Consider the following 54603-nt stretch of genomic DNA (forward strand, 5'->3'; position numbering starts at 1 on the left):
TCGCCGCAGCAACCGCGAGGGATCTCCAAAGCGACTGACCGATGGTCACAGGAAGCCCGTCAGGCCGATGTCACTCTCCTTCGAAAGAACATTTTTCCACAACGGCTGACAGCATTCAAGTTTTGACACAGCCTGGGTCGCCAGCGGAATGGCGGCTTGGAGGTGGATCTCTGCCGGTTTATTTGAGGGTAACCGCAAGTTGAAATCGCTGTCCTCGCCACACTGCGGTGCGGCCGAGATCGTGGACAGCACCAGCTTGGCCGCTGTCGGGAACGTGAAAACCTCAGCGTCTGCGTTGACCTACACTTTCACGTCAGATCCAACAAATATGATCTGCCAGCGGTTCGAGCGATCTCGTTCGCAGATCAAAAAGATCTGATAGTTCTGTTGGAATGAAAGCTTCCCGGTAACAATGATGGGTCGTTGCCCTGGAGCTGACTGCCATGCCGCGTGACGCCACCGCCCCTTCCATCGCTCAGTTCACCAGGCGGATCTTGCCGGGGTTTGGCCTTTGCCTCGCGGTCACGGCTGTCGCGATCGGCTTGGAGACCATCGAGGAGCGTGTGTTCGGCCGCGCGTGGCTAGAAGCGCTGGTACTCGCCATCGTGCTCGGCACGGCGCTCCGTACGGCCTGGAACCCTGGTCCGCGGTTCTTCCCCGGTATCGCCTTTGGCGCCAAGACCGTGCTCGAAGTCGCCGTGGTCTTGCTCGGAGCCTCACTCAGCGTCGGGACCCTGCTTGCCGCCGGCCCCGGTCTCCTCATCGGCATCGCCGGCGTCGTGCTGCTGGCCATCGCCGTGAGCTACGGCATCGGTCGCGCCTTGGGCCTGCACCCGCGGTTGGCCATCCTAGTCGCTTGCGGGAACTCGATCTGCGGCAACTCGGCAATCGCCGCGACCGCGCCGGTGATCGGCGCCGACGGTGAGGACGTCGCGTCCTCCATCGCGTTCACCGCCGTGCTCGGCGTCCTCGTGGTTCTCGGCCTGCCGCTCCTCGTGCCGCTGCTCGATCTGTCACCGATGCAGTACGGGGTACTGGCGGGCCTGACCGTCTATGCCGTGCCGCAGGTCCTGGCCGCGACCGCGCCGGTGGCCGCCCTCAGCGTTCAGGTTGGCACGCTGGTCAAACTCGTCCGCGTGTTGATGCTGGGTCCGGTCGTGCTGGCCCTGTCGCTCGGTGCCAGCCACTTGCGCGAGGAGGCGGACGAGGCCGCGCCGCACGTCACAGCCGGCGTGCGTCCGAAGCCCGGCCGCATCGCGGTTCACCGCCTGGTTCCGTGGTTCATCCTGGCATTCCTGGCGATGGCGGGCCTGCGCTCCGGCGGGTTGATCCCGCAGGTTGCTCTGCCATCGACGGCCGCCACCGCCAATCTGCTCACAATCGTCTCCATGGCCGCGCTCGGGCTCGGGGTCGACGTGCGCAGCGTCGTCGGCGCGGGTCCGCGGGTGACGCTAGCCGTGATCGCCTCCTTGGCCGCTCTCACCGCCGTCAGCCTCGGCTTAATCCGGATCCTCGGCATCGCGTAACGCCGGGCCTCAGCCATCGCCGTCAGCCTCGGGCGGCGGCGACGCCACGACCGCGACCTCTGCCGATGTGCCTACGGAGCACCAATCTTGGATGATCGGACCGAACTTCTAGCGTATGCGACCGCCTGGCTTTCGGGTGAAGGGCGATTTGCAAGGGATGCCGGGGCGCTGCTCGAAGGGCTGTCAGCAGCCCTGATCGAACTCGGTCTGCCGCTGGATCGCGCCACCTTCCACGCGCCGACCCTGCATCCCTCCCACCGGTGGGTGATGCGAGTATGGCTGCCCGGCGTCGAGACCCGAACGCTGCTCCGACCGCACGGCATCGAGGGGACACCGACCTTCCACGGCAACACCGTCGAGCACGTCGTCGCCACCGGTCGTCCTTATCGGATGCGCCTCGACGAAGGCGGATCACTGGATTTCCCCGTACTCGACGAGCTCCGGGACACGGGCCTGACCGACTACCTAATCGTGCCGCTGCCGGCGGGGTCGGGTCGGACGGGGGCTGCATCCTGGGCTACCGCGCGACCCACGGGCTTCACGGCGTCGGAGATCGCTGCCCTGACTCCGCTCGCCGGTCCACTCTCCCTGGTGTTCGAGTTGAAGGCGCAGGAGGGCATGCTCGCCGATGTGCTCGCCGCTTATGTCGGCCGTGATCCGGCCCGGCGCATCCTCGCCGGCGGAGTCCGGCGCGGCGACACGCGCCGAATGCGCGCGGCGATGCTGCTCGCCGACATGCGCGGCTTCGGCGCCCTGTCCGACGCGACGACGCCCGAGCGCGTCGTCGCCGTGCTCAACCGCGTGTTCGACGCCGTCGTCCCGGCGATCGAGGACGCGGGCGGCGAGGTACTGAAGTACATCGGCGACGGCGTGCTCGCGGTGTTTGACACCGCCGGTGACGAAGCGCGGGCGCGCCACGCCGCATTGCGGTCGGCGCGGATCGCACTCACTGCGGTGGCCGAGGCGGGCGACCTACCGGCGATCGGCATCGCGCTGCACGTCGGCACGGTCGCGTACGGCAATATCGGTGCGGGCGATCGGCTCGATTTCACCGCGATCGGTCGGGACGTGAACGTGCTCGCCCGGGTCGAGGCCCTGTGCAAGGTCTACGGCCAGCCTCTTCTAGCCACCGGCGCGTTCGCTGATGGCCTGTCACCAGCGCTGACACCGATCGACACGGTCACGCTTCGCGGCTTCAACGAGCGGCAGACGCTTTTCGCACTAGGAGATGATTGATCTAATCAATTGAACGGAACGAGCATATCATTCTATTGGACCGCGCGGTGAAGGAAAGATATCTCTCCCATTGAGAGGTGGGCATGGGACGCCCTACCCATACGCGGAGGAATGCACGTGAACAATTATGCCATCCCTCGCCGTGCCGTGCTCGCCGGTCTCGGCCTCGGCGGTCTCGCGGCCGCGGCACCGGCCTGGGCCGCAGGCTCGGTCAAGCTGCCGCTGCGCGGTGGTCCCGACGCGCGCGACCTCACGACCGCTTTCCCAGGCAAGGGGTCGATGATCCTGCAGCGCACCCGCCCGCCGTTGTTGGAGACGCCGTTCGAGGTGTTCGACCAGGGTTTGTTCACCCCCAACGACCGCTTCTACGTGCGCTGGCATTGGGCCTCGATCCCCACCGAAGTGGACGCGAAAGCCTTCCGGCTGAAGGTGCGCGGGCACGTCGAGCAGGAACTGTCGCTGTCGCTTGACGAAATCGCCCAGTTGCCGCGGTTCGAGATCGCCGCGGTCAACCAGTGCTCGGGCAACTCCCGCGGCCTGTTCGAGCCGCGGGTGCCCGGGGCGCAGTGGGCCAACGGTTCGATGGGCAACGCCCGCTGGACCGGTGTGCGCCTGAAGGACGTGCTCGACCGTGTCGGCGTGAAGGCGGGGGCCGTGCAGGTGCGCTTCAGCGGCCTCGATGAGCCGGTCGTGGACGACGCGCCCGACTTCAAGAAGTCACTCGACCTCGACCATGCCCGGGACGGCGAGGTCATGCTCGCCTACGCGATGAATGGCACGCAGTTGCCACTGCTCAACGGCTTCCCGCTGCGCCTCGTGGTTCCGGGCTGGTACTCGACCTACTGGGTCAAGATGTTGTCCGACATTGAGGTGCTGGACAAGCCCGACGATCAGTACTGGATGAAGACCGCCTACCGCATCCCGGACGTGCCGGGGGCGAACATCAAGCCCGGCCAGACCGGCTTCAAGACGGTGCCGATCAACCGGATGGTCCCGCGCTCGTTCGTGACCAACCTGCAGGACGGCGCCAACGTCGCCGCCGGCGCACCGGTGGCCGTGCGTGGGATCGCTTTCGGGGGCGATTGCGGGGTGAGGACAGTCGAGATCTCCGGAGACGGCGGCACGACATGGAAGCCGGCACAACTCGGGGCTGACGAGGGCCCCTACAGCTTCCGCCGCTTCGAGGGCAGCCTTCCGGCACTCGCAGCCGGCAGCCACGCGATCATGGTCCGCTGCACCAACACGAACGGTCTCGCGCAGCCGATGGACCAGGTCTGGAACGGGGCTGGGTTCATGCAGAACGGCGTCGAGACCGTGTCGCTCCAAGTCGCCTGAGGGAGAGAATCATGTTCAAACCCCGCACCATATTCCTGCTCGCCGGGCTCGTTCTCACCCCCGCCTCGGCGCTTGCCGCTCCGGCGCCCGAGCCGATGCACTTCACCTCACAGCAGGTCGAGTTGCCGAGTTCCGACCGGGTGTTCCCGGACGGACCCGGGGCGGAGGCGGTCAATAACAACTGCCTCGCCTGCCACTCGGCCGGGATGGTGCTGACCCAGCCCAAACTGTCGAAGGCGCAGTGGACTGAGACCGTCAACAAGATGGTCCACATCTACAAGGCGCCGGTCGATCCGGCCGACGTCCAGGCCATCGTCGACTACCTCGCCGCGATGAAGCCGAAGCCCTGAGACCGTCGCGCCTTGCCGATCCCGTTCCCGCTGGCCGCTCGTCGATCCGCCGGGCCAACATATCCAACCCACGCGCCGCGGACCTGCGAGCGCGGCTCCTGACCCGAGAGACCTTACCATGAAATCGATCCGCTCCGGCCTGCGCATACTCATGGCCGGCTCCGCCCTGCTTCTCGCCGCGACCGCCCCAGGGATCGCGGCCGGTTTCGACGGAGCGATCAGGAACAACTCGCTCGCTCTGAGCCCCGACGGGCGCACCGCCGCCGTCTCGAACAGCGAGGAGAGCCGGGTACTTGTCTACGACGTCACCTCCGGCAAGCTCGCGCGCACGCTCGACGGTTTCGTTACCCCGCGCAACATCGTGTTCGCCCCCGACGGCTCCCGCTTCTACGTCTCCGACAGCGGTACCGGTCGGATCACCGCCTACGACACCGCGACAGGCCAGGAGGTCGCGATGATCGCGGCCGGACCCGGGGCGTTCGGGACGGCACTGTCCGGCGACGGGGCCAAGCTCTACGTCAACAACGAGGCAGCGAGCACGGTGAGCGTGTTCGATACCAAGTCCGGGCTCGCGTTGGCGGTGGTGCCGGGCTTCAGCCAGCCGCGTCAGGGGGTGCGGCTCGCGCCCGATGGCAAGACGCTGTTCGTGACCAATTTCCTCGGCGACAAGATTACCCTCGTCGATACGGCGAGCAATAAGATCGCCGGCGAGATTACTGGCTTCGACAAGCTTCGGGCAATCTCGATCACGAAGGACGGCAAAACCCTGTTCGCCGCCAATAGCGGGCGCAACACCGTCGGCGTGGTCGACCTGGCCGAGAAGAAGGTGGTCACCGAGGTGCCGGTGGGCCAAGATCCCTACGGCGCGGCGCTGACGCCGGACGGCAAGTTCGTCTACTCGGGCAACCTTAAGGACAACACGCTGTCGGTGATCGACACCGCCACCCGCAAGGTCGTGGCCACCGTGACCGGTCTGAATGAGCCCCGGCAGGCAATCGTATTCTCGGCCGACAACACCAAGGCCTACGCCCTCAACCGCGACCTCAGCGTCGCGGTGATCGACCGCGCGAGCAACGCCATCACCGCGACCATGAAGCCGTGAGCGAAACGTGCCGGGATCGGATCGACCCCGGCACGTTGTACCCCGGTACACGAACATGGAGATACACATGTCGAGCTTGGCCGAGCGCAAGGCGCGCCTGATCGTTCACGGGGATGCGCCGTACAACGCTGAGCCGCCGCTCGAACGGCTGCGTTCGGCCTACCGCACGGCGGCGGACGACTTCTACGTGCGCTCGCACGGCGATCTGCCCGAGATCGACGCGGACGGCTACCGACTCACGCTCGACGGCGCACTCCCGACCGCGCTGGAGTTGTCGCTACATGGATTGCAGAAGCGCTTTCCACAGGTCACTGTGACCGCAACGATGCAGTGCGCGGGCAACCGCCGGGCCGATATGCGGGCGGTGGCGCCGGTCTCGGGCGACCCCTGGGATGGGGGCGCGATAGGCACAGCCGACTGGACCGGGGTCCGTTTGGGCGACGTGCTGCGGGAGGCCGGAATTACCGAGGGCGCCAATCTCCATGTCGCCTTCGAGAGCCACGATACGGTCGAGGGTCATCCCTACGGCGCCTCGATTCCACTCGCCAAGGCACTCTCCCCTGAGACCCTGCTGGCCTTCGCGATGAACGGCGCGCCGTTGCTGCCCGAGCACGGCTTTCCGCTGCGCGCCGTCGTGCCAGGATTTGCCGGGGTGCGCAGCCCGAAATGGCTCAAGCGCATCACCGTGCAGGATCGCCCGTCGGACAATCCGATCCAGGCCGGCGACTACAAGCTGTACCCGGCCGATGTGACCGCGGAGACGGCGGACCCGGCCACGGGGCACACCATCAACATCATGCCCCTCAACGCGGTGATCTGCGAACCGGCGCGGGGCGCGAGCCTGCAAGCCGGGGCAAGTCGCATCACCGGCTACGCCGTGTCCGGTGATCGCGCGGTGGTCCGGGTCGACGTCTCGGGCGACGGCGGCAGAACGTGGGCGCAAGCCGCGTTGGAGCACGATGCGGGTGCACCGTTCGCCTGGACGTTCTGGATGATTGACCTCGAACTGCCCTCAGGCGAGCACGAGCTGGCGGTGCGCGCCTGGGATGAGGCCGGTCAGACCCAGCCGGCCGCCCCTGACGACACGTGGAACTACAAGGGCTATCTCAGCGCGTCATGGCACCGTGTGCGCGTGACCGTGGATTGAGCGCGTTCAAACGCGCCAGAGGGTGACGGCCGCAAGGCTTGCAACGGCGCAGAGCAGCAGCGCGATGCCCAACGTCAAGGCGCGGGGCATCAGGCCCACCTGTGCCGAGGCTAGGCGTCGCCGGAGGGTATGATCGCGCCACGCTGCCGCGCAGAAGCACCCCAGTGCGCAGACGACCAGGGCCAGGGCCATGACCCGGAGGGGCCAGCCCGGTAGCGCCTCGGCGAGGAAGCGCTGAGCGGCCAAGCCCACGCTCAGGAACGCCAGCCCGGTACGCAACCACGACGCGTAGGTGCGCTCGGCGGCGAGCACGGTCCGGTCCTCGGCGAGCCGTACGCGCGGATCGTCGGGGGCGACGCCGCTCACGATTGACTTTTGTGGATTACGTCGAGCAGGGCATCGGCAGCTCGGCTTCGGTAGCGTTCCTTGTGGCGCAGCATTCGGAAGGTCCGGGTCGGCAGCGGGAACGGCACCGCGACCAGCGCACCATTGGCGAGCTTGCCCGCCACGACGACCTCCGACAGAACGCTCGCCCCAGCTCCGGCCTCGACTGCGGCGAGGACGGCCTCGTTCGAGGGGAGTTCCAGCGCGACCGTAAGGTCCCGAGGCAGAATGCCCTGTGCAGCGAGCGCTGCCTCAAAGACAGAGCGGGTGCCCGATCCCTCCTCGCGAAGCACCCAAGGGAGGGCAGCAAGATCGGCCGCCTTCAGCGCGTCGGTGGCGGCGAACGGGTGGCTCGGCGGCACGACGAGGACAAGACGATCCTCCGCGACCGCCGTGCTCGCCAGAGCCGGATCATCGATCTCACCTTCGACGAAACCAAGCTCGGACGCGCCCTCGTTGACGGCCTGTGCCACGTCGGCGGTATTGCCCACCGCGAGACGAACCGTGATCTCCGGGTAAGTAGCCCGAAATGCGACGAGGTGGCGAGGCAGCCAGTGGCTGGCGATGGTCTGGCTCGCATGGACGCGCAGGACCCCGCGGCGGAGGCCACTGAGATCGGCCAGCACCAATTCGGCTGCCTCCGCTCTGGCGAGGACAGCGCGCGCCTCGCCGAGGAAGATGCGCCCGGAGTCGGTTAGCTCGATTCCGCGGCCTACCCGGTGAAACAGCTTGACGGCGTGCCGCCCCTCTAGTCCCGACACCGCGGCGCTGACCGCCGACTGGACGATGTTGAGCGCCTCGGCCGCGCGGGTGACGTGCTGACGTTCGGCGACCGCCACGAAGATGCGCAACTGATCGAGGGTCATCGACGGGCTCGCTGGCTTGGAGGGAGCCGCGAGCGTACCATGCCTCAGGTACGTTTCGGTCGATGGGTCGCTTCCACGCGGCGCACTCTTGAGCTGCACGATGTTATCACGATCTCCAAGGTATCCTGATTGGTTGCCTTTGCTAATGCGATAGGAGGACGGATCAACGCACTCGGGCGTTGCGTGGGCAAACTGCTATGGCGAGGTTGGGCTGAAGACGGTGCGTCCACATTTCAGCAAACCCTGATCTGAAGTGGACTAGCCGCTTTTGGCTAGTTTCGGCTGGTGCCGCTGGACCTGCAGGCGTCCAAGACGAATGCGTTTCGAACCGCCCGCTTTCGGCAGAATTGCTCGTTAAGCGGCTGCCCTAGCCGGTCCAACTTCAGTCGTAGTGGGCGCCGTCACGACGCCCGTCAACGGATGATCAAGACGTCGATCCAGCGGGTGCCCGGAATGATGTCTGTACGGGTTGTTTGGTCGAACGGCGGGTCGGAGGGATCCTGCGGAGGTGCGGCGATGTCGTTGAGGTCCACCGCCATCGGCCTCCCGACGAGCCCGTCGTTCGTCGCCTGGAGGGCGTAGTAGAGTCCGTTGCTCAGCTTGGCTCCGTATTCGGCCGGCGCTTTGTAGAGGAAGAGAAGTGCGTGCTCCAACCACACATAATCGCCCGGGCGGACCGTTCCCGGGTTCGCGTAGGGATAGGGGACATGGCACTGCACCTCGGGCCCCTCGACGCATTTAAACTCGCGCATCGACAGGAAGAAGTCCTTGAACTTCGCCCGGTCGAGGGTGACGACGAACCGCGTGGCGTCCGCCCCCGGGGTGAACGTCACGGTGCCGATTGGGATGTACATACCGTCGCGGGTGCGGAGCTCAAGCTGCTTCGTGCCGACCATTTCCCAAGCATGCGCCGGACCTGCCATCCCGAGGAGGATGGCAGCGTAGAGCAGGCAGGCCCGGAGAAGGTAGGGTCGCGTGGGGCGGGCTCTGGAGGCAAATACCATCGTGGTCACAGGCGGGTCGTCAGATTGGTGAGCCAAGCAGGCAAGGCATTGACCAGGACGGTCTCCGCGGCCTTGTCGTAGCCCGTGGCGATCATCAGGCCGGTGGCCACGAGGATGGCGCCCAAGGCAACCTTCAGCCCCTTGCCGAGCCCCATCATCCGGTTGCGCCAGCGCACCAACACCTCGCGGGACAGCGTGCCGAGGAGCAGGAGCGGCAGCGTGGCGCCGACGCCGAACAGAAGCATCGTCGCAGCTACCGTGCCCAGGTCTCGCCCCTGCGAGGCGAGGAGGGACGCGGCCCCGAGGGTCGGCCCGACGCAGGGGCTCCAGACCGCCCCGAGCAGCAGCCCGACACCGAACTGGCCCAGAAGCCCAGTGGTCGAGAAGCCACCGAACCGGCTCTCGGTCCAGTTACTCACCGGGCCGGCGGCTACGGCGAGACGGGTCTGGGCGGCAGGAACCATCAGGACGAGCCCCATCAGGACCAGCATGATGGCCGCGACGGTGCGGAAGACATCGACGTCGAGGCCGATGGCGAACCCCACGGTCGCCACGAATAGTCCGATGGCCACGAAGGACAGCGCGAGACCAGCGGCCAGAGCGGCGGGGCCGAGCCTATGCTCCGAGGCCGCCGCGCCCAGAACCAGCGGCAGCAGGGGCAGCACGCAGGGGGACAGCACCGAGAGGATCCCGGCGAGGAACGCGAGGCCGAACGTCGTGGCCATGACAGACCTACAACGCCTTCTCGACGGCGCCCTCGATCCATTCCGGCTGGGTGTCGCCGACCGAGCGGCCCGTCTCCTTCTCGCCCTTGAAGGTGATCAGGGTGCTCTTCCTCGTCACGCCGAACCGCTTCAACACGTCCTTGCGGCTGTCGAAGTCGACGTCGAACACTTGCAGGTCCTTGAACCGGGGCTGGGCCTCCAGCTTGGCCAGGATCGGCTTCTGCGCCGCGCAGACGGTGCACCACGGCGCGGTGACGTGGACGAGGATCGGCTTGCCCGCCTTCTGTGCCGCCTCGAAGGCATTGGGTGTGAACACCGCCTCGGCGGCTTGGGCGCCTGTGCCGAACAGCAGGGGAGCGGCGGCCAGGGCGCCGAGCAGGAAGCGTCGGGTGGTCATGGGGGTGTCTGTCTCCTTGGTGATGGATCGAGGCGAACGGGTGGCTCAGTTGGTTGCCTGGGTGACGGCGCGGTCGATGTTCACGCGCTCGGCCCAATCCTTGGCTTCCTGCTGCCCCTTGAGATCGATTAGCCGGGCACCGCTGACGTCGACGTTCTTGAAGTCTGCGCCCGTGACCGTGGCGCCGGTCAAGTTGGCCCCGGACAGGTCCGAGCCGATCAACACCACGTCGGTGAGGTCGGCATCCTTCAAGTTGGCGTATTCGAGCCGCGACCGGCCTAGGTTGGCACCCTTCAGGTTGGCGCCGGAGAGGTTCACCGACACAAAGACGGCCCGCATCAGGCCCATGGACTGATTCTTGATGTCGGCGCCCCCCTTGAGATCGACCAGCGTGGCACCGCTCATGTTGGCGCCCTTGAAGTCGCCGATGGGCATGGACCGGCTGAGGTCGGCCCCGCTGAAGTTCGCGTCGCGGGCGGTGATGCCGAACATCTTCGCGTCCGCGAGCTTGGCGCCGGACAGGTCGGCCTTCAGGAACCACGCCTGTTCGAGGTTCGCGCCGCTGAGGTCGGCGCCACGGAGGTTGGCCTTGTTCAGGCGGGCGGTCCGCAAGTTGACGCCCCGGAGGTTCAGACCGGAGAGGTCGAGCCCGGATAGGGACTTGTCGTGCAGGTCGACCGGCTTGCCGTCCGCGGCCTTGATCAGTGCTTCGACGTCGGCGCGGCTCATCTCCGCCTTGGTCATCGCGGGCGAGGACATGTCCGCCCCCAGCAGCAGGTCCTGTTCGGCCGAGGCGGGGCCGGCGGCGAGGGCGGCCAGCATGAAGCTGAGGGCGAGGCGGCGCATCGGTACACTCCCGGTGGGCACCGCGCAGGGCGGGCGCCCTTATCGTGTTCGTTGTGTCGCGATGCTATGCGGAGCCTCCGCACCCGGTCGGTGACCCAGGTCACACAAGTCCGGCGCGGCGGGAGAAAAACGCAACGCGAGCCGGACGATCACCCGTCGTCACGGCCGGGGGGGACGACGCCAACCATGACGGACGCCCAGAAAGTCGAACGTTGGATCGACCGTTTCCCGCTGCTCCAAGCTCTCAGCCCGGCGCACCTACAGATCGCCCGGGGAACCGTCCACTTCCCGGTTCTAGATGCGGGCGCCGTCGCCTACGAACTCGATGGCGAATGCGCCAACTACCTGATGTGCCTGGAAGGGCGCACGCGCATCTTCCGAATGTCGGAGGGCGGGCGCGAGGTCCTGATCTACAAGGTCGGCCCCGGAGGTACCTGCGCCCTGACGACCCAGTGCCTCTTGTCCGGCGGCAACTTCCCGGCGCAGAGCATCGCCGAGGAGCGAACCGAACTCGCGGCCCTGCCGGTGAGCACGTTTCAACACTTGATGGGCGAGAGCGCCGCCTTCCGCAGCTTCGTCATGGACGACTACACACGGCTGATGTCCGGCTTGTTCACGCTGATCGACGAGGTCGCTTTCGCGCCCCTCAAGCAGCGCCTCGCCCATCGGCTCCTGGCCGAGGCGGACCCACGGGGCGTGGCCGCGGTGACCCATCAGAAGCTCGCGGACGACATCGGCAGCGTGCGGGAAGTGGTGAGCCGCATACTGGGGCAATGGGCCGAGGCGGGCCTGATCGAGGTCCGGCGTGGCGCGGTCGAGATCGTCGACCGCGCCGGCCTGGAAGCCACCGGTCGTAAGTGACAACGGCGAGTGGCGCCAGCACGGAGGCCGATGCGGATCGCGCTTCTCGACTGTGCGGCCGAGCCGCCCTGGTTTCGCTCTACGGTCCCGCGATGCCGAGAGCCGTCGCATCGCACGCCAGGGTCTCGACGAGGAAGTTACGCGCCCGGCTTGCCCGGCTTTTCACGGTGCCGACCTGGCAGCCCAGGCGGACCGCCGCCTCCTCGTACGTGAAGCCCTCCGCCCCTACGAGGAGGAGGGCCTGGCGCTGGGCCGCCGGCAAGGTCCCGATCACGTTCATCACCGAGCCGAGGGTGACCGCGTGCTCCTGGTCCGGGGCGGCCAGCAGGGTGGCCGCGTACGCCCCGTCGCCGTCCTCGACCTCCCGCTTGGCCTTGCGGATCTCGCTGTAAAACTGGTTGCGCAGGATGGTGAAGGTCCAGGCTGTGAAGTTGCTGCCGGGCGTGAACCGCGTCCGGTTCGCCCAGGCCCGGATCAGCGTCTCCTGGACGAGGTCGTCCGCCCTTGCCTCGTTTCCGCACAGCGACACGGCGAAGGTCCGCAGCATCGGCAGGCCCCCCGGATGAGGTCGGCGCGGAAGCTGTCGGCGAGCCTTTGGCCCGATTCCGCAAGGGCGGCCTCGAACCGCCCGATGAGGACCGACAGCCTCGCCGGGACCGGAACCTGTTCGGCGAGGGCGAAATAGTCCCGCAGCGGCCCCGTGAGGTGGGAAACGATGGCCGCCTTGCGGCAGCCGTCAACCGGCGCGGCCTTCGGCTCGGCGACGGGCGATGTCTCGGTCACGGATCATGGTCTCCAATGGACGGCGCGCCACCCCCGGCGACGGGCGCAGCCTTACGCGTTCAGGCTGGCTCGACGGTCGCCCCGGCCTTCGCCAGGGCCGGGAAGCCACCGGCGACATGAGCGACCGGGCCGAGGCCCATGTCATTCAGGGTCTTGGCGGCCAGGGCCGAGCGGTTGCCGGAGCCGCAGTAGAGCACCAGGCGCTTGCCCCCGCCGAGCTCGGCCCGGTGGGTCGGGCTCGCGGGGTCGGCCTGGAACTCCACGAACCCCCGGGGCACGTGGACGGCCCCGGCGATCCTGCCGGTCTTGGCCAACTCCTCGCCCTCGCGCACATCGACGAGCACCGTGTTCGGCTGGCCCAAGCGCGCCAGCGCCTCTTCGGCCGACAGGGTCTCCACCTCCCGGTTGGCCTGCGCCACCAAGTCCTTGGCGCTGATCGTGGTCATGGTCGTCTCCGTCATTCGCCCCACGCCGCGCCGTCGAAGGCGTCGAGCGGGATCTTCAGGTAGCGGCGGCCGTTCGCCTCGGGCTCGGGCAGGCGCCCGCCGCGGATGTTTACCTGCAGGGAGTGCAGGATGAGCTTCGGCATCGGCAGTTCGCGGTCGCGGGCCTCGCGCATCGCCACGAACGCCTTTTCGGTCGGGGTCACGACGAGGTGCGGGTTCTCCGCCCGCTGCCGGGCGACCGTACTTTCCCAGGCCGCCGCCCGGCCGCCCGGGCGGTAGTCGTGCCCGGTGAACAGCCGCGTGTCGTCCGGCAGGGCCAGGATGCGCTGGATGCTGCGCCACAAGGCGTGCGCGTTGCCGCCCGGGAAGTCCGCCCGCGCCGAGCCGCTGTCGGGCATGAACAGGGTGTCGTGGATGTAGGCGGCGTCGCCGATCCGATAGGCGATGGAGGCCATGGTGTGACCCGGCGTAAACATGACCTCGACGTCGAGGTCGCCGATCCGGAAGCGCTCGCCGTCGGCGAAGAGCCGGGACCACTGCGAACCGTCCGTCCGGAACGCGTCGGGCAGGTTGTACAGACCCTTCCAAAGCCGCTGCACGTCGACGACCTTCTCGCCGATGGCGGTCGGGACGCCGGTCTTGTCGTGCAGGTAGCCGGCCGCCGAGAAGTGGTCGGCGTGCGGGTGGGTGTCGAGGATCCACTCCAGGACGTAGTCCTCCCGCTCGATATGGGCGAGCAGGGCGTCGGCGGAGCGGGTTGCGGTCGCGCCGGACTTCGGATCGAAGTCGAGCACCGGGTCGATGATGGCGCAGCGCTTCGTCTCGGGGTCCGCGACGACATACTGAATGCTGCCGGTCGGCTCGTCGTGGAAGCCGGTCACGATGGGACGCCCGCGCAGGGCTCCGACGGTCTGGTTCGACATGGATCTCCTCCTTTCCGGGATCAGGCGCTCATACCGAGGAGCGGCAGGGCCCCGCGGGCGACGACGTACAAGCCGACCAGGATGACGAGGCCGGCGAAGGTGACGGTGAGGGCGCGCTTGCGCCCGGCGAGGCGCTGGCCGAGCCTCGATCCGACGAGGCCCCCGAGTACACCCCCTAGGATGAACAGGCCGGCGAGCGGCCAGTCGATCAGGACGGAAGCGGCGTAGCTCGCGGCGGTCGCCGCCCCGAAGGCGCTGACCGCGACCAGCGAGGTGCCGATGGCCATGGGCAGCGGCATCGACGTCGCCAGCATCAGGCCCGGCACGATCAGGAATCCCCCGCCGATCCCGAAAAAACCGGAGAACAGGCCGACCGCGAGGCCAATGCCGAGGAGCCAGGGCAGGAGCATCGGGGCGCTGGCCTTGGTCAGGCGCACGTCCGGGTCGCCCTCGCCGCGCCGCTTGCGCAGCATCAGGCCCCCGACCACGAGCATGACGACCCCGAACAGAGCGAGCAGGCTCCGCCCGTCGACCGCCTTGGCGGCCGCCGAGCCGACGAGCGCGCCCACGACCCCGGCGAGCGAGAACGCCGCCGCGCACCGCCACTTCACGTTCCCGGCCCGCCATTGCGGGACAAGGTTGCCCGCCGCGCTGACCGAGACCGCCAGGGCGCTGGTCCCGATGGCGACGTGGGGCGAGGACACGCCTACCACGTAGGTCAGGAGCGGGACCGCGAGGATCGAGCCGCCCCCACCGACGAGGCCGAGGATCACGCCCACGACCCCGCCCGAGCCGGCGGCGAGACCGGATGTGAGGGGACCGGGCATCATGCGTCGGCTCCCAGCACGGCCGTCGGCTTCAGGCGCGCCGCCGGCACCAGGCGGAACAGCAGCATGCCGGCGACCATCGCCGCCACGAAGGTCACGGCCTCGGCCGGGGCCACCGTCAGGATGGTGAGGGCAGGCCCGGGGCAGAGGCCGGCCAGCCCCCAGCCGAGACCGAAGATCGCGGCCCCAGCTATCAGGCGTCCGTCGAGGTCGCGCCGGGCCGGGACGTCGAGCCTGGGCGCGAGCACAGGCCGTCCGCGCCGCCGCGCCAGGCGGTAGCCGGCGGCCGAGACCGCGACGGCGCCCGCCATGACGAGGGCGAGGTTGGGGTCCCAGCGGCCAGTCACGTCCAGGAAGCCGAGGACCTTGGCCGGGTCGGCCATGCCGGAGACGAGAAGGCCGAGGCCGAACAGGAGGCCGACGGCGAAGGCGGAGGCGGTCTTGGCCATGGCTCAGGCTCCGACGAGATGGCGCGCGACGAGGACGGTCAGGACGGCGATGGCAATGAATGTGCCGGTCGCGGCCAGGGAGCGGGGCGAGCCACGGCCGAGGCCGCAGACCCCGTGGCCGCTGGTGCACCCGGCACCGAGGCGCGCGCCGAAGCCGACCAGCAGGCCCGCGAGGATCAGAAGCGGGAACGATGCTCCGACCGTCACCGGTGGCAGGCGGCCACTCAGGCCGGCATAGGCGAACGGCGCCAGGACGAGGCCCGCCACGAAGGCCGCGCGCCATCCAGTCTCGCGCGAGGGTGGGGCGAGCAGTCCGCCGAGGATGCCGCTGATGCCGGCGATGCGTCCGTTGAGGAGCAGGAACAGGGCCGCGGACGCGCCGATCATGGCACCGCCGGCGAGGGCGCTGACAGGCGTGAAGCCGTTCATGGAGATCCCTTCGGAGATGCGGCTGAAGAAAACCCGCAGGCGGCGCTTGATCCCCAAGGCGCCTGCGAGGTTGACCTGACACCGGACGCGTCGCTTCCAAACGCCTTAATTTCGATTATGCTAATTTAGTATTATCTAATGTAATGTCAAGAGGGAGACGTCCGATGGTGCCTAGAACTGCGCAGCGGGTTTCGCTTCAAACGGGTGCGCGGGACAACCGACGCATCGCCGCCGAGCTCGATGCGAGCGTGCGCTGGCACGCCGAGCACCCGCAGGTCATCGGCCGTCGGCTGCGCGAGCTCGACGCGGAATGGGACGTCGAGCGGACGCTGGAAGCCAACGCCGCGACGCTGGCGCTCACGGGGACGGTCCTGGGCATGACCACGGACCGGCGGTGGCTCGCCCTGCGGCGGTGACCGCCTTCCTGCTCCAGCACGCCGTCCAGGGCTGGTGCCCGCCGTTGCCGGTGCTCAGACGGCTCGGCTTTCGCACGGCCCGGGAGATCGAGGTCGAGCGTAACGCCCTGAAGGCGCTCCGTGGCGATTTCGGGCCCATCGGACCCGGACCGGGCGATCATGACAGCCGGCCTGGCCACGCGCTCATGGCGGCCAGGCTCTGACGGACGGCGTTGGGGAGGCAGCCACACTCCCCGAACTAGTGATAAAACCTTCGGCTTGATACCGGTTGTGAGGGTCTGCTTGCAACCCAACTCGGTCATGCGCCTACTCGTTGGCGGCCCTCCCCAAGCAGACCTGCTTCGGGTAAGTGCGAGGGCATAGTATATACCAAGCGCCTAATGAGACGATGACGTTGGTTGGCTCTCCCTACGGCCAAATCCGAGCGCAGCGATTGGGTGAGCGCCCCTTCGCTGGCCATTCGACAGAAAGCCTGCATCGAAAGCTGGCTTGTGGCTCGCTTCTCCAAAAGACTGAGGAGAAGATCCGTAATGAGATTGAGTGGCGGGCTCGCAACGAAATTCGTGGCCGCTCCTAGATAAAGATCGGCTCAAACGAGTTACAAGCCCCAAATGCTGGGCAATAGTTTCTCAACCTGGGGTCATCGTCGCCGAATCTCAATAACAAAAATTCTAATTTTTCGGAAGATAAATATAAGAAAATTATTGGTGTCATCAGCGTGCAATGCTTCAACAAAATCATCTAAACCGCTTTTGTAGCCTATCAAAAGGCTCAAAGGCGGCATTGTTTGTGAAGAGGTTGCTGCAATTATCTGCGCTGATTTTCGTGTCGGCAATCAGTTTTCATACTGCGTCGGCAGCGCAGATACAGATGCCGACACATGGGTGTCAGTCCCAAGCTGATGCAGAGAACCTTGAGAATATTCTTAAGAGCAGCAATTTCGATAAATACCAGCGCGAGTTGGGTCGGAGACGACGCGTCGGTGTCTGTCGTATGTGGGCGATGGGTGAGATCGTATCTGTCAAAGACCGAGACGATACGCTCGTATGTCTTGCTGCCAAATCTGGAGGCATCTGCTATTGGTCATCCCTACGATCCATTGAGTGATGTCCATATCCTCCGGAAATCCGCCGCAGAGCGGACTGTCGCAAATCCACCCTGAGCGGCCCTCTCGCTTCCGAGGCATGCCAGCCGCTCGCAACGCACTCGGCGTTTCTCGAAAGCGGTCGTTCGTCGGCTGTCCCGCAACTTCGGTTAGGGCAGAAATTACCCATGTTCGGCTGGGCTGGTTGCTATGATCCCGAGCAGCAGGGTGCAAGCTGGCCGCTCTCGCGGGCCTCTTGGATTGGCGGACAGGGTACGTCACCGAAGGAACAGAATACGCAGCAGTCGCCTAAATTCGGACGCAGGAGCGTGCCGCAGCCGGTGCACTCATAGAAGAACTGACAGGCGTCAGTCGGCATCGTTTCCGTCGCCTGCTGGCCGCAGTGCGGGCATGTGAGAGTGGACTGAAGCTGCATCCGCCTTACCGCATGGCCCTGAGCACCATGGGCTCAAGGTAGGGTTCCCAGACAATCGCCAGGGCAACCAGCGCCGTCCCGACCGCGAGAAGGGCGGCTGTGCGCCGTGATGGTCCGGGGCTGGCACATGGGCCGGCCGTGTTGCAGACCACTGCCCGCCGACGAAAGAACAGCCACCAGCCCACAAGGAGGGCCAGTGCAGCCCCGCTGAGCAGAAGTGGTCGGATGCTCGCCAGCATCGCCAACCCGCCGAACGCCGCTCCTGTAGCACCGAGACTGGCGAGCGCCACCGGCAGGGCGCAGCAGGACGATGCCGCTAGAGCCCCCAACCCGGCGACCGTACCCAGCCCGGCGAACCAGCCTCCTGAGGGAGCTGGTAGGCTGTCCCGCGGACGCGGAGCGGACCTCACAGGGGTTGCTATGGATGGTGTGTCTGTCATGTCCGTGCCACTCTGCATCCCGTAGCCACTACAGGATCAAGCGAAAAATGGTCATGGGTCCGCGTGGTTTCACCATTGGGCAGCTCGCGGCGGCAACCGAGGTCAATTTAGAGACGGTCCGCTACTACGAGCGCATCGGGCTCATGCCGCCGCCTGCCCGCACCGAAGGCGGACACCGGGCGTACGAGCCGGCTCACGTCCGACGCATAGCGTTTATCCGCCACGCCCGTGCGTTGGGCTTCGGGATCGAGGACATCCGGGCCTTGCTGACGTTGGCCGCGCCCGGTCACCGATCTTGTGCCGAGGTCCGGGACATTGCCAGTGCGCACCTGTCCGAGGTTCGCACCAAACTTGCCCATCTTACGCGGCTTGAGCGCATCCTGAGCGCCACGGTCGACCAGTGCAGCGGCGCGCCAACGCCTGCCTGCCCAGTTCTCGACATGCTCGATGCTCCGATGTGAGGCGGCACCCCCTTTGAAGATTCGAGGACAATCGCGAGCGGACGCGGAGAGTATGTCCCCTTCGATGCTTCTCCGATCAAAAGCGGACCGGCTGAAAATTACCCCTCGCGGACCCTGCGAACTGGTACCAAGCTTCAGATCATGACCACTAGGGATGGATGTAGGCGAAGCCCATGCCCTGCAGGCGCGTCAGTTCGGCGACGCCGCTCGGCACGAGGTCGTCCTCGCCGACGCCGTACAGGGTGGTGCGGTCGATTTTCCGCTCGCGCAGGGTGTTGGCGCAGACCAGGAACCGGACGCCCATTCCCTTGAGGGCGTCGATGCGGCCGGCGAGTTCCTTGTCGTTCGCGGCCGCCTGGAAGAGGCCGACCCCGTCGCCGAGGCTCACCACGCGGATCTCAACACGCGTCCTGCCCACGGCATCGACGTGATTGCGCAGGTTGGCCAGCAGGCGCTTGAAGTAGGCCGCTCCGTCCGGGCCGCCTCCGCCGTTGTGGTAGACCACCTTTTGGTCGGCGTAGTGCCCGGCTGGCGCCTCCGAGCCGGCGTGAACCGTACCGATGCCCATGATCGCGAGGGCGAGCGCGAGCATCAGGTTCCTAAAGACCGTCGTCATCCGCCACTCCGTCGTCCGTCAGGGGTTCGGGCGCCTCCGAGGCGCCGCGGGAAACGTCGTCGAGGCGCACACGGTCGAGGCTGCCGATCGTCTCCGGCGCCGCCGGCCGCGCGGCCTGGGCGGTGCCGTGAGACCCGAGCACGACGACCTTCGTGCCGGTCGGCACGCGTCGATGCAGGTCGATGACGTCCTGATTCAGCATGCGGATGCACCCTGAGGATACCGCCTCGCCAATGCTCCACGGCTCTGTGGTGCCGTGGATGCGGTAGAGCGTGTCCTTGCCGTCCTTGAACAGGTAGAGCGCCCGGGCCCCGAGAGGATTGCGCGCCCCACCGGGCATGCCGCCGGCCCAGCGCCCGTTCCGTTCCGGGTCCCGGCGGAGCATGTCGGGTGTCGGCGTCCAACGCGGCCAGGACGCCTTGCGGGCGACCGTCGCCTCCCCGGTGAACTCGAAGCCGGCCTTGCCCACCCCGACCCCGTAGCGCATCGCCTTGCCGCCCTCCATGACGAGGTAGAGGAAGCGTCCGTAGGGATCGACCACCAGCGTGCCTGGTGGCTGCCTAATCGGATAGTCGACGACCTGGCGGACGTTGCGGGCCTTCAGGTCGCGCGGCTCGACCGCATCGACCGGGAACGGCTCGTCGGTGATGGCCGCGTAGCGACGGACGGCATCGGCCGGAAGGTGCGGCCCCGCCTCCGTGACCGGGCCAGGGGCGCCCATCGATGCCGAACAGGCCCCGAGCGCCGCGGCGAGTGCGAGAAGCGCCGGGAGGCGCACAACCGGCCGCATCACGAGCGACCCTTGGCGCGCGCCTGTGCGACCGCCTGCTTGAAGCCGTCGTAGTCAAGGGCGGCCGCGACCTTCAGCGGGCCGATGAGGAAGACCGGCGTGCCCTGCAGGCCGAGGGCGTCCGCCTGGTCGAGGTTACGCTGGAGTAGGGCCGAGATCTCGCCCTGGTGGGACGTGCGGTCCGCCTCCAGGCGGGCCATGTCGACGCCGGAGGCGGAGACCGCCTCCAGCATCCGCTCCTTCGGGATCTTGCGGCCGGGGATGCCCATCAGCGCGCGATGCACGTCGTCGTAGCGGCCCTGGTACTTCGCCGCGAGGGCGAGCTGGGCGCCGTAGACGGAAGCCTCGCCGAGGATCGGCCAGTCCTTGTGAACAAGGCGGATGCGATTGTCCGACTTCACCAGCCGGAGCAGGTCGGGCTCGGCCTTCTTGCAGAAGGGGCAGTTGTAATCGAGGAAGGCGACGATGGTCAGGTCGCCCTTCGGGTTGCCCGAGATCGGCGCCTCCGGATCATTGAGGATTGCGTTCGGGTCGATGCCCTGGGCGAAGGCCTCCCCGGCGTGGGACACCAGCGACACCAGGGCGGGCGCAAGCGCGACGGCGGGCAGTAGGGCGAGCAGGGTCCTGCGGTCCATGACGGTCTCCGTGGGTATGGGTAGTTCGAGAGGGGGGAGCTCAGGCTCCGACAAGGGCGAGGCGGCGCTTAAGGTCCTCGACCGTGAGCTCGCCCTCGGTGCGGGCCTCCCAGACCTCGCCGCCGTCGGGTCGCATCAGGACGAGGGTCGGCTGGCCGACCACCTCGAAGCGGCGCATCAGGGCGCGGGTGGCGTCGTCGTCGCGGGTGACGTCGGCCCGGATGACCGAGACGGCCTTGAGCCGCTTCCGGATGTCGGCGTTCGCCAGGACCGTCCGCTCGTTCGTCCTGCAGACGGTGCACCAGTCGGCGGCGAACTCGACGAGCACCGGCTTACCCTCGGCTCGGGCTGCAAGGAGGGCGGCCTCGAAATCCGGGACGGAGGAGACCGTACGGGCCCCGGCGATGTGGTCCGGTCGAGACGGGCCGAGGCCGGCAAGGGGCCGTAGCGGGTCGTCCGCGCCCGTGGCAGCCCCGAGGAGGAGGAGCCCCCCATGGGCGAAGGCCAGCAAGCCCGCCGCGCGACCGGCGCGTGACGGGCGGCCGTTCGTGGTCACCGCCGCGAGCGCCAGCCCGGTGCCGATGGCGAGCGCCGCCCAAAGCAGGAGGGACAACCCGTCCGGCAGCAGGCGTGTCACGAGCGAGGCCGCGAGAGCGAGGAACACGAAGCCGAAAGCCTGCTTCGCCCGCTCCAGCCACGGGCCGGACCGCGGCAGGATGCCGGCGCCGAACGCGCCGACGAGCACCAGCGGCGCGCCCATCCCGAGGCCGAGGGCGAAGAGGGCCAGCGCCCCGCGCAGGACGTTCCCCGTCTGGGCGACGTAGAGAAGGGCGGCGGCAAGGGGTGGCGTCACGCAGGGCCCGACGACGAGGGCCGAGCTGAACCCGAGGAACGCGGCTCCCGCGACCGATCCACCGTGGGCCGCCGGGGCGCCGAAGCGGTCCCGCCACCAGCGCGGCGCCTGCAGGTCGAACAGGCCGAACATCGACAGGGCGAGCGCGACGAACGCGGTGGCCATCAGGCCGAGGGCGAGCGGGGTCTGGAGCGCGACCTGCAGGTTGCGGCCGAGCCAAGCCGCCGCGACGCCGAGGCTGGCATAGGCCGCAGCCATGGCGAGGACGTAGCTTCCGGACAGCGCGAGGCCTCGTCCGGGCGTGAGCTCCTGGCCCGAGCGGGCGATCATGCCCGACAGGATCGGCACCATCGGCAGGATGCAGGGGGTGAACGCCAGCAGGAGGCCGAGCCCGAACATGCCCGCCAGGACACCGGCGAGGTCGCCGACAAGAAAGAGAGCCGGTCCGGCGGGGAAGACATCCTGGCGGGTGGGCGCGGCGACCGTCCCGCCCGCGGGCCCAGCGGCGGTGGTGGCCTCGTCGGCTGGGGACGCGCCAGCGCTTGCCAGGGAGGCGAGGTCCAGCCGCTTCGTGACCGGCGGGTAGCAGATGCCCCTCTCGGCGCAGCCCTGATAGGTGACCCGGACCTCCCGCAGGCTGGCCAGCGCCGCGCCGGGAACGATGGCCTCCACGGAGTCGTGATAGACCTCGGTCGGCCCGAAGTTCGGGTCGTCCTTGGTCTGCGCGGGCGGCGTGCTGATGGGAAGCTCCGTGCCGGTGCCGGCCTCGGCGCGGATCCTGTCCCGGTAGAGGTAGGTGCCGGGCGCGATGGTCCAGCGCAGGTGCAAGGCGAGGTTTGCGTCGCGGGTCGCGACGAGGGTGAAGGGCGTCTGCCGCACGGTGGCGTCCTGGGACCATCCCGGCGACCACGGCGCGGCGCCGGCCCAGACCAGGGCGGCCAGGATGAGGTGGGCGAACACGTTCGGCATGGGCGGGGTCCGGATCGGCCCGCCGCAGGTCAGAAACGCAGCTTAAGCCAGGCTTAAGCCAGGCCCGGAGGATGAGGGACGGTCAGGGGAGACACGCATGCGCATCCTCGTCGTCGAGGACGATCCCATCCTCTCGGACGGGCTCAGGGCGGGGCTCGGCCTCGGCGGGGCGACCGTTGACTGCGTCGCGACCTGCGCCGACGCCGAGGCGGCCATCGCCACGAGCGCGTTCTCGGCCATCGTCCTCGACCTGATGCTCCCCGACGGCTCCGGTCTCGACGTGCTGCGTGGTCTGCGCCGCCGGAAGGACCGGACGCCCGTCGTCCTGCTCACGGCGCGCGACGCGGTGGCTGACCGGATCGCCGGGCTCGACGGCGGCGCCGACGACTACCTCGGCAAGCCCTTCGACCTCGACGAGCTCTCGGCCCGCATCCGCGCAGTGGTCCGGCGGGCCTCGGGGCGGGCCGCCGCGCTCCTGGAGCACGGCGGCATCCGGCTCGACCCCGGGAGCCTCGCCGTCACGGTGGACGGCGTGCCGGTCGGCCTGTCCCGGCGCGAGGTCATGGTCCTGGCGGCGCTGATGGAACGCCCGGAGGTCCTCCGTTCCAAGGCCGAGTTGGAGGAGCGCCTCTACGGCTGGCAGGAGGAGGTCGAGAGCAACGCCGTGGAGGTCCACGTGCACAACCTGCGGGCCAAGATCGGCAAGCACGCCATCGAGACGGTGCGCGGCCTCGGCTACCGGATGAGGGCGCCGGCATGACATCCCTGCGCGTCAGGCTGTTCGCCACCCTGCTCCTCGCGACCGGCCTGATCTGGCTCAGCGCGGTCGCCTGGATCTACCTTGGCTCGAAGCGCGAGGTGGAACAGGTCCTCGACACCCGCCTGCAGGAAGCCGCGCGCATGGTCGGCTCCTTGGTGGGCGCCGTCGGCGGTACGGCCCCCGACGGGACGCTGCCTACATTCCCGGCGCCGACCGCCTACGAGCGGCAGCTCTCCTGCCAGATCTGGTCCCTCGACGGGCGCATGGTCGCGCGGTCGAGCGGGGCCCCGGAGCGGCGCCTGTCAGACGCGCCGGCCGGCTTTTCCGAGCGCGAGGTCGACGGCGAGACCTGGCGGGTGTTCACGGTGGAGGACGCCGAGAAGGGCGTGCGCGTCATGGTCGGCGACCGCCTGGGCCTGCGTGAGCGCCTCGTCACCGATCTCATCATGGGCCTCGTCACCCCCGCGCTTCTGGTCGTGCCGTTCCTCGGGATGCTGATCTGGGCGAGCCTCGGGCGGGGCCTTCGCCCCTTGCGCCGGATGGCCCGCGACCTCGCAGGCCGCGACGCCGACGACATGAGCGCCATCGATGCCGGCCGGGCCCCCGCCGAGGTGCGGCCGTTGGCCGATGCCTTGAACGGCCTGTTCCTCAAGGTCGAAGCGGCGCGCCGGCACGAGCGGGAGGTGACGGCCTTCGCCGCGCACGAGTTGCGCACGCCGCTGGCCGGGCTGAAGACCCAGGCCCAGGTCGCCATGGCCACCACCGACCCGGACGTGGCCAAGGCGGCGCTGCGCCAGATCCTGGCGGCCGTGGACCGCACAACCCGCCTCGTCCGGCAATTGCTCGACGCGGCCCGGCTCGACGCTGCCGGGGAGACGACGGCCCTGGCCGAGGTCGACGTGGGTGCGCTGGTGGCCGAGACCGTCGACGGCATGCGGTTGCCGCCGGGGGTCCGCACCCTCATCGACCCGAGCCTGCGCGGCTATTCCCTACGGGCCGATCCCGAGAGCCTGCGCCTGGCGGTCCGCAACCTGCACGAGAACGCCGTACAGCACATGAAAGCCGGCACGGTGGAATGGCTGGCGCGACCCGGCGGGGAGGGCGTCCTCGTGCGCGACGAGGGCCCCGGGATTCCCGCCGAGGAACTGCCCCACGTGACGACGCGCTTCTTCCGCGGGCGCCACAAGAGCGCGACGGGGAGCGGGCTCGGCCTCGCCATCGCCGAGATGGCGTCCCGCCGGAGCGGCCTGTCCCTGCGGCTGCGCAACCGGCCGGATCGCCCGGGGCTTGAGGCGGAGATCCTCCGCGCCTGATGCGGTCAGCAGAGTTCCGGGCAGAAGATATCCTTGAGCGTCGCCAGCACCCGGGCGGCGCGGGGATCCTCAAGCCTGTAGTGGAGCGTCTGGCTCTCGCGGCGGTACGCGACCAGCCCGTCCTCGCGGAGCTTGGCGAGATGCTGCGACAGGGCCGACTGGCTGAGCTCGACCGCCTCGGCGAGGCTCGTCACGTCCATCTCGCCACGGGCCATGAGCAGACACAGGATGAGCAGGCGCTTCTCGTTGGCGAGAAGACGGAGCAGGCGCGCCGCGTCGCCGGCCTTGTCCTGGAGCCGCATCAGTTCGCTCGGTGTGACGGCGTCCATCGGTGTCGTTCCTGAATCGATGATCCCAGCTTATTTAGCTGATCCTAATATAGCGTGTGCTTTCCGTCTCGCCATACCGACGTGTCCCGCCCGCCTCGCCGGTCCGGCCCTACGCATTGTCGACGCCCGCGGTCGCCTCGGCCGACGCGGACGCATTGCGTCTCTTTCCCGTCGGCGACGTGATGCTCGTCCAGCCCGGACGCTTCCTGTAGAGCGCTTCCTTCTTTTTCTTCTCGAAAAAGCGGGAGTGGTGATCTCGCAAGAACATCTGGCGGTTGACGCGGCCGGGCGTCAGCGCCTTGTCCAGGACGAGCGCCTCCTTGGCCAGACTGGGCGGCAGCCGGCGCACGATCTCCTCAATGGACATCCAATCCTTCTCCGGCAGGATCTCCGCGATCTCGCGGATGACGTGGTCCCAGAATTCCGACCTGCGGAGGTGGGCGACCTCCTTGCGGAGCGCGACGACCTCCGCGCGGAGGGCGGCGGTCGTCGTGTCCTTGACGACCTGGCGTGCCCGGAGGGCCTCGTTTTCCCGTGCCGTCTCCTCGGCCCTGATCTGCGTCTCGTTGAGGAGTTGGCCGGCGGCTTCTCGCTCCCGCTCCAGGTAGGCCCGGCGCTCCTCCAGGCGGGCGTTCGCCTCGGCCATGGCGGCGTCCCACAGGCCTTCCATGAAACCGGCCAGGCGCGTCGAGAGCGGCCCTGGAAGGTCCAGCACCGCCAGCCGCGGGTTGTAACTCCGCGTAGCCTTCCATGCGATCAGGTGGGCGTCGATGGTTCTTTCGGTGCAGCCGATCTCCGCCGCTCGCAGGTGATCGAGCACGCGTTTCTGCGTGACGCGCTCGCCCGTCGTTTGGACGTGGTCCGCGGAGGCCCAGACCTGCTCCCTTGTCGGCATGCTCGCATCCCTGCTCTTGCGGAATGATGTGGGGTCCGCCGTTAAAGAGGCACCAACGAAGGGAAGGAAGCGGGAAGCGCTTCCCGCTTCCTTCCCGCGTCCCCGAAGTATGCGGCACCCGTTCGCGGCGGGCCGAATTAAGCATGCGCGGCGTTTGTCCCCGCAATCCTTTTCGGGACTACTTGCGAACCACGCCGTTCACCTGCATTTAGGCAAACATGTTCGCGTACGATAAGCATCCGGCGAACCGGACGGGGATCCCCGTGCCGACCGGCGCCGATTCCTCCCGCGGCTAGCCGCGCGCATCGTCGCGCGTACCGGGAGCCCGTTTGACGGAAGCCTCCCGATGACCAGACCCCATTCCCTCCGAAAACACGCTGCCGTGCCCGCGGCGGGGCTCACCCCGGCCGCACGTCTTCACCGGCGCGTCGAGCGCCGCCCCGACCTCGACCCCCGCGAGGGCTGACCCGGCGCCGATGGACGCGCCCGGCTGCCTCGCGCTCGGAGGCCGCGATGATCCAAGGCCTGAAGAGACGCTCCGCCAAGGCGGTGGACCAGTACCACGCCATCCTCGATGAGGAGGAGGCCCAGCAGGCCGCCTCATCGCCCATGCAGGCAGCCCCCTCGGCCCATGCGGTGCCGTTCGGGCCATTCTCCCGCAGTCGACGAGCTAGTCCAGCTCGTCAAGCGTGCGGCGCAGTTCCGCGTGGGCAGGCTCGTCGGTCATTCGACGACACAACGTGAGGCAGGCCGGCACCGATGGGACCGCAATTGTCTTCGCCCAAGATTCCGGCATCGACCATAACCTGTGGCGCTTCGTGGCCCCTGCCTTCGAGGACCGATACCGCACGGTGCCGTTCGACCACATCGGCGCCGGCGGATCGGACCTGTCCGCCTACGACGTCGAGAGGTAAGCCATGCTCGGACGGCTATGCCGACGACGTGGTCGCGCCCTGCCGCGAGCTTTCGGCGACCGGGGACGTGCTGGTCGACCATTCCGTCAGCGCGACGACCAGGGCGTTGGCCTCGAACAACCCGCATGTGGTCGCGCCTGACGGTCGATAGCGGCTCGCTGACGCACGCCGCGTTGATCGCACTTAGCGCTCCGACTCAGCCTGTTCGGCGGCGAGGCATCCGCGCTGATGCCGGCTTCGAGGTAGGATACACATCCCTGGGTCGTCGACGCCTTCCAGGCGCAGCAGCGCCTGTGCCTCGTTGCGCCGCGTCGGGAAGCAGGCCACCAGCCACGTCGATCGCGCGCCAGACTGCGGAAACGCCGCGCGCCGCATCCGAGCGTACGACCGGGGCGACGCCGGCGTCGTCTAGCATGCGGACGACCGCTTGCGTGCTGGTGGCGTGCCGTCGTGCCAACGCGCTCGCCATCACGTAATCCCTTCGAAAATTCCGGACCGAACGCTCATCCACGCCGTTCCTGGCGAGGCGCCCGTGATGCCCGCCGCCCGCCGCCCGGAGGCATCCGGCGCGTACCAAAATCGGCACCATCCGCGTCGCCAGCCCCAAAGCCTTGGCCGCGCGCCGGACGTCGAGGGACCGGCTGCCGTCCTCGTGCAGACGCGTGCCCCATACGGCGTCGAGCGCCACACCAAATCCCGCGAGCGAGAATGGGCCATCGAAGCCAGGCAATCGATGGACGGGGTAGACTCCTTGCAGGATACCCTGAATCACCTCGGACAGCTTGCGATGCTTCGAGCGGTTCACCCGACAGAGCGAGGTGACGCCCAAGGGACCGCCCGGCGTCGCGAACGCCGCGATCCGGGCGACCAATCCATCCGTATCTTCCGGACTATAGGCGCTGCCGATACCGTTCCCGCACGATGGCCGCACGAAAGCCAACAGGCCCGCATGGCGCAGGTCCTCCAGCGCATGCCGGGAGATACCAAGCCGAGCCGCCGCCGCCTCAGGCGTCAAGGATGCGGTGAGGCGTTCGCCGGTTCGCGCCACGGATGCCGCACAGATCCGGAATTCCCGGCGCCCGCCCACGCGGCGAAAGCGGCCGACGAGCTGGCCTGCCTCCAACATCGTTGCCACCTTGGCAGCGGTGGTGCCGAGGCGCGTGGCCGTCGCCGTGGCGTCGAGCCAAGTCGGTTCCAGCTCCTCGCCGCGAACGGCGGCCCAGCCCTTCGCCGGCCGTCCCGGAAATTTAGAGAGCTGTTGGCGCACCTCGTCCACGAAGCCGCGAAACACCGCGTCGTCCAGGGCGGCGCGCATGCGCAGCATGGTGCGACGAAGGCCCTCATCGCCGTGGTGGGCCTGGATGCCATCGAGCCACGGCCCGACGCCGGCAGGCCAGTTGAGGAGCGCAGCCGCGGCCTTCCCCATGACGGCCTCCGTCTCCGCGGTCTCGGGTCTCGAAATGAAACGGCTGCGCCAATCCTGACCGGCGTCCGACGCGGTGCCGGTGAACCAGGCCAGCCGGGCCGCGGCATCGAACGTCGGGACAGGAGCGAATCCCTGCGGCCGACTTCCCTGCCGATCGCCGCGGAGCAGCCCCTCCAACGTGACGAGCAAGGGCAGCGCTCCCGCGGCTGCGGTCGCGGCCGGCGCAACCGCAAGATCCGCACGGCAGCGGCACCGGCTTGCCGAGCGCCGGTCCCAGCTCAGCGGCCCGACGCAGTCCGGGCATCGGTCGACGAGACGGAGCCCGTGCCGCGTGCACGCCGTGAGCAGGCGGCAGTCCCAGGCCGGCCGAAGGCGATGGCCCTCCGCCAGGCAGGACGGGCAGACCCGGGCCCGGACGAGGTCCAACAAACTCGGCGACATGCGTGTCCCCTCGACCCCTATCCGGCCGTCCGGCCCGGGCCAGCTGGCGAGGGCGGCAAGCTCCGGCGCCGGCACCGCGCCGCCGAGAGCCGCCTCCAGCCCGGCCAGGTCGCAAGGTCGGGTGGCGAAGGTATGCGGCAGGCCGGCAAGCCGCCGGATCCAGGCCGAGCCGGGATGCGCGTTCGCCTCGACGAGACGGAGCACGAATGCATGCAGCGTCTGGCCGTGCGCCGGAAGAGCGCGGGCCGCCAGCCTGTCGCGGATCGCCTTCATTTGGTGAGCGCCTCCGCCAATGCGTTCTTGCGCTCGGCTTTCGTCGATTTGTCGCGGGTGTTCCGCGCCCTGCGAAGCTTATCCTTGCGCCGCTTGTCCTTCGCCGTGGCCGTTACGTAGTTCTCCTCGGCGATGGCGGGCGGAAGCCGGCCGTCCCATTGCGGACCGAACGGGTTGATCAGCCTCTCGTTCGCCTTCTGCGTCCGGAAGGCCTTGTCGAACGCCTCCCGCAGGAGCGCGAGATCGATGACCGGCTCCGGCGGCGGCTTGGCTCGCCCGGCCTCGCGGCTCCGCGCGAGGATGATGCGCATCGCCCGCGTCAAGAGCTTCTTGAGGCCCCCTGTCAGGCCCCTGGACGCGTAGAAGAAGCGTTTCGCGGTCTCGTCGTCCATCACGTCGACCTCCTCCGCGAACGGAACGGGCGACTCGGCCCGGAGGCCCGCCAGCAACCCGATGAAGGCGTCACGGCTCGAAACGTCGTCGTCCGCGTCGTCGCCCCAAACGTACGGCGTCATCTCCAATTCCACGTCCCAACGCCGGTCGAACTGCCCGTCCTGCTCAAACAGGGGTTTCATCCGGTTGAGGCCGAACAGGAAGAAGCATGCATTGTTGTTCGCATGCCGGTCCTTGATCCAATCGATCAGCTTCTCGGCGGTCAGCACGCCCGCGCGGTCGACCACGCGCTGCCCCTCGTCGATCAGCACGCCCTTGACGCCGCAACCTCGTGTCAATCGGTCCAAGCGCTCGTCCAGACCCTCCGGCTTCCCGAGGGAAGCATGGGGGTCGCCGAGCTCCTTGAGCATCTCCCGCCCCAATCGCTCGACCGAGATCCTCGCCGCGGGAAGCGTCACGCAGAGCAAGGGGACGCGGTCCGCGATGATCACCGTGCCGTCGGGCATCTGCACGCGCCGGTCGTCCTTGACGCGGGGATAGGCCGCCTTGATCTGCTTGAACACGGTCGTCTTGCCGACTCCCGAAGGACCGACCACGGGGATGCAGGGCAGCGTCGCGACCTCGCCATCCTCCTCGTAGAGGTCGAGGGCGTCCTCGATCTCCTGGACGACAGCCTGGTAATTGGGATGCTCCACGAAAGCGGCGTGCATCTCCCGGTGGATGTTGCGGCGGCGCGGCGTGCTGGCGGTCATCTGGTCTCCTTCAGAGGGAATGCGACTTCGGGCTGCGAGCCGCTACAGGCTGGCTGCCGGGCCCCGGACCAAGGGGCGCCCGTGACCCGCTAGGATTGGCCGAGCGACTTATTCGACCTGAAGACGGGGATCTCACGCCGTCGGGTCGGACCGGCACCAATGGCCGGGGGTGACGCCGGCCGTCCCGGTTCTGCCGCCGGGGGCGGTAGCGCGGGGCGGCCTGTCGGATCGACGAGGACAGGCAGCCGGCCATCGTGGTCGAGCGTGGCGAAGACGCGCGGCGTCCCGAGGCCCATCGCGCGCGCGATCTTCGACTGGATCCCGGTGCCGAGCGCGTCCCCGGCCGAAGAGGCGATCAGGCTCTGCAAGTGCGCTTGACTCTCGATCCAGCCCTCAAGGTCGTCGCGTCCGGAAAGGCGGTCGGAGTGGCGGCGCTGCAGTGTGTGGCGATGAAGGTCGAGATCCTCCGTATAGGCCAGGTCCCGGGCGTAGGCGGGAATCCAGATCTCCTCGTCCGGATCCCAGACGTGGACCTTGGACAGGTTCAGCGGATTGACCTTGACCTTGACGAGAAGCTTCGCGCCCCGCCGGCGGCGCAGGATGTCGACGCCGTCCGAGTAGTAGTACAGGCCCTCGTAGACGACCCCGCGGTTATCGAGCCGGCGCCCTTCGCGGACGATGCCGAAGAGGAAGTCCAAGTCCATGCCGCGTTCGATGAAGGCCGGCTTGACCCGGCGCGTCCCTTCGAGCCACCGCTCATTGGGGCTCATCCTCATGCCGTTGCGGGGCGCGTTCGCGTGATAGACGTCCAGCAGCCAATGGTGCCATAGCCAGAGCAGGTGCCTCAGTCCGATCACTGCGTTGGCCGTCGGGTCGTAGTCGTGCTTGTCGAGTTTGAGTTCCCGCGACAGCACGTAGCCCGGCATCTCCTGGAGGAAGGTCTGGTTGGCGACGGCGAATGCGCCCTCGACCTCGCCCTTGACCCATGGGCAGCGCGGGGGCGTGAAATCGTACGGCACGTCGAGGTCGGACGTGATCTGCAGGATCGAGTCGCCGTGCGCCTGCAAGCTGTTGTCGAACGTGTAGAAGCGACCGACGCCGCCCGCCAGATACGGGTTTCGGATGTCGGGGTACTTTTCCGCGACGTACGACTTCATCAGGCAGCCGTGCCGCATGGTGGCGGACAGGACGAGGTCCCCGGGCGGCTCGAACCCGATGTAGAAGCCGACGATGCAGTTCGAGTAGACGTCCACCAAGATCGCCAGCCACGGACGCCCGAGCGGGATGCCGAGAGTGTCGTGCACGACGAAGAGCGGCAGTCTCGTCTCGTCGAACTGCAGGTGGGAGAGCGCCGCCTCGGGAGCGCCCCCCTCGCCTGGCCCGCGATGCATCGAGCGCGCTCGCGTCGCACCGTATTTGGCGATGTTGCGCAGCTGTGCCGGGAACTGGTTGTAATAGACGTAGAACGTCGACCGATCAGGCAGCTTCAGCGGCCGTTCCGGATGCCTCAGGCGCTCGACCTTCACCTCCTTCAGCGAGGCATCCATGATCTCGCGCATGGTGAGGACGGCCTTGCCGCCGACCTGACGCCGGTATTTCGAGGCTTCGAGCAGGCGGGCCATAACGCGCTTGATGGCCGCCGTCACCAGGGGATCGACCTGTGGCGTCCTGCCCCGCTTATCGAAGTCCCCACGCAAATCGCGCTGGTCTTCGTGCTCCCCAAGGATAGACAGCCAGCGGTAATACGACGCCGCGCTGCATGGCTTTGGCGTGCCATACACCTCGATCCCCTGCTCGGAACCGACCTCTGCGCAGATGCGGTCGAGGGCGGTGATCGGACGCATCTTGCCCTTGCGCTCGACCCAGGCGACCACCGCGTGCGCGGAGCCCGGTGCGATGCGTCTTTGGACCTCCCGGATGACACCCTTTCGGTAGCGGATGCGCATCTGCGCCGGCTTCGGCATGTCGGACAGGGGCACGCCATGGTTGCGTCGCCTCCGACGCCTCTCCTCCTCGGTCTCCGGCTCCAATCGGCTGTCGAGGGTCGCTTCGCCCTGGTCGTAGGCCCGGCGCACCTCGTCCGAGCGGCGCGGCATCACGATGCCGGTCGCGAGCGACTTCGCCTGCCAGTGCGACACGCCGTCGACATCGTGCTCGACGACGAGCTCGTACGTGCCGTCCTCGAACCGGACGACCGCTCCCGGTCCGAGTTCCACCTTCCTCATGACCGGTCCCCTCCCGCTGCCAACCCGATCCTTCGGAACGGACCCGTCCCTCGCCGCACCCCCATCTCCGGCCCGGCCGCGACGCCTAGGTCGACGGCAAGGTGGCCGTGCCGCGCGAGCGCGAAGACGGTATTGAGGTCGAGGCAATCCGCGAAGGCGGCGATTAGGTCGCCGGCGGACACGATTCCCCGCTCGGTGACGGCGTCCACGATGGCCCGGATGTCCGTCGGCTCCGGGAGGCGCGTCATCCGCTGCTCGAACACCGCGAGCGCGGTCTCGGCCCGGAGCGAGTCGATGACGTGGCGCTCCGTGAGCACCCTGTAGCCGAGGCCCATCGAGTTGACCGCATGGGCGATCCACGGCCAACGGGCTTCGTTCTCGGCGCTGGCCGCGTCGTCCTCGTATTTGAGCTCGACGAACTCGCCTGACTGCGTTGCCTGGACGTAGGCGTCGACGCGATGCGTGGCGAGCCGGTCGCCCAGCCTGTAGCGGATCACGACCGGCTCCTCGCAGAACCACGTGACGTCGCCGTCCAACTCACACAGCAGGGCATGCCGGTACTCCAGCGTCGACCGAAGCCGCATGTGCCGGCACGCCTTGAGGCTCGGGAAACGGGTCTGGCGACCGCGCGAGGCCGAGCGCGACGAGCGACCGATGCGCCGGACCGGCACATCCGGAAACCGCGCCGTGAAGGCCGGATGGCACGAGAGCACGCGGGCGTCAGGGGCATGCGGCCGAACCGCGGGCAATGGCCAAGACCTTTCGTTGGGCACCGGGCGACGCCGAGCCAGCGGCGGCGGCGGTGCGGCGTGCGCAAGTATTTGGAAGTAGGCGCGCAGCGCTGCCTCATCCGTGTGTGCGCTTACCGCGATGTCCCGTCCGAGCATGGAAGGCTCGGCGTTCCCGTCCTTTAAGGTCGGGCCGGGTTCGCCGATCAGCCGCTCGGCACCGCGCGGGGGGGCGCTGACCTCATGGGGCGGGAATAGGCGTTGCCGCTCGCCCGGCAAGCAATTCTCCATGGCGCGGATGGGGGGTCGGGTCTTCATCGCTGGTGGCCTATTTTCGGGCAGGAGACCGCATCGGTCGGAAGGCTGCGGATGTCGAAAACTTGGGTCATCGCGGAGGTCGTCGTGCCGACCCGCCCGGCCCACGTTTCCGCGCGGCCGGGCGATCAAGGGAGGCTCGCTACCGCGACATCTGCCCGAGCTTCGAGGCTTCCACTTCCGCATCGATTGCGGCACGCCACTCCCGCGTGGCCGCGACCGCGTCCTCCGGGGTGACGAGCGCGGCGCCGTTGGCGTCGCGACCGGCGGCACCGCGCTTGATGGCGGCGCCGATCGACCGCGCGATGGCCGAGAAGCTCTGCTGCACCCGCTGCCTGTCGGGCCCGGCAGGCGACTGGGCATAGACGGCGGTTCCCCGCTCGGCGAGCCACCCGCGCATCGCGTGGGCCTGCCAGAGGACGGCGTGGTCCACGATGACGGCGGCGGCCGCCCGGCAGGTCCACTGCGGCCCGAGCCCGTCGGCGTCGGCGGGGCCGTCGCCGAGGAGCATCATGAGATCGCCCACGGTCGGCGTTTCCCGGTACAGGCCGAGTGCGGCCGGGCAGTCGTCGGCGTCGAGCGCCACCGCCATCCATAGGGGCAGGGCGAACCCTTTCTCGGCGATCGCTGTCTTGTGCACCATACCGACGACAAGGCGGAGGTCGGGGCCCTCGCCCAAGTTAGGAGTGCCGGTGGCGCTGGATTGCTGGTTCATGGTGGCTCCTCACAGGGAGCCACGCGAAAATCCGACAGAAGGACTTGCTATGCCTGCGGTAGCATGGCATAAGGGTGATTCGGACCGGATTCGGGCGTGGCTCTCCAGGCTCGTTAGGGTGCCGCCAGCGCAGTCTGTCGAAGAACCTTTTGCGCCGGCGGCGGGACGTTCCGAAACGGGCGCGCGGTCTTGCAGGGCCGCGCGTCCCCTTCGGCGCGACACGCATCGTCCAACCGACGCGGCCACGAAAGACCATCATCGAGTTTTCATGATCGTTCGTCAAGCGACATACGTCGCTGAGCAGTCGTGCCTATCCGATAGAACGGTGATGGCGGCCTGAAAGCGATGGAGCCGCAATCCAAGACCTAAGGATTACTTATCCTATTCTTGAAGGACCGGATTGGCGATCCTTGGGTGTCAAGGTCCTCGCCTGAAGGAAAGGCCGAGCGAACCTTGATCCCGAACCTCCGCCGGGACAGGAGTGTCAGGCCAGTTCTTCGTCGCGCTACCGGCAGTTACGCTTCGAGGACGACGGCATGCGGTGCCCCGGCTACACCGCCGGCGTATCTTTCGCCCGGGCGGCCGACGAACGCCGAGCGCTGGGACGACGGCTTCTGCCACTCATCGAGGAACCGGCCGAGGTGCGGCCGCCCAGTGCGTTCGCGCCGCAGGAAATCCATGACGCCGCGCACGGCGTCGTCGTGCGATGAGGCGTCCAGGCAACCGCTCAGGTGCTGATGGCGGAGGTAGACGACGTAGGTGTTCAGGACGTCAGTTTCGCAGTAATTCCGCACCCGGCCGATCTCGCCCTGCGCGACCATGTCGGAGACCAGCGACCCGTGCTCGCCGCCCTTCCCGGGAAGTCCGATCATGGCGCAGGCCTCATCAAGCGTGAGGCGTGACGAGGCTCCGTAGGTGGACATCATGTCCATCAGGTCCGCATGCCACTCCCCCGAGTACCGCGTGCCGTAGCCCGACCACCGCGTTCCTTGGCCGAACCATTTCGGCGCGGCGACGCCATGCAGCATGGAGCGGTGGAGCAAGACGGGGATGTCGAACGACCGCCCATTCCAGGAGACGCACCGATAATCCCGCGACGAGAAGCGCTTCCAGAAGCCCCTCAGGAGCCGCGCCTCGCCCCAGCCTTCCTCGCCTCCGCTGCGACAATCGGCGAACCGGTACGCCTCGCGGCCGCCAGCGGCGTCACGCAGGATGTCGGCCTCGACGAACGAGATGGCGACGATCCGGTGCCAGGCAATTTTTGGAAATTTGTCGTTGGGCCAATCGGCGGGAAGCAGGGTTTCGTCGGGCGTCGTCTCGATGTCGACGACGAGCAGTGCCTCCGGCGCCGGCACGGCCTCGGCCCGGCGCGACGCCGGTCGGCGCGCGGCCTCCATGGGAACCACCTCCGCGCTCGACGTTGCGGGAGGCTGCTCCCGGGTAAGGTGATCGCGCGGGGGATGGGACGGCGGAGCGCGCTCATCGGACCTCATAGGCTATCTCCGGGGCGGTCGGTTCAGACGAAGATCGTGCGGCGGGGATCGAACCCCGCCGTCGGGTCGCGGACGTGCGGGTTGCTGACAACGCGGGTGCGCCCGATCCGCAGGTCGCAGGCCGCGGGCACCTGGCCATGCACCCACGCGACCGGTGCGCCCCACGCCTCCATCACGCCGTCGAGGTCCGACACGTGCCAGCAGACGCGCCACGGATCGAGGAGCGGCCGGGCGAGGGTCGGCGGCAGGCACGACCGCGACGGAGGATAGGCGGTGACGACCACCGCGCGGTCGCCGCCGCGGATGCCGGCGACGACCGGATCGGGCGTGTGGCCGTAGCCGCCGGCGACGACGGATGAGAGCGCGTCCTCGATGTAGGCGCGCGACCGATGATGACCGCCGGCCGCATCGTGCGGATAGAACGGGACGCCCGGTGCGCTTGTCGCCCGGGCCCTGACCGACCAGCGGTGGCGGGCGTGGGCCCGTGCTTGCCGCTCGTTGGCCGCCCCGTCGACGGCGAAGCTCGGCCACAGCGTCGCACCGAGGACATGAATGCCGCACGAGGTGGGATCCCCAAGACGGACGGAGGCATCGTGCAGGAGCGCGATTCCCAGGCTCCGCGCGAGCGGCACGGCCTCGGCGAGCGCCTCCGCGACCGGAACGCCGTCGAGGAACTCGGCCGGACCCGGGACGAGCACGACCGGCCGGTCGCGCCGATGCCCGTCGAGCGCCTGGGCGAGCCAGCGCACCGACCGGGAGAGGCCGGGACCGATGCCGCCGGCTACGATGACGGCGTCGAAGTCAGGGGGCGTGTCGGGCAGGTCGAAAGGCGCAAGATCGACGCGGAGGTCCGACATGATCCAGAGCCGCATCGGAACGGGCTCGGATGATGCCGGTCCGAAGGAAACGGCGCCGGGTTCGATGCCGGCGCCGACCGGCCCGCCCGGCGCGGGCACCTCGACCCGAGCGGAAGGATGGGGAACGTCCAGCATCACGCATGTCCTCCGTCGCGGGCGGCACGGGTTTGGTCCGCCTCGGCGATCAGCGCCCGAAGCGTGTCGCCGGACACGACGCGCCCCTCGACCAGCAACTCGGCGACCGCCTCGACGACGGCGCGGTTGGCCTCCACGAGGGCCAGCGCCTCGCTGCCCAACCGGGCGAGATCGCGCTCCACCGCATCCAGGAGCCTGGGATCGAGCGTCAGCCCGACCGCCACCTCGTGCGGGGCCCCGCGGTAGGCGAGCCCCTCCCCGAGGCCGAGGGACGCGTGGGCGCCGGCGAGCAGGGTCGTAGCGCGCGCGAGGTCCGAGGTGACATCGCCGCCCGCACCCGCGCTCGGTTCCCCGAGGAACGCGATCTCCGCCGCGCGCCCGCTCAGCAGCGCCACCACGAGGCCCTCGATCTCCTTCCGGGTGGGGGACGGGCCGAGGCCGGGCACCGCGGACGTGGCGCCGACCGAATCCCGGCGCTGAACGAGGTCGACCTGGACGACGTGCGCGGAACCGGTCCGCTCGAAGCCCAAGCCATGACCGGCCTCGTGATACGCGCTCCGGCGCAGGTCCGCCGCGCCAAGCCGGCCAGTTGTAGCCGTTGATCCAGATCGTATCGATGGGGCGCCGGCTCCGGACGGGTGCTGCGGACGCGCGCCGAGGCGCGCCCGGCGATGCCGAAGGGGGTGGCCAGGGGGCGCGGGTCGCCCAGCGCGGCGGCGCAGTCGAGGAGACGCTCGCGCAGGTTCCCATCCACGTCCGCCGATGCCAGGAGCGCGGCCAGGTCGCCCGCCTCGAAGCGCTCGGCATGCGGGTCGGCCGAGAGTGCCAGAAGGGTGGCCGTCAGCGCGACCGCCATATCCCGCGCGGCGGCGTCGAGGTCGCCCGCGAGCAAGCGCACCTGTTCGAGCGGTGAAAGCCGCGGAAGGCGGAGCGGCAGCACCCGCGGGGCCTTGCGCCAGGCCGGGTGGCCGGGCCCGTCGTCGCAGCGCAGGTGCCACGCGCCCGACACGTTCGCGTGGAGGGCCTGGGCCGCGGTCAGCCGACAGGCCGTGGCCACGAGGCGCACGTGGTCGCGACGGTCCGTCCCGTTGCCGCCGAGCAGGTACGTGGGCAGCACCGCGACGACGTCGCCGGCCCGACGCGTCGCCAACCCGGACATGACGGTCGCGACGTCCCGCGGGTCGGGGCGGAGCAGGTCGAAGGGACCCGCGAGGCGCGCCAGGCCACAGGCCTGGGCCCCGTTGGCGGCGACGGCGACCACGGTCGGGCGGCCGCCGGTGGCCGCGAGGCCGCCCGCGACCAGGGCCGCGGCCAGCAGGCCGGTACGGTCATCGGAATGGATGGTTGCGATCACGGCGTCCTCCTGTAGGCCGTTGCATCGTTGGAATCTTGACACGTCTATTTCTATAATTCAAGAAATAAGGAATAAGCTGGTTACCGGATCCCTGGGCTTTCTGCCGTTCGGCCGGATCGCCATCGGGTGCGGTGAGCGTCGGTGCCCTCCGGGTCGGGGCTGGCGCGGTCGCCGTGCGCGTGAGGCCGCGCGGCGGTGGCGGGCCGGCGAACCTCCGCGACCGGGATGGCGGCGCTTAGGGCGGCGGCACTCCGGGGGCGCATCGAGCCATCATCCGGCGCGCCTTCCCGACCTCGAACGAACGCCGACGGCCGTCCCACCGGGACCGACCCGACCCATGCCGCGCGCGACGACCATTTCTTCATCGGCGGCCCGCAGAATGCCCGGATCGTGCGGGGACGGCGGTCATGGTCGCGGAGAACGAGGTCTGGCAGGCGGCGGACCGCATACGGGTCAGGCAGGCGCCGCCCGGCGGCGTCAAGGAGCGCGTCTCGGTCCGCACGGTCAGGAAGGAGCTCGGGGGAGGCTCCTTCGGGGACATCGCCCGGTCGCTGGCGCGGTGGAAGGTGCGGGAGGACTACCTGCCCGTCATCGAGCAGGCGGATCTGCCGGAGGCGTTCGGGCGACGCCTCGGGACCATCGGGCGTGAACTGCTTGAGATGGCGCGCGTCGAGGCCGCACGGGCGAGGCTGGCCGATTTCGTCGAGGCGGATCAGCGTAGGGCCACGGAGCGGGACGTGCTCGACGAGGCGCTGTCTCGGGTCGACCTCCTGGAGGAGCGGATCGCAGCCATGCAAGCCGAGTTGGACCGGCTGCGCGCCGCCGCGCCCGCTCCCGCCACGGGGGCGCTCCGAGACCCAGCGCCCGAGGGGCGGCCCGCGGCCTCCGGGCGCGAGGGCGTCGGGCTCGTCGATGCGGCTCACGGGGGGAAGCTCGCGCGGGAGGCGGACGTCTTCTGGAGGGAAGTGTGGGAGGCGGTCGAGAGCGTCGTGGGCCAGCGCGGGCCCCTGGCGATCCACCCGCTGTTCAAGGCGCTGCCGGCGTCGTTGAAGGCGGACGGCGCGCGGATGGGTTTCCCGCTGACGCCGGCATGGCTGCGCTACCACCTGCTGCGGATGGCGGAGGATGGCGATGGCCTGGCCGTGGTGGGCCACCGCTTCGCCCTCGCCGGGACCGAGGCGGAGGAGGCTGCGCCGCCGGGGCCGCACGCCGCGGAACGGGTCGAGGCGCCGAGCGGCCGGCGCTTCTGGCGCGAAGTCATCCGCGAGGTCCACGCCCTCCTCTGCCGGGATGGACCCAAGACGGCGGAGGCGGTGCTGGCCGGGATCGAGCCGGGGCGGGTCGACGCGGCGCGGCGCTTCCAGGGGCTCACGCCCGGTCTCCTCCGGTGGAAGCTGCGCCAGCGCATCAAGGAGCGCAGGCCGTTCCGTGAGCTTGCCGATGGGCGTTTCGCGGCCATCCCGTGCGACGGACCATGGGACGGCCTGGCCCCGGCGACCGGGGTACAAGCCGGCCGGCGCTCCGCCCAGGGGAAAGGGACCATCGGGGCGTGAGCGGTGCCTGCGACTTCGCCGGTGGCGATCGACCGGCCCGTTGCCTGCGTATCGCGACGTCCCTGCCCGGTGGGCCTCGCAGCTGCTCGGTGTTCCGGCGGACCGCGCGTTCCGGCTCCGGGCCGATCTGAGGGGGGCGGAGCGGCGGACGCGACCGCATCCTCGATTGGGGCCGATGTGGAAAGGGCCGGTACCATCCACGTGTTATTCGAAATTACCGGAAATACGAATTGCGGACGTTCGAAGCCTGCGCCATAGCGGCTGCATGGACATCGAACTCGCGGCCCGGCAACTCGAAGCTCTCGGCAACCCGGTCCGCCTGAAGGTGTACCGCGCACTGGCCGGCACGGGCCAGGAGGGTCTGCCGGTCGGGGAGCTCCAGCGGCGCGTCGGCATCCCGGCCTCGACGCTGTCCCACCACCTGCGTCGCCTGATCGAGACGGGTCTGGCCGTGCAGGAGCGTCAGGCCACGACACTGCTGTCCCGCGCGGTCCAACCCGCGATGCGTAGCCTCGTCTCATTCCTGGCTGAGGATCTCGGCGAGGATTAACGGCATGGGCGCGCCCGCGGAAGGTCCTATGGACGCCCGCGGGTCTCCGTGGCTGCGCGACGGTCGGTGGAGGCCTCGGGGGACGCTGCCGGAAGTCCTGAAGACGCGGGATCTCGCCCGGCACCTCCCTGGCCATGGCACGGCACCCGAGATCGCGCCGTCCTAACGCGAAGGACGTACTTCTCCGCACGCTCCCGGCGCCTTAACCTGAGCATCCGAGACCGTCGCGGCGGCGGTCTTGACAGGCGGCATGGGCGAAGAGTGCGGCTCGGCCGGGCGACGCCGCGTTGACGTTCCGGCTCCGGCCGGTGGACGGCGGGCCATGCTCCTATCGAAGTGCCATCGCTGCGGACGGCCGGTCAGCTTGGATGCATCGCGGTGCCCGACATGCCTCGCCGCCATCGGGCCCGAGCCGCAGCCGTCCCCTCAAGACGAGACGGGCTACCGGATCGCCATGCTCGCGGTCGCGTGCGCGATCCTCGTCTACCTCGTCCTGATCCGCCGGTAGGCGCCGGGCGCTCTACATCCGCTCCTTGATGCCGGAGCCGACGAGCCACCAGTTCACCGGGTAGCTGGTCAGGAATCCCGCCACCATGGCGACCTGCATGGCGAACCAGAACTCGACCGAGTTCACCGGCGCCCGCTGCCCGGCCAGGTGCGGGTACAGCCAGAACTGCACCAGCGCCATGAGGCCGTACATGCCGACCTGCCAGGCGATCAGCGACGCCGTGTCCGCCTTCACGGCCGCCACTACCCCCTCGCCCGGCGAGAGGCCTCGCATCGGCACGATGGCGTAATACTGGAACACGATGCCGAGCGCGTAGGCGAAGACGAAGTCCAGCACCCAGACCGCGTACATCTTCTCCTCGAAGAGCGAGTGCCAGCCGAACCAGACCGCCACCGTCGGCACCAGGAAGGCGAGCCACTCCGCGGCGACGTCGCCCAGCATGCAGCCGCTGCCGCAGTGGAGCGCGCCCTTGCCGACCATCACCGGGAACGGCGTGCCGGTCATGTTCGGTGGCTTCTCGCCCTGTTCCTCGGCGTGGTGGTGCGCCTCCATGGTCGCGAGCCGTCCGTAGCGGAAGTAGGCCCAGACCACGACCAGCGTCCCGAACAGGGCGCTGACCGGCCAGACGACGTTCATCACCGTCATGTGCTGCGGGTGCCGGATCACCTGGACCGAGAGCAACAGAGAGCAGGCCGCCCCGAGCAGCAGGGCCAGGATCGAGACTGCGTGGAACCATTCCGGGAACATGCGGCACCCTTTCGGCAATGCCCGTGCAACATACCCCCTAGGGGTAGGGTTCCGTGATATGGCGCAACCCACCCATGCTGTTCAACCAGGGTCAGCGCGGCGGGTCCCACGAATACGGGAAGCTCAAGGAGTGCTGCAGGCCGGCCGTGACCCTGAAGTCCTGGCTGCGGTCGCCGCCGAAGCCGACGCCGACCGCCCCGACCAGCACCGTCTGCGGGGTTGCCATGTAGCGTGCGCCGATCTCGGCCAGGTTCACCGCCCGGCCGCGTTCCCGGTCGGTCTCGCGGTAGACGTCGGCGACGAGGACGACGGAATTCGAGATCGGCTGGCTATAGGCGACGCCGACGCGGTATCGGTCGCGTCTCTCGGCCTCCCGGCCGGTGGTCGGGTCGTAGTTGTGGTACCACGATGCGTTGAAGTGCACTTGGCGCGGCACGTAGGAGTACGGCGACAGCCCCTCCGGATCTGGCGTGCCCAACGACTTCGTCGCCAGGAACTTGAGCTCGGTCTCCGTGCCGCTGGCCATCCGGCCGTAGGGCGTGTTCACCCCGAGCGCGACTGCCATGGCGGGCAGGACCAGCCCCTCCTGGTTGAAGTTGTAGAAGCCCTGCGCCCGGAACTCGCCTTGGTCGGTGTCGCTCGCCGTGCCGACCCGGTAAGGGGCCTCGACCGAGAGCTGGAAGTTCTTGAACGCGCCCCATTCCAGGCGCGGCACCGCCATGAGGCTGCTGGCACCCCGCGGATCGTTCCGGATGCGGTTGTATTGGAAGTAGGACTGCACTTCGAGGCCGTTCTCCTTGATCGGATAGGCGTCCTCGATGGTGATGGGCAGCCCCTCCTCCAGGTTGGAGTGGTCGGCGGCGAGCGCCGGGCCGGCACAGAGGGCGAGGAGGGTCGCGAGGGCGGCACGCGTGGTCTTCGACATCGGGCGCCTCCTCAGCGAATGGCGATGCGGGCCGGGCCGAGGCTCGGCTCGATGGTCATGTCGATCGGGGCGACGTCGGGCATGCGGGCGGCCTTGGCCTTCCAGGCCTGGACCATGTGCTCGACCATCATGGACGGCGCCTCGCCCGGCTCCGTCGAACCGGGCATCATCCGCATGCCGGGGGCGACCTGCATCATGGCGTCGTGGAGCGAACCGGGGACCTCGCCCGGCTCGATGCCGAGGCGGCCGTTCATCATCATCTGCCGCATGATCGCGGCTCTCTGCGCCTTGGCGAGTCCCTGCGGGTACATCATCGGCAGCATCTCCATGAGCATGTCCATCATGATCATGCCCATGGCGCCTTGCGGGGACCGCACCCAGGCGGGATAGGTGCGCGGATCGAACGACGGATACGGCTCGCGGAACTTACGGGTGAAGGCCTCGTCGCCGGGCTGATAGCCCATGGCCTCGATGACCCGGTACATCTCGGCCCGCTTCTCCTCGACCGACCAGCCCTTGTAGGCGAGGATCGAGTAGGCGATGCCGTGGAGCATGTGCAGGTTGTCGAAGATGTTCGCGCTCTCGGGCGACATCCTCGAATAGCGCGGCATGATCTCGCGCGAGAGCAGCATGCGGGCGGGCCGGTCGGCCATCACCTCGCGGTACATGAGGTCGATGGTCTGGGCCATGGCGACCTCCTGGTCGCGGTTGCCCGAGATCATCTGCGTCTCGTAGGCGGCCGGGTGCCACCAGTGGGCGACGTAGAACAGGCTCTGGTCGAGGGGATAGAAGTTCCGGAAGTAGTTGAAGTAGGGCTTCATCATGATGCCCGCCCGTCGCATGGTCAGCTCCAGCGGGGCGACGCTGCGGGGCACCCCCGGCGTCTGCATCGTGAGGTAGTATTTGACCGCGCGGTCGGTCCAGGCCTTCTTCTCTGCCCAAGGGATCTCCCGGAACGCCATCACGTCGTAGGTCTGCTCGTGATGCATGTGCGTCCAGTCGATGGTCCGGAACAGCGTGTGCATGGCCCGGTCGACGTAGTTCGAGTAGTACGGCATCTCCGGCTCGATGGCCGGCGGATCGCGCAGCCATTCCTGGGCTTCCTTGTCGAAGCGGGCGTCGACCGCGGCGTGGTCCTCGAACCGGGTCAGCTGCAGCAGGTCGTGCTGCTTCGAGTGGAAGAAGTGCATCCCGGCGCCGATGCGGTAGGCCTTGTTGAGCCGGTAGAAGAATGCGAGGTTGTAGGGCCCCCTGAAGAAGCTGACCTCGTTGCGCTGCTCGATGTTCCCGAGCGCCCGCGCGGCAATCCCTCCGAAGGGACCCGCGGCCGCCGACGCGAGCGCGCCGGCCAGGAATGTGCGCCGTCCGATCATGTCGCCCTCCGACTCGATACCCTACAGGGGTATTTTCAGCCGAGGGCGCGGAAAAGGGGGGCGGCGCGCGCTATCCCGGAATTCGCGTCGTTTGCTTCAGGTCCGTTGCAGTTCAGCCACGGCTGCCGCTCCCGACGCCGGTCAGATGACCTTGGCGACGAGGCGGCTCATCTCGTCGGCAAGGCGGCGGCGCTCCTCCTCGGGCAGGTCGCCGGTGAGCGTGGCCTGAACCAGGGCCTGCATGTGGTCGCGCAGCATGTCGGACTGCACCCGCCGGAGCGCGGCGATGACGGCGTCGGCCTGATGGGCGACGTCGACGCAGTAACGACCGTTCTCGATCATCTGCTGGAGACCGCGAACCTGCCCCTCGATGCGGCGCAGCCGGGAGATCTGGCGGGTATGGTCCACGGCCACGCCGCCGTGCCTGTCGTCCGGTTCGCTCATCTCGGGCCCATGTTGCGACCGCCTAGATAGGCGCCCGCGCCGCCCGCCGGAACCCCGGAAGCTAATTCAGGACAGGGAAAGCCCATCCTCCGCGGCCATGTCGACGAAGGCGCGCGCCTCCCGGCGGCGCTCGCCTTCGTCGGTGTACAGGGCCGGCGCATCCGGCGAGCGGCGTAGGCGCAGCGCCTCGTCGACGATGCGCCGCCAGCGTTCCTCGAAGGTGATCAGCCCGTACAGCCCGGCCTCGGACTTCGAGGCGATGCGTCGGAGCGCGAGCAGGTAGTGCAGCCGGCAGGCGCCCAGCACGACCTCGTCCACCTCCGCGGCATCGGCCGACAGACGAAGGGATCCGAGCGCCTGGGCCGCCCAGCCATCGACCTCTGGAACGTCCCACCAGCCGGGCGGCGGACCGCGGAGGGTAAGGGCGTGCTCGGAGAGGGCGAGCCTGTCGACCGGGCGATCGCGGCGCTGGGACCGCGCCTCCAAGCGGCCGGAACGGACGACCAGTCCCTCGATCCCCGATCCCCGCCAGTCAGCCGCGGCGACGTAGTTGCCGTCAAGGGCCGTCCGCTCCGTCGAGGCCAGGGTCGCGTGCATGTCGGCGAGCCGGTCGAGGGCGTCGGCATCCGGGCGCCACGCGGTGACGGCGACGAAGTCGAGGTCGCACCGTCCCGGCACGAAGTCGTCGAGCGCCGCGGAGCCGACCACGTGGAGGCCCGTGACGAGGCCCGGCAGCTCCGCGTCGACCGCCATCAGGAATCGCTCCGCCGTCGTCGCGGCAAGCGGGTGCATCACGGCGAGGGCGTCCGAGAGCGCGGTCACGCGTCGCCCCTCACAAGCGCGCGGCCCGCAGGCGCAAGGCGTTGCCGATCACGCTCACAGAGGACAGCGCCATGGCGGCCGCCGCGATGACCGGCGAGAGCAGGATGCCCAGGAACGGGTAGAGGATGCCCGCCGCCACCGGCACGCCGGCGGCGTTGTAGATGAAGGCGAAGAACAGGTTCTGGCGGATGTTGCCCATCACGGCTCGCGAGAGTCGCCGGGCGCGCACGATGCCTGTGAGGTCGCCCTTGAGCAGCGTCAGGCCGGCGCTCTCGATGGCCACGTCGGTGCCGGTGCCCATGGCGATGCCGACGTCCGCGGCAGCGAGCGCCGGGGCGTCGTTGACGCCGTCGCCCGCCATCGCGACCACCTGCCCCGCCGCCTTGTGGCGCTCGACCACGGCAGCCTTCTGGTCGGGCAGGACCTCCGCCTCGACCTCCTCGATGCCGAGCCGGCGCGCCACCGCCTCGGCGGTGGTGCGGTTGTCGCCGGTCAGCATCACCACGCGGATGCCCTCGGCCCGGAGCGCGGCCAGCGCCTCCGCCGTCGTCGCCTTCACCGGGTCGGCGATGGCGATGACCCCGGCCAACCGGCCATCGACGCCGACGAAGATCGCGGTGGCGCCGTCGCGCCGGAGTTCGTCGGCCTCGGCCGCGTGGGTCGAGACGTCGACACCCTGCTCGCCCAGGAAGGCGGCGTTGCCCAGCGCGACGCGACGGCCCTCGACCGTGCCGAGGGCGCCCTTCCCCGTCGGGCTGTCGAACTCCGAGACTGGGGCGGTCGCGATCCCGCGCTTCCCGGCGACCGCCACGATGGCGAGGGCGAGCGGGTGCTCGCTCGCGCGCTCGACGCTCGCCGAGAGGCGCAGCACCGCGTCCTCGTCGAAGCCTTCGGCCGCCACCACCCGCGTCACCGCCGGCTTGCCCTCGGTCAGCGTGCCGGTCTTGTCGACCACGAGGGTCGTGACCCGCTCCATCCGCTCCAGCGCCTCGGCGTTCTTGACGAGGACACCGGCCCCGGCGCCCCGGCCGACGCCGACCATGATGGACATCGGCGTGGCGAGCCCGAGCGCGCACGGGCAGGCGATAATGAGGACCGCCACCGCCGCCAGCAGGGCGAAGGTGAAGCGCGGCTCCGGCCCGAAGACCATCCAGGCGCCGAAGGCGAGCATCGCCACGCCGATCACCGCCGGCACGAACCAACCCGCGACCTGGTCGGCGAGGCGCTGGATGGGTGCGCGCGAGCGCTGGGCCTCGGCCACCATCTGGACGATGCGCGCCAGCATGGTGTCGCGGCCGACCTTTGTCGCCTCGACGACCAGCGATCCGGACTGGTTGAGGCTGCCGCCGATGACGGGGGCGCCGGCCTCCTTGGCGACGGGCATCGATTCCCCCGTCACCAGGCTCTCGTCGACGGAACTGCGGCCCTCCACCACCGCACCATCGACCGGCACTTTCTCGCCGGGTCGCACCCGCAGCCGGTCGCCGACGGCGATGGCGTCGAGCTGCACCTCCTCGTCCGTGCCATCGGGCCGGACGCGTCGCGCCGTCTTCGGCGCGAGGTCGAGCAGCGCCCGCAGGGCGCCCCCGGTGCTCTCGCGGGCGCGGAGCTCCAGGACCTGCCCAAGGAGCACGAGCACGGTGATGACGGCGGCCGCCTCGAAGTAGGCCGGCACCGCCCCGCCGTGCCCGCGCAGCGCGTCGGGGAACAGCCCCGGGGCCAGCGTCGCGACCACGCTGTAGAGGTAGGCCGTGCCCGTCCCGAGGGCGACCAGGGTGAACATGTTCAGGTTGTGGGACAGAACGGAGTGCCAGGCCCTGACGAAGAACGGCCAGCCAGCCCAAAGCACCACCGGGGTGGCGAGCGCGAGCTGGATCCAGTTGGAGGTTTGTTGGCCGAGACGCTCCGTCAGGCCGAACAGGTGCCCGCCCATCTCCAGAACGAACACCGGCACGGTCAGGACCAGCCCGACCCAGAACCGGCGCGTCATGTCGATGAGTTCCTCGCTCGGGCCGTCGTCCGCGCCGACCATCGCCGGCTCAAGCGCCATCCCGCAGATCGGGCATGCCCCGGGCCCGACCTGCCTGACCTCCGGGTGCATGGGGCAGGTGTAGACCGTGCCCTCGGGCACCGGTTCGGCTTTCGCGGCAGCCTGGGCCGGATCGACGTAGCGGACCGGGTCGGCCTCGAACTTGGTCCGGCAGCCGTTCGAGCAGAAGTAGTACGGGTGCCCGTCGTGCCCGGCCCGGAACTCCGTCGCGTGCGGATCGACCATCATCCCGCAGACAGGGTCCTTCACGCGGGAGGCACCCGCGTCGTTCGCCGCGACGCCGGCCTGAGGGCCGTGGTCGTGGCGATGCCCATGACCGTGGCCGTGGGCGACATGGTCGTGGCCTCCGGAGCAAGCGTGGCCTGCCGGGGCCGGATGGTGTTCCTGTGGCGCGTCGCTCATGACCGATCCCTTCGCGTGGGCCGCCGGGCTGCGCCGTGCCGCGGGCGGCGCAGCCCGGCGGCTTACCGGTTGCCTTCCTTCTTGGCGTTCTTGTCGAGCCAGGCGACGAGCTCCTTGACGCTCTTCTCCTGCTCCTCGATGGTCTTCTCGGCGAGGTGCCTGCTCTCGGCGTTGTCGAGGCCCTTCAGCGCGGCCCGGGTCATGTCGATGGCGCCCTGGTGGTGCGGGATCATGGTGCAGACCCAGGAGACGTCGGGGTCCCCCGCCATCATCCCCTGCATCATCGGGCCGTTCATCGCCATCATGGCCTGACGGAGGCCCTTCTGCGTCTCGGTCATCTCGCCGCCCATGCCCTGGATGGCCTGGGACATGTGCCCCTGCATGTCCCTCAGCTCGGCGTCCTTGCCGGCGGTGGCCGACTTGCAGGCCTCCGGCAGCTTCACGGCGGACTGCACGGGATTGTGGTCGTGGTCGGCCGCCAGGGCCGTCCCGGCGCCCGGGAGAGCTAGGGCCGCGGCGAGGATCAAGGTACGAACCAGCATGATCGCCTCCTCTCGTTGAAGTCGAGGGGCGGCCTCGACCGGCCGCCCCGGGTCCGTCAGGCGGCCATCTTCCGGCAGCTCTCGGCGCAGCGACGGCACTGCTCGACGCAGTGCTGCATGTCGCCGACCTGCTCGCAGCTGCGGGCGCAGTCCTCGCAAACGTCGGCGCACTCGGCACAGGTATGCTTGTGGTGCGAGGTGCCGAGCAGCATGAAATGCGCCGAGGTCCTGCAGATCTCGGCGCAGGCCAGCATCAGCCGGAAATGCTCCGGCTCGACATGCTTGCCCCCGGCCGGAAGGCAGTGGTTCGAGGCCATGCCGACACAGGTCTGATAGCAACGCAGGCACTCGTCGATGCAGGACTGCATCTCGCTCGACATCTGGTGCATTCGATATCTCCTCTGACTAGGTAGTTTTTAGGGCGTCATGAATAATCGTCATGACTGCCAAACGAGCAGTGATAACGACAATGACAGTTGAACAAGTTCGTTAAGCGCAGATTGTTCAATCTTTTTGTTCTGACTAATTTCCTTAATACTTATATATATCAGGGCGTACACCCGAGGGGTGGAAGTGCCCCGTGACCGATGCGGATTGGGGCCCGGCGTGCCGTGGAAGTGCGATGCCCCAAGCTCCGGGACATCCCGAGCCGGTCACCGCCCGCCATACCGGGCGCACTCGCCGTCGCGTTCGCGCAATGCGGATGCGAACCGGGGCTTGTTCCTCGCGGATCGCCACCGGGTCATGGCTGTCGGGATTGCGGCTCCGGGCGCGGCCCAAGGGGGCGGACCCGGACGCCGCGGACACGCCGAAGGCGGCGACAAGACGACCCGGCATGGAAGGAAGCCTCGCGACGGGATGTCGGGGCGCGGGCCGCGTTCACGGGCGCACCTCGGGCGTCGCGCGCCTCAGGCGCGCCTTATCTCACGCGAGGGTTCGTGGCGGTTTGCGTAGCGCCTCGGGGCCGATGCCCGCGCGACCGGGTGCGTCGTGCGGGATCAGCACAGCCGCCCGGAACACGGGGGCGACCAGGGATGCAGCTCCGGCGACGATGCCGACCGTGCCGCAGACCATCGCCCCGCAACAGCCGCGCTTACAGGCGCTGGGGCAGCAGCATCGGTCGGCACCGGCCGCCCGAAGCGAGGCGGTCGACCGACCGGCCGCCGCCTGGAGGCGGGGCGCTGCCAGGAGCTTCACCGGCATCTCTGAGATGCGCGACGACGCGGCGGGACCTGGGTTCTCTTTGGAAGCGGACGCCGTAGGGACCACCGATACCGCGCGCTTGTGGCCGGCGCAGTGGACGTGCCCCTCGTGCGCCTCGACGGCGAACGGCGCGACGAAGGCGATGATCGCGAGGACCATCACCGCCATCGAACGCACGATGTGCCTGTCGAAACCCATGCCGGTCGCTGATCTCGATCCCGAATGCCGGGACTGCGTCGCCCCTGGCACGTGAATGCGCGCAGCTGGGTTTGGTTGCCCCCGCTCGATTCACGCCGTCGTGCCGAGCGGCTCGGCCGGGTAGCCTGCGGCGGCGATGGCCTGGGCGATGCGGTCGCTCGGACCGGCGGCGCCCGATACGGTCACGAGCTTGGCCTCGCGGTCCACCTCGACCTGGGCGCCCGGCTCGATGTCGACTACGGCCCTGGTCACTGACTTGGCGCAGCCGCCGCACCCCATCTTGTCGACCTTGAAGTGATACATGACGCTCTCTCATGGTGGCGTCCCATCCAGATGGGGCTTCCCATGATGGGAAGGTCAAGGGTCGCGAATGTCTTGGAGTTGCTGCGGGTCATCGGACATCGCCCACAGGATCGCGCTCGACCGCGAGCACATCGAGCGGGCGCCGCTTCCCAAACTTGTCACCGCCGAAGGCAAGGCCGCTGCGCCCGCACGGGCCCGATCCGCCGCCCGGCTCCGTCATGCGGGACGAGCGTCCGAAACCCACATCGAAGTCGGGTGCGAGGGGGGCCCGCCTGCGGCAGCGATACCCGAACGCTGAACCGGCCACGGCCTCAGGCCGGCATCTCGCCACGGTACCGGGCGAAAGGGCTTCGGCCTAGCGGGCCGAATAGAACTACCTCGTAGGCGTGGGGCTCGATGCCAGTGACCTCCATGCCGGGCGAGCCGACTGGCATGCCCGGAACTGCCAAGCCCGTTCCCTTGGGCTTCTCCGAGAGCAGGCGCTTGATCGCGTCGGCCGGCACGTGTCCCTCGACCACGTAACCGTCCACGACGGCGGTATGGCAGGAGGCTAGGTCCTGCGGCACGCCGAGACGCGCCTTGACCGGATTCACCGGCCCCTCGGTCACCGCCACCGTGAAGCCGGCCTCGCGCAGGTGAGCCACCCACTTCTGACAGCAGCCACAGTTCGGGTCCTTGGTGACGGCGATCGGCGGCAAACCCTCCGCCAAGACGGGCCGCGCGACAGCCAGCCCCGCGGCCAGGCCTGCGAGCAACACTCGTCGGGACGGCATCTTATATGACCTCATCATCCGCTCCTGTCGGTTCCTCATTCGGCGGCCAGAGGCATCCGTGCCCTATCCTCGGTCTCCACAGCGGCCTGCGGTAGCCCGTGCCCCTTCACCAGCGCGTAGACGGCCGGAATCACGACGAGGGTCAGCACGGTCGACGAAACCATCCCGCCGATCATCGGCACCGCGATGCGCTGCATGACCTCGGAGCCCGAGCCGGTGCTCCAGAGGATGGGCAGGAGGCCCGCCATGATGGCGACCACCGTCATCATCTTAGGGCGGACCCGCTCGACGGCGCCGACCATGATGGCCCGCCGCAGATCTTCCCTCGTGAGCGGGCGATCCTCTCGCCCGCATCCGGCCCTGACCTCGTCGAGTGCATGGTCGAGGTAGACCAGCATGATCACGCCGGTCTCGGCGGCCACGCCGGCGAGCGCGATGAACCCGACCGCCACCGCGACCGACATGTTGAAGCCCATCCACCACATCAGCCAGACGCCCCCGACCAGCGCGAAGGGCAGCGACAGCATGACGATCAGCGTCTCGGTCAGGCGCTGGAAGTTCAGGTAGAGCAGCAGGAACACGACCAGCAGCGTCAGGGGCACCACGATCCTCAGGCGCGCCGCGGCCCGCTCAAGGTACTCGTACTGCCCGCTCCACTGCAGGGTCGTGCCCGGCGGTAGCCTGACTTCGCTGTCGACCGCGGCCCGCGCGTCGGCGACGTAGCTGCCGAGGTCCCGGCCCGCGAGATCGACGAAGATGTAGACCGCGAGCTGCCCGTTCTCCGTGCGGATCGAGGTCGGCCCCCGCGTGAGCTCGACCTTGGCCACCTCGCGAAGCGGCACCGTCCCCCCCGCCGGCAGCGGCACCTGCACCTCGTCGGCGATGGCCCGCGGATCCGAGCGGAAGGCGCGCGGGTAGCGAACGTTCACCGTGTAGCGCTCGCGACCCTCGACGGTGTTCGTGACGGACTGGCCGCCGAGCGCCGTCGCGATGACGTCCTGCACGTCGCCGACGCTCAGGCCGTAGCGCCCGAGCGCCTCGCGGTCCGGCGCGATGTCGAGGAAGTAGCCGCCGATGACCCGCTCGGCGTAGGCGCTCGAAGTGCCTGGCACCTTCCGAACCACCGCCTCAACCTGCCGAGCGACGCCCTCCATCTGCTTCAGGTCGGTCCCGAGGACCTTGATGCCGACCGGCGTGCGGATGCCGGTCGAGAGCATGTCGATGCGGGCGCGGATCGGCTGCGTCCAGGCATTCGACACGCCCGGGAACTGCAGCGCTTGGTCCATCTCGGCTTTGAGGCTCGCGAGCGTCACGCCCGGGCGCCACTCCGCCTTCGGCTTGAGGCTGATGATGGTCTCGGCCATCTCCATCGGCGCCGGATCCGTCGCCGTGTTGGCGCGCCCGGCCTTGCCGTAGACCGAGGCCACCTCCGGGAAGCTCTTGATGATCCGGTCCTGGGTCGCCAGCAGTTCGGCGGCCTTCGTCACCGAGATGCCGGGCAACGTGGTCGGCATGTACATCAACGTCCCCTCGTTCAGCTCCGGCATGAACTCCGAGCCGAGCTGACGCGCCGGCCACACCGTGGCCGCCAGCACGCCGAGGGCCAGCACGATGGTCAGGACCCGGGCCCGGAGCACGCCGGCGATGAGGGGCCGGTAGAGCCAGATCAGGAGCCGGTTCACCGGGTTGCGGTGCTCCGGGACGATGCGCCCGCGCACGAACAGCGTCATGAGGGCCGGGACCAGGGTCACCGACAGGAGCGCCGCCGCCGCCATGGCGAAGGTCTTGGTCAGGGCGAGCGGCCCGAACAACCTGCCTTCCTCGCCTTCCAGGGTGAAGATCGGCAGGAAGCTCACCGTGATGATGAGCAGCGAGAAGAACAGGGACGGGCCGACCTCGGCGGCGGCCTCGACCAGGATCTCGACGCGCGGCTTGCCCTCCGGCGCCCGCTCCAGGTGCTTGTGGGCGTTCTCGATCATGACGATGGCGGCGTCGATCATGGCGCCGACCGCGATCGCGATGCCGCCGAGCGACATGATGTTGGCGCCCAGCCCCAGAGCCTTCATGCCCGCGAACGCCATCAGGATGCCCACCGGCAGCATCAGGATGGCCACCAGCGCGCTTCGGACGTGCAACAGGAACACGATGCAGACCAGGGAGACGACGACGCTCTCCTCGACCAACGTGTGCCGCAGCGTCTCGATGGCGGCGTCGATGAGCTGCGAACGGTCGTAGACCGGCAGGATCTCGGTGCCGGCGGGCAGGCTCTTGGCCACCTCGGCGAGCTTCGCCTTCGCGTTCTCGATGACGCTGAGGGCGTTCGCGCCGAACCGCTGCAGCACGATGCCGCCGGCGACCTCACCCTCGCCGTTCAGCTCGGTGATGCCGCGGCGCTCGTCCGGCCCGAGCTCGACCCGGGCGACGTCCCGGACCCGCAGCGGGGTGCCGCCCGAGGTCTTCAGCACGATGTTCTCGATGTCGGCGACGCTCCTGAGATAGCCGCGCCCCCGCACCATGAACTCGAACTCGGAGAGCTCGACCGTGCGCCCGCCGACGTCGGCGTTGCTCGTTCGGATCGCGTCCCGGAGCTTGTTGAGCGAGATGCCCTGGGCGCGCAGACGGTTCGGGTCGACGACGACGTTGTACTGCTTCACGAACCCGCCGACGCCGGCGACCTCGGCCACGCCCTCGGCGCGCGAGGCCCCGAACCGGACCACCCAGTCCTGCAGGGACCGCAGCTCGGCGAGCGTCCGCTCCCGGGCCACCACCACGTACTGGTAGACCCAGCCGACGCCCGTCGCGTCGGGGCCCAGCGTCGGTGTGACCCCGGCCGGCAGGCGGCTCGCCGCGCCGTTGAGGTATTCCAGCACCCGCGAGCGGCCCCAATACGGGTCGGTGCCGTCCTCGAAGATGACGTAGACGAAGGAGACCCCGAAGAACGAGAAGCCCCGCACCACCTTCGCCTTCGGCACCGTCAGCATGGCGGTGGTCAGCGGGTAGGTGACCTGATCCTCCACCACCTGCGGCGCCTGACCCGGATACTCGGTGTAGACGATGGCCTGCACGTCCGAGAGGTCGGGGATGGCGTCGAGCGGCAGGGTGCGCAGGGCGACGACGCCCGTCGCCACGGCGAACACGGTCCCGACCAGCACCAGGACGAGGTTGCGGGCCGACTATCCGATGAGGCGCGCGATCATGGCTTGGCCTCCATGTTCGCGGCCTGCCGGTCGTCCGACTTCGGGGCCGCCATCGATTGCAGCGCGGCCTTGAGGTTGCTCTCGGCGTCGATCAGGAAGTTCGCCGCCGTGACCACCCGGTCGCCGGCCGCGACGCCCTCGCGGATCTCGGTGTAGCCCGGGCCGCGTGCCCCGATCTTGACCTCGCGCGGCTCGAACCGGCCCTCGCCGCGGTCGAGCAGCACCACCTGTCGCGCGCCCGTATCGATGACCGCGTCGTCGGGGACCGCCACGACGGGCTTTCCGGTTCCCGTGGCGATCTCGACCTCGGCGTACATGTCGGGCAGGAGCGCGCCGTCCGGGTTCGGCAGCTCGATGCGGACACGTGTGGTGCGGGTGTCCGGGTTCACCTGCGGGTAGATCACGCCGACCTTGCCCGAGAACGTGCGCCCCGGGGCCGAGCGGACCCGAAGGGTCACCGACTGTCCGACGCGCACCCCGGCGAGGTCGCGCTCGGGCACGTCGGCCAGCACCCACATCACCGAGATGTCGCCGATGCGGAACAGGGTGTCGCCGGCCGCGGCCTTCATGCCCTCGACGGCCGTACGCTGCAGGACCACGCCGTCCCGGGCCGACGACCAGGTGATGGCCATCGGCACCTTCCGGGTGCGCTCCATCTCGTCGATCACCGCCTCGGAGACGTTGAGGTTCTGCAAGCGCCGCCGGGCGCCGTCGAAGCCGGGATTGGCGATGAGCTGGGAGGCGGCGGCGTTGATGTCGGGCGAGTAGATGTGGACCAGGGGCTGGCCCCTGCGGACCCGGTCGCCGGTCGTGACGTCCTCGACGTGGTCGACGTACGCGTCCGAGCGTGTCGCGATGACCGTCACGCGCCGCTCGTCGAGGGCGACGGTGCCGGGCACGCGCACGGGCTGGGCGACGACCCGGCGCTCCACGGTCTCGGTCCGGACGCCGGTGCGCTGGACCTTGCCGGGGGAGACGGTCACGACGTTGCCGCCCTCGTCCTCGCCGGCGTAGACGGGGATGTAGTCCATCCCCATCGAGTCCTTCTTCGGCACCGGCGAGGTGTCGGGCAGGCCCATCGGATTGCGGTAGTACAGGACGCGTCGGTCACCGGAGCCGGGCTTGGACGACCCGGCTGGCTGGCCGCCGTCCGCCATGCCGTGGGCGGCCATGTCGGCGGGCATGGCCTCCACGGCCTCGCCGTCGAAGCGGACGTCCTCGCTGGCGCGGACGGCCCGGAACTCGCGTCCGTCCGTCGTGACCATCGGCGCGAGCGAGTAGACCGGCTTTCCGTCCGGGTCTTGGTAGTAGACGATCGGGCCGGACGGGGCGGCCCTCGCGGGGCCCGCCGCGGGAGGC

At 69.0% G+C, this 54603-nt stretch carries 56 protein-coding genes and 2 pseudogenes (1 of these 58 running past the window's edge); 16 read left to right on the forward strand and 42 right to left on the reverse strand.

The window, feature by feature from the left end:
* Positions 1-45 precede the first annotated feature (45 nt).
* Positions 46-252: a hypothetical protein gene (locus MOTC310_RS16840; RefSeq protein ID WP_331302600.1), complete on the reverse strand. Its 207-nt coding sequence runs from the start codon at positions 250-252 to the stop codon at positions 46-48.
* Positions 253-443: 191 nt separating this feature from the next.
* Here MOTC310_RS16840 and MOTC310_RS16845 point away from each other — a divergent pair, with 191 nt between their 5' ends.
* The 6 genes from MOTC310_RS16845 to MOTC310_RS16870 all read left to right on the forward strand — a co-directional run bounded on the left by MOTC310_RS16845 (position 444) and on the right by MOTC310_RS16870 (position 6696).
* Positions 444-1526 (forward strand): YeiH family protein, encoded by a 1083-nt coding sequence (locus MOTC310_RS16845; RefSeq protein WP_331302601.1) that lies wholly within the window; start codon positions 444-446, stop codon positions 1524-1526.
* A gap of 87 nt (positions 1527-1613) precedes the next feature.
* Positions 1614-2762, forward strand: a complete 1149-nt coding sequence (locus tag MOTC310_RS16850; protein ID WP_331302602.1) for an adenylate/guanylate cyclase domain-containing protein — start codon at positions 1614-1616, stop codon at positions 2760-2762.
* 117 nt (positions 2763-2879) lie between these two features.
* Positions 2880-4097, forward strand: coding sequence for a molybdopterin-dependent oxidoreductase (locus MOTC310_RS16855; protein WP_419539923.1), 1218 nt, complete (start codon positions 2880-2882; stop codon positions 4095-4097).
* Between the two features lie 11 nt (positions 4098-4108).
* On the forward strand, positions 4109-4447 hold the full coding sequence (locus MOTC310_RS16860; protein WP_331302604.1) for a c-type cytochrome: 339 nt from the start codon (positions 4109-4111) through the stop codon (positions 4445-4447).
* Between the two features lie 118 nt (positions 4448-4565).
* Positions 4566-5549, forward strand: a complete 984-nt coding sequence (locus MOTC310_RS16865) for a beta-propeller fold lactonase family protein (RefSeq protein ID WP_331302605.1) — start codon at positions 4566-4568, stop codon at positions 5547-5549.
* Between the two features lie 67 nt (positions 5550-5616).
* On the forward strand, positions 5617-6696 hold the full coding sequence (locus tag MOTC310_RS16870; protein WP_331302606.1) for a molybdopterin-dependent oxidoreductase: 1080 nt from the start codon (positions 5617-5619) through the stop codon (positions 6694-6696).
* 6 nt (positions 6697-6702) lie between these two features.
* Here the strand turns inward: MOTC310_RS16870 and MOTC310_RS16875 are convergent, their stop codons facing one another.
* The 6 genes from MOTC310_RS16875 to MOTC310_RS16900 all read right to left on the reverse strand — a co-directional run bounded on the left by MOTC310_RS16875 (position 6703) and on the right by MOTC310_RS16900 (position 10918).
* A complete protein-coding gene (locus tag MOTC310_RS16875; protein ID WP_331302607.1) occupies positions 6703-7062 on the reverse strand; it encodes a YidH family protein in 360 nt (119 codons plus the stop codon).
* On the reverse strand, positions 7059-7946 hold the full coding sequence (locus tag MOTC310_RS16880) for a LysR family transcriptional regulator (RefSeq protein WP_331302608.1): 888 nt from the start codon (positions 7944-7946) through the stop codon (positions 7059-7061). Before MOTC310_RS16880 ends, MOTC310_RS16875 begins: the two co-directional genes overlap by 4 nt.
* 413 nt (positions 7947-8359) lie before the next feature.
* A complete protein-coding gene (locus tag MOTC310_RS16885) occupies positions 8360-8950 on the reverse strand; it encodes a hypothetical protein (RefSeq protein ID WP_331302734.1) in 591 nt (196 codons plus the stop codon).
* 5 nt (positions 8951-8955) lie between these two features.
* Positions 8956-9675: a cytochrome c biogenesis CcdA family protein gene (locus MOTC310_RS16890; protein ID WP_331302609.1), complete on the reverse strand. Its 720-nt coding sequence runs from the start codon at positions 9673-9675 to the stop codon at positions 8956-8958.
* Positions 9676-9682: 7 nt separating this feature from the next.
* Positions 9683-10072, reverse strand: a complete 390-nt coding sequence (locus MOTC310_RS16895; RefSeq protein WP_331302610.1) for a thioredoxin family protein — start codon at positions 10070-10072, stop codon at positions 9683-9685.
* A 45-nt stretch (positions 10073-10117) separates the two neighbouring features.
* A complete protein-coding gene (locus MOTC310_RS16900; protein ID WP_331302611.1) occupies positions 10118-10918 on the reverse strand; it encodes a pentapeptide repeat-containing protein in 801 nt (266 codons plus the stop codon).
* A gap of 186 nt (positions 10919-11104) precedes the next feature.
* Between MOTC310_RS16900 and MOTC310_RS16905 the strand changes: the two genes are divergently transcribed.
* Positions 11105-11779, forward strand: a complete 675-nt coding sequence (locus tag MOTC310_RS16905; protein WP_331302612.1) for a Crp/Fnr family transcriptional regulator — start codon at positions 11105-11107, stop codon at positions 11777-11779.
* 79 nt (positions 11780-11858) lie between these two features.
* On the opposite strand, the pseudogene MOTC310_RS16910 reads toward MOTC310_RS16905, so the two are convergent.
* The 6 genes and pseudogenes from MOTC310_RS16910 to MOTC310_RS16935 all read right to left on the reverse strand — a co-directional run bounded on the left by MOTC310_RS16910 (position 11859) and on the right by MOTC310_RS16935 (position 15636).
* Positions 11859-12562: pseudogene (locus MOTC310_RS16910) on the reverse strand (sigma-70 family RNA polymerase sigma factor).
* A 59-nt stretch (positions 12563-12621) separates the two neighbouring features.
* Complete coding sequence (locus tag MOTC310_RS16915; RefSeq protein ID WP_331302613.1) at positions 12622-13008, reverse strand: rhodanese-like domain-containing protein; 387 nt, start codon at positions 13006-13008, stop codon at positions 12622-12624.
* A gap of 11 nt (positions 13009-13019) precedes the next feature.
* A complete protein-coding gene (locus MOTC310_RS16920) occupies positions 13020-13931 on the reverse strand; it encodes an MBL fold metallo-hydrolase (protein WP_331302614.1) in 912 nt (303 codons plus the stop codon).
* 20 nt (positions 13932-13951) lie between these two features.
* Positions 13952-14761, reverse strand: a complete 810-nt coding sequence (locus tag MOTC310_RS16925; RefSeq protein ID WP_331302615.1) for a sulfite exporter TauE/SafE family protein — start codon at positions 14759-14761, stop codon at positions 13952-13954.
* Complete coding sequence (locus tag MOTC310_RS16930) at positions 14758-15207, reverse strand: DUF6691 family protein (protein ID WP_331302616.1); 450 nt, start codon at positions 15205-15207, stop codon at positions 14758-14760. Before MOTC310_RS16930 ends, MOTC310_RS16925 begins: the two co-directional genes overlap by 4 nt.
* Before the next feature lie 3 nt (positions 15208-15210).
* Entirely contained in the window at positions 15211-15636 is a 426-nt protein-coding gene (locus MOTC310_RS16935; protein ID WP_331302617.1) for a YeeE/YedE family protein, read from the reverse strand.
* 164 nt (positions 15637-15800) lie between these two features.
* Here MOTC310_RS16935 and MOTC310_RS16940 point away from each other — a divergent pair.
* Positions 15801-16255 (forward strand): annotated as a pseudogene (locus MOTC310_RS16940) (hypothetical protein).
* Between the two features lie 1089 nt (positions 16256-17344).
* On the opposite strand, the gene MOTC310_RS16945 reads toward MOTC310_RS16940, so the two are convergent.
* Together MOTC310_RS16945 and MOTC310_RS32840 are read right to left on the reverse strand one after the other, a co-directional pair.
* Positions 17345-17572, reverse strand: a complete 228-nt coding sequence (locus tag MOTC310_RS16945; protein ID WP_331302618.1) for a GDCCVxC domain-containing (seleno)protein — start codon at positions 17570-17572, stop codon at positions 17345-17347.
* A gap of 5 nt (positions 17573-17577) precedes the next feature.
* Positions 17578-18030, reverse strand: coding sequence for a mercuric transporter MerT family protein (locus tag MOTC310_RS32840; protein WP_419539924.1), 453 nt, complete (start codon positions 18028-18030; stop codon positions 17578-17580).
* 29 nt (positions 18031-18059) lie between these two features.
* On the opposite strand from MOTC310_RS32840, the gene MOTC310_RS16950 reads away from it, so the two are divergent.
* A complete protein-coding gene (locus MOTC310_RS16950) occupies positions 18060-18473 on the forward strand; it encodes a MerR family transcriptional regulator (protein WP_331302619.1) in 414 nt (137 codons plus the stop codon).
* Between the two features lie 148 nt (positions 18474-18621).
* Here the strand turns inward: MOTC310_RS16950 and MOTC310_RS16955 are convergent, their stop codons facing one another.
* From MOTC310_RS16955 to dsbD, 4 genes are read right to left on the reverse strand one after another with little or no spacing between them, the layout of a single operon-like run.
* Positions 18622-19089 carry a DsrE family protein gene (locus tag MOTC310_RS16955; protein ID WP_331302620.1) on the reverse strand — a complete coding sequence of 156 codons (468 nt, stop codon included), beginning with the start codon at positions 19087-19089 and terminating at the stop codon, positions 18622-18624.
* Complete coding sequence (locus MOTC310_RS16960) at positions 19073-19879, reverse strand: L,D-transpeptidase (RefSeq protein WP_331302621.1); 807 nt, start codon at positions 19877-19879, stop codon at positions 19073-19075. The genes MOTC310_RS16955 and MOTC310_RS16960 overlap by 17 nt, the downstream gene beginning before the upstream one ends.
* Positions 19879-20514, reverse strand: a complete 636-nt coding sequence (locus MOTC310_RS16965) for a DsbA family protein (RefSeq protein WP_331302622.1) — start codon at positions 20512-20514, stop codon at positions 19879-19881. Before MOTC310_RS16965 ends, MOTC310_RS16960 begins: the two co-directional genes overlap by 1 nt.
* Before the next feature lie 40 nt (positions 20515-20554).
* Positions 20555-22336 (reverse strand): protein-disulfide reductase DsbD, encoded by a 1782-nt coding sequence (gene dsbD / locus MOTC310_RS16970; RefSeq protein ID WP_331302623.1) that lies wholly within the window; start codon positions 22334-22336, stop codon positions 20555-20557.
* 97 nt (positions 22337-22433) lie between these two features.
* Between dsbD and MOTC310_RS16975 the strand changes: the two genes are divergently transcribed.
* Positions 22434-23096, forward strand: coding sequence for a response regulator (locus tag MOTC310_RS16975; RefSeq protein ID WP_331302624.1), 663 nt, complete (start codon positions 22434-22436; stop codon positions 23094-23096).
* On the forward strand, positions 23093-24409 hold the full coding sequence (locus tag MOTC310_RS16980) for an ATP-binding protein (RefSeq protein ID WP_331302625.1): 1317 nt from the start codon (positions 23093-23095) through the stop codon (positions 24407-24409). The genes MOTC310_RS16975 and MOTC310_RS16980 overlap by 4 nt, the downstream gene beginning before the upstream one ends.
* A 5-nt stretch (positions 24410-24414) precedes the next feature.
* On the opposite strand, the gene MOTC310_RS16985 is transcribed toward MOTC310_RS16980, so the two are convergent.
* Positions 24415-24738, reverse strand: coding sequence for an ArsR/SmtB family transcription factor (locus tag MOTC310_RS16985; RefSeq protein ID WP_331302626.1), 324 nt, complete (start codon positions 24736-24738; stop codon positions 24415-24417).
* Between the two features lie 109 nt (positions 24739-24847).
* Positions 24848-25633, reverse strand: coding sequence for a DNA-binding protein (locus MOTC310_RS16990; protein WP_331302627.1), 786 nt, complete (start codon positions 25631-25633; stop codon positions 24848-24850).
* A 740-nt stretch (positions 25634-26373) separates the two neighbouring features.
* Between MOTC310_RS16990 and MOTC310_RS16995 the strand changes: the two genes are divergently transcribed.
* Positions 26374-26547: an alpha/beta fold hydrolase gene (locus MOTC310_RS16995; protein WP_331302628.1), complete on the forward strand. Its 174-nt coding sequence runs from the start codon at positions 26374-26376 to the stop codon at positions 26545-26547.
* 196 nt (positions 26548-26743) lie between these two features.
* Here MOTC310_RS16995 and MOTC310_RS17000 read toward each other — a convergent pair whose 3' ends face one another.
* The 8 genes from MOTC310_RS17000 to MOTC310_RS17035 form a co-directional block, all read right to left on the reverse strand.
* The gene (locus MOTC310_RS17000) at positions 26744-28687 is read right to left on the reverse strand and encodes a TniQ family protein (protein WP_331302629.1); all 1944 of its coding nucleotides are present in this window, start codon (positions 28685-28687) and stop codon (positions 26744-26746) included.
* A complete protein-coding gene (locus MOTC310_RS17005; RefSeq protein WP_331302630.1) occupies positions 28684-29832 on the reverse strand; it encodes an AAA family ATPase in 1149 nt (382 codons plus the stop codon). Before MOTC310_RS17005 ends, MOTC310_RS17000 begins: the two co-directional genes overlap by 4 nt.
* A gap of 89 nt (positions 29833-29921) precedes the next feature.
* Positions 29922-32057, reverse strand: a complete 2136-nt coding sequence (locus MOTC310_RS17010) for a hypothetical protein (protein WP_331302631.1) — start codon at positions 32055-32057, stop codon at positions 29922-29924.
* Positions 32054-33103, reverse strand: coding sequence for a hypothetical protein (locus tag MOTC310_RS17015; protein WP_331302632.1), 1050 nt, complete (start codon positions 33101-33103; stop codon positions 32054-32056). Before MOTC310_RS17015 ends, MOTC310_RS17010 begins: the two co-directional genes overlap by 4 nt.
* Before the next feature lie 139 nt (positions 33104-33242).
* Positions 33243-33815, reverse strand: a complete 573-nt coding sequence (locus MOTC310_RS17020; protein WP_331302633.1) for a hypothetical protein — start codon at positions 33813-33815, stop codon at positions 33243-33245.
* Positions 33816-34330: 515 nt separating this feature from the next.
* Complete coding sequence (locus MOTC310_RS17025) at positions 34331-35212, reverse strand: 3'-5' exonuclease (protein WP_331302634.1); 882 nt, start codon at positions 35210-35212, stop codon at positions 34331-34333.
* Positions 35213-35331: 119 nt separating this feature from the next.
* Entirely contained in the window at positions 35332-36180 is an 849-nt protein-coding gene (locus tag MOTC310_RS17030) for a metallophosphoesterase family protein (RefSeq protein WP_331302635.1), read from the reverse strand.
* A gap of 119 nt (positions 36181-36299) precedes the next feature.
* On the reverse strand, positions 36300-37298 hold the full coding sequence (locus tag MOTC310_RS17035) for a M41 family metallopeptidase (RefSeq protein WP_331302636.1): 999 nt from the start codon (positions 37296-37298) through the stop codon (positions 36300-36302).
* A 68-nt stretch (positions 37299-37366) separates the two neighbouring features.
* Between MOTC310_RS17035 and MOTC310_RS17040 the strand changes: the two genes are divergently transcribed.
* The 4 genes from MOTC310_RS17040 (at position 37367) to MOTC310_RS17055 (ending at position 40265) form a co-directional block, all read left to right on the forward strand.
* Positions 37367-37669 carry a hypothetical protein gene (locus tag MOTC310_RS17040; RefSeq protein ID WP_331302637.1) on the forward strand — a complete coding sequence of 101 codons (303 nt, stop codon included), beginning with the start codon at positions 37367-37369 and terminating at the stop codon, positions 37667-37669.
* Positions 37670-38061: 392 nt separating this feature from the next.
* Complete coding sequence (locus MOTC310_RS17045; protein ID WP_331302638.1) at positions 38062-39207, forward strand: DNA-binding protein; 1146 nt, start codon at positions 38062-38064, stop codon at positions 39205-39207.
* Positions 39208-39472: 265 nt separating this feature from the next.
* Positions 39473-39757, forward strand: coding sequence for an ArsR/SmtB family transcription factor (locus tag MOTC310_RS17050; RefSeq protein ID WP_331302639.1), 285 nt, complete (start codon positions 39473-39475; stop codon positions 39755-39757).
* Positions 39758-40121: 364 nt separating this feature from the next.
* Complete coding sequence (locus MOTC310_RS17055) at positions 40122-40265, forward strand: hypothetical protein (RefSeq protein ID WP_331302640.1); 144 nt, start codon at positions 40122-40124, stop codon at positions 40263-40265.
* A 12-nt stretch (positions 40266-40277) separates the two neighbouring features.
* On the opposite strand, the gene MOTC310_RS17060 is transcribed toward MOTC310_RS17055, so the two are convergent.
* From MOTC310_RS17060 to MOTC310_RS17120, 13 genes are all read right to left on the reverse strand, one after another.
* On the reverse strand, positions 40278-41012 hold the full coding sequence (locus MOTC310_RS17060; RefSeq protein ID WP_331302641.1) for a DUF4396 domain-containing protein: 735 nt from the start codon (positions 41010-41012) through the stop codon (positions 40278-40280).
* Positions 41013-41103: 91 nt separating this feature from the next.
* Entirely contained in the window at positions 41104-41937 is an 834-nt protein-coding gene (locus MOTC310_RS17065; protein ID WP_331302642.1) for a hypothetical protein, read from the reverse strand.
* 11 nt (positions 41938-41948) lie between these two features.
* Positions 41949-43310, reverse strand: a complete 1362-nt coding sequence (locus MOTC310_RS17070; protein ID WP_331302643.1) for a hypothetical protein — start codon at positions 43308-43310, stop codon at positions 41949-41951.
* Positions 43311-43451: 141 nt separating this feature from the next.
* On the reverse strand, positions 43452-43754 hold the full coding sequence (locus tag MOTC310_RS17075; protein ID WP_331302644.1) for a metal-sensitive transcriptional regulator: 303 nt from the start codon (positions 43752-43754) through the stop codon (positions 43452-43454).
* Between the two features lie 66 nt (positions 43755-43820).
* The gene (locus MOTC310_RS17080; protein WP_331302645.1) at positions 43821-44576 is read right to left on the reverse strand and encodes an aminoglycoside adenylyltransferase domain-containing protein; all 756 of its coding nucleotides are present in this window, start codon (positions 44574-44576) and stop codon (positions 43821-43823) included.
* A 10-nt stretch (positions 44577-44586) separates the two neighbouring features.
* Positions 44587-47028 carry a heavy metal translocating P-type ATPase gene (locus MOTC310_RS17085; RefSeq protein ID WP_331302646.1) on the reverse strand — a complete coding sequence of 814 codons (2442 nt, stop codon included), beginning with the start codon at positions 47026-47028 and terminating at the stop codon, positions 44587-44589.
* A 62-nt stretch (positions 47029-47090) separates the two neighbouring features.
* A complete protein-coding gene (locus MOTC310_RS17090) occupies positions 47091-47570 on the reverse strand; it encodes a DUF305 domain-containing protein (RefSeq protein WP_331302647.1) in 480 nt (159 codons plus the stop codon).
* A gap of 56 nt (positions 47571-47626) precedes the next feature.
* Entirely contained in the window at positions 47627-47959 is a 333-nt protein-coding gene (locus MOTC310_RS17095) for a four-helix bundle copper-binding protein (protein ID WP_331302648.1), read from the reverse strand.
* 535 nt (positions 47960-48494) lie between these two features.
* Complete coding sequence (locus tag MOTC310_RS17100; RefSeq protein WP_331302649.1) at positions 48495-48971, reverse strand: hypothetical protein; 477 nt, start codon at positions 48969-48971, stop codon at positions 48495-48497.
* A gap of 90 nt (positions 48972-49061) precedes the next feature.
* The gene (locus MOTC310_RS17105) at positions 49062-49274 is read right to left on the reverse strand and encodes a heavy-metal-associated domain-containing protein (protein WP_331302650.1); all 213 of its coding nucleotides are present in this window, start codon (positions 49272-49274) and stop codon (positions 49062-49064) included.
* 311 nt (positions 49275-49585) lie between these two features.
* On the reverse strand, positions 49586-50062 hold the full coding sequence (locus tag MOTC310_RS17110; RefSeq protein WP_331302651.1) for a DUF411 domain-containing protein: 477 nt from the start codon (positions 50060-50062) through the stop codon (positions 49586-49588).
* A gap of 20 nt (positions 50063-50082) precedes the next feature.
* Positions 50083-53202 carry an efflux RND transporter permease subunit gene (locus MOTC310_RS17115; RefSeq protein ID WP_331302735.1) on the reverse strand — a complete coding sequence of 1040 codons (3120 nt, stop codon included), beginning with the start codon at positions 53200-53202 and terminating at the stop codon, positions 50083-50085.
* 38 nt (positions 53203-53240) lie between these two features.
* Positions 53241-54603: the 3' portion of an efflux RND transporter periplasmic adaptor subunit gene (locus MOTC310_RS17120; RefSeq protein WP_331302652.1), read on the reverse strand. Its footprint extends 170 nt past the window's final position; only the last 1363 of its 1533 coding nucleotides appear in the window; its start codon lies beyond the right edge, outside the window; its stop codon occupies positions 53241-53243.

Source organism: Methylobacterium oryzae (assembly GCF_036441375.1).
In the GTDB taxonomy this organism is placed as follows: Bacteria; Pseudomonadota; Alphaproteobacteria; order Rhizobiales; family Beijerinckiaceae; genus Methylobacterium; species Methylobacterium oryzae_A.

Excerpts from the sequence above, each read along its gene's own strand:
- MOTC310_RS16845 (WP_331302601.1), top strand. The coding sequence starts at position 444 with ATGCCGCGTGACGCCACCGCCCCTTCCATCGCTCAGTTCACCAGGCGG.
- MOTC310_RS16860 (WP_331302604.1), top strand. The coding sequence starts at position 4,109 with ATGTTCAAACCCCGCACCATATTCCTGCTCGCCGGGCTCGTTCTCACC.
- MOTC310_RS16865 (WP_331302605.1), top strand. The coding sequence starts at position 4,566 with ATGAAATCGATCCGCTCCGGCCTGCGCATACTCATGGCCGGCTCCGCC.
- MOTC310_RS16870 (WP_331302606.1), top strand. The coding sequence starts at position 5,617 with ATGTCGAGCTTGGCCGAGCGCAAGGCGCGCCTGATCGTTCACGGGGAT.
- MOTC310_RS16880 (WP_331302608.1), bottom strand. The coding sequence starts at position 7,946 with ATGACCCTCGATCAGTTGCGCATCTTCGTGGCGGTCGCCGAACGTCAG.
- MOTC310_RS16885 (WP_331302734.1), bottom strand. The coding sequence starts at position 8,950 with ATGGTATTTGCCTCCAGAGCCCGCCCCACGCGACCCTACCTTCTCCGG.
- MOTC310_RS16890 (WP_331302609.1), bottom strand. The coding sequence starts at position 9,675 with ATGGCCACGACGTTCGGCCTCGCGTTCCTCGCCGGGATCCTCTCGGTG.
- MOTC310_RS16895 (WP_331302610.1), bottom strand. The coding sequence starts at position 10,072 with ATGACCACCCGACGCTTCCTGCTCGGCGCCCTGGCCGCCGCTCCCCTG.
- MOTC310_RS16900 (WP_331302611.1), bottom strand. The coding sequence starts at position 10,918 with ATGCGCCGCCTCGCCCTCAGCTTCATGCTGGCCGCCCTCGCCGCCGGC.
- MOTC310_RS16905 (WP_331302612.1), top strand. The coding sequence starts at position 11,105 with ATGACGGACGCCCAGAAAGTCGAACGTTGGATCGACCGTTTCCCGCTG.
- MOTC310_RS16915 (WP_331302613.1), bottom strand. The coding sequence starts at position 13,008 with ATGACCACGATCAGCGCCAAGGACTTGGTGGCGCAGGCCAACCGGGAG.
- MOTC310_RS16920 (WP_331302614.1), bottom strand. The coding sequence starts at position 13,931 with ATGTCGAACCAGACCGTCGGAGCCCTGCGCGGGCGTCCCATCGTGACC.
- MOTC310_RS16925 (WP_331302615.1), bottom strand. The coding sequence starts at position 14,761 with ATGATGCCCGGTCCCCTCACATCCGGTCTCGCCGCCGGCTCGGGCGGG.
- MOTC310_RS16930 (WP_331302616.1), bottom strand. The coding sequence starts at position 15,207 with ATGGCCAAGACCGCCTCCGCCTTCGCCGTCGGCCTCCTGTTCGGCCTC.
- MOTC310_RS16935 (WP_331302617.1), bottom strand. The coding sequence starts at position 15,636 with ATGAACGGCTTCACGCCTGTCAGCGCCCTCGCCGGCGGTGCCATGATC.
- MOTC310_RS16945 (WP_331302618.1), bottom strand. The coding sequence starts at position 17,572 with ATGCAGCTTCAGTCCACTCTCACATGCCCGCACTGCGGCCAGCAGGCG.
- MOTC310_RS32840 (WP_419539924.1), bottom strand. The coding sequence starts at position 18,030 with ATGCAGAGTGGCACGGACATGACAGACACACCATCCATAGCAACCCCT.
- MOTC310_RS16950 (WP_331302619.1), top strand. The coding sequence starts at position 18,060 with ATGGTCATGGGTCCGCGTGGTTTCACCATTGGGCAGCTCGCGGCGGCA.
- MOTC310_RS16955 (WP_331302620.1), bottom strand. The coding sequence starts at position 19,089 with ATGACGACGGTCTTTAGGAACCTGATGCTCGCGCTCGCCCTCGCGATC.
- MOTC310_RS16960 (WP_331302621.1), bottom strand. The coding sequence starts at position 19,879 with ATGCGGCCGGTTGTGCGCCTCCCGGCGCTTCTCGCACTCGCCGCGGCG.
- MOTC310_RS16965 (WP_331302622.1), bottom strand. The coding sequence starts at position 20,514 with ATGGACCGCAGGACCCTGCTCGCCCTACTGCCCGCCGTCGCGCTTGCG.
- dsbD (WP_331302623.1), bottom strand. The coding sequence starts at position 22,336 with ATGCCGAACGTGTTCGCCCACCTCATCCTGGCCGCCCTGGTCTGGGCC.
- MOTC310_RS16975 (WP_331302624.1), top strand. The coding sequence starts at position 22,434 with ATGCGCATCCTCGTCGTCGAGGACGATCCCATCCTCTCGGACGGGCTC.
- MOTC310_RS16980 (WP_331302625.1), top strand. The coding sequence starts at position 23,093 with ATGACATCCCTGCGCGTCAGGCTGTTCGCCACCCTGCTCCTCGCGACC.
- MOTC310_RS16985 (WP_331302626.1), bottom strand. The coding sequence starts at position 24,738 with ATGGACGCCGTCACACCGAGCGAACTGATGCGGCTCCAGGACAAGGCC.
- MOTC310_RS16990 (WP_331302627.1), bottom strand. The coding sequence starts at position 25,633 with ATGCCGACAAGGGAGCAGGTCTGGGCCTCCGCGGACCACGTCCAAACG.
- MOTC310_RS17000 (WP_331302629.1), bottom strand. The coding sequence starts at position 28,687 with ATGAAGGCGATCCGCGACAGGCTGGCGGCCCGCGCTCTTCCGGCGCAC.
- MOTC310_RS17005 (WP_331302630.1), bottom strand. The coding sequence starts at position 29,832 with ATGACCGCCAGCACGCCGCGCCGCCGCAACATCCACCGGGAGATGCAC.
- MOTC310_RS17010 (WP_331302631.1), bottom strand. The coding sequence starts at position 32,057 with ATGAGGAAGGTGGAACTCGGACCGGGAGCGGTCGTCCGGTTCGAGGAC.
- MOTC310_RS17015 (WP_331302632.1), bottom strand. The coding sequence starts at position 33,103 with ATGAAGACCCGACCCCCCATCCGCGCCATGGAGAATTGCTTGCCGGGC.
- MOTC310_RS17020 (WP_331302633.1), bottom strand. The coding sequence starts at position 33,815 with ATGAACCAGCAATCCAGCGCCACCGGCACTCCTAACTTGGGCGAGGGC.
- MOTC310_RS17025 (WP_331302634.1), bottom strand. The coding sequence starts at position 35,212 with ATGGAGGCCGCGCGCCGACCGGCGTCGCGCCGGGCCGAGGCCGTGCCG.
- MOTC310_RS17030 (WP_331302635.1), bottom strand. The coding sequence starts at position 36,180 with ATGCGGCTCTGGATCATGTCGGACCTCCGCGTCGATCTTGCGCCTTTC.
- MOTC310_RS17045 (WP_331302638.1), top strand. The coding sequence starts at position 38,062 with ATGGTCGCGGAGAACGAGGTCTGGCAGGCGGCGGACCGCATACGGGTC.
- MOTC310_RS17050 (WP_331302639.1), top strand. The coding sequence starts at position 39,473 with ATGGACATCGAACTCGCGGCCCGGCAACTCGAAGCTCTCGGCAACCCG.
- MOTC310_RS17060 (WP_331302641.1), bottom strand. The coding sequence starts at position 41,012 with ATGTTCCCGGAATGGTTCCACGCAGTCTCGATCCTGGCCCTGCTGCTC.
- MOTC310_RS17065 (WP_331302642.1), bottom strand. The coding sequence starts at position 41,937 with ATGTCGAAGACCACGCGTGCCGCCCTCGCGACCCTCCTCGCCCTCTGT.
- MOTC310_RS17070 (WP_331302643.1), bottom strand. The coding sequence starts at position 43,310 with ATGATCGGACGGCGCACATTCCTGGCCGGCGCGCTCGCGTCGGCGGCC.
- MOTC310_RS17075 (WP_331302644.1), bottom strand. The coding sequence starts at position 43,754 with ATGAGCGAACCGGACGACAGGCACGGCGGCGTGGCCGTGGACCATACC.
- MOTC310_RS17085 (WP_331302646.1), bottom strand. The coding sequence starts at position 47,028 with ATGAGCGACGCGCCACAGGAACACCATCCGGCCCCGGCAGGCCACGCT.
- MOTC310_RS17090 (WP_331302647.1), bottom strand. The coding sequence starts at position 47,570 with ATGCTGGTTCGTACCTTGATCCTCGCCGCGGCCCTAGCTCTCCCGGGC.
- MOTC310_RS17095 (WP_331302648.1), bottom strand. The coding sequence starts at position 47,959 with ATGCACCAGATGTCGAGCGAGATGCAGTCCTGCATCGACGAGTGCCTG.
- MOTC310_RS17100 (WP_331302649.1), bottom strand. The coding sequence starts at position 48,971 with ATGGGTTTCGACAGGCACATCGTGCGTTCGATGGCGGTGATGGTCCTC.
- MOTC310_RS17105 (WP_331302650.1), bottom strand. The coding sequence starts at position 49,274 with ATGTATCACTTCAAGGTCGACAAGATGGGGTGCGGCGGCTGCGCCAAG.
- MOTC310_RS17110 (WP_331302651.1), bottom strand. The coding sequence starts at position 50,062 with ATGAGGTCATATAAGATGCCGTCCCGACGAGTGTTGCTCGCAGGCCTG.